We start from the raw sequence: 55,844 nt of genomic DNA on the forward strand, positions 1-55,844 counted from the left end.
TCGCCTCCCACACGAGGCGCGCCTCGTGCTCGCCGATCCCGTGTGAGCGCAGGAATCGGCGTGCCTCGTCCGCGCCGTCCAGCTCGAAGCGCTGGTCGTCGCGACGGTACCGCTCGGTCAGGCCCAGGTCGTGGAACATCGCCCCCACGTAGAGCAGCTCGGGGTCGGCCGTCAGACCGAGCCGCCGGCCCTGGAGGGTGCCGAAGACGAAGACCCGCCGGGAGTGGTGGAACAGCAGGTCGTCGGTGGCGGCCCGGACCAGGTCGGTGGCCTCGGTGGCGAGCGGCGAGTCGGGGATCTTGACCCCCGCGATTGTCTGGATCATGGATGTCCTGTCGGTCCGGGGAGCCCGTGGCGTGCTCCGGTGCGTCAAGCGTCACGCCGGGAGGCCGTCCCCGGCCCTGTCCTGTCTGCCATGCTTCCCTCAGATCGGGACACGTCGGGAGGGCGGCACGGTGACGGACCACGCGGAACGGGCGCACCGGGTCTGCGCCCTCGTCTTCGACGGGATGAAGATGCTCGACCTGGCCGGACCGTTCGAGGTGTTCGCGGAGGCCGCCAGGTTCGGTGCCCGGTACGAGCTGGAGGTGCGGTCCGGCGACGGCGCTCCGGTCCGCTCCTCGACCGGCCTGCGCGTCCCCGTCGACGGGAACGTCGAGTCGGCGACGGATGTCGGAACCGCCCTGGTGGTCGGCGGCGACGACCTGCCGACGACCCCGATCAGCTCCGAGCTCAGGGCCGCTGCGGTGTCGCTGTCGCGCCGCGCCTGTCGTACCGCGTCGGTCTGCACAGGCGCCTTCCTGCTGGCTGAGGCCGGCCTGCTGGACGGCCGTCGGGCCACGACGCACTGGCGGCACACCCGGCTGCTCGCCGCCGCCTTTCCGCGCGTGCGGGTGGAGCCCGACGCGATCTTCGTGGAGGACGGGACGATCGTCACCTCTGCGGGCGTCTCCGCCGGCATCGACCTCGCCCTGGCGCTCGTGGAGCGGGACCACGGCGAGGAGGTGGCGCGATCTGTCGCGCAGTCGCTCGTGGTGTTCCTGCAACGGCCCGGTGGTCAGTCGCAGTTCTCGCCGTCACTGACCCTGCCCCGGCCGAGCAGCCCCGTCCTACGGCAGGTGACCGACGCGGTGGCCGCCGACCCGGCCGCCGACCACTCGGTGCCGGCGCTGGCCGCCCGCGCGCATGTCAGCCCCCGGCACCTCTCCCGGATGTTCCGGCAGGAGACCCGCAGCAGCCCTGCCAAGTACGTGGAGGGTGTGCGGGTCGACGCGGCCATCCGGCTGTTGCACGCCGGGCACTCGGTCACCACCTGTGCGCAACGGGTCGGCGTCGGCAGCCCCGAGACACTGCGCCGGATGTTCCTCGCGCGGGTCGGGGTCTCGCCGAGCGCCTACCAGCAGCGGTTCCGCACGTCGACGCGCGGCGCGGCGCCGGACGACGAGGACTGACCGTTCCCCGCCCGGTCGAGCCCGGAACGGAACACGCTGCGCCGAATCGGATGCGGTGCGACGAGCGGCTGTGGCGCGATCGCGTGATGTGGGCGCACCTGCTCGACCCCGAGGATCGAAGAACGGCGGCGTCTCGCACCCGGATCCGGTCCGATCGGAGTGAGGAGTCAGTGACCATGGCGAACAGCGACCCCCAGCCGCGTCGCGGTGACGAGGGCAGCGCGCCCATCGCGGGCCGTAACGTCGAGCTGGAGCGGCAGAATCGGGATCTCCTCGTGCCGCCGACGACCGACAGCGGACGTTCGACTTCCAGGCCGGCGACGTCGGCTACGTGCCCTTCGCCTACGGCCACTACATCGAGAACCTCGGTGACGAGCCTCTGGTGTTCCTGGAGATGTTCAAGCATCCCCGGTTCGAGGACATCTCGGTGATGCAGTGGATGGCGAACACACCTCACGAGATCATCGCCGACACGATCAACGTCGAGAAGTCGACCATCGACGAGCTGCCGGCCACCAAACAGACAGTGATCTGACGTGGACGGGTGCGAAACTCCCCTGGTGGGGCCCGAGAGCAACCGGCTAGGGTTCCCGCTGTGTTCCGCATCGTCGTGATCATCGCCGCCGTGGTGCTCGCCGTGGACCAGGCCACGAAGTTCTGGGCCGAGTCCGCGCTCTCCGACGGGCAGGCCGTCTCCCTCGTGGGTGACCTCCTGCAACTGCGGCTGGTCTACAACCCGGGCGCCGCCTTCTCCATCGGCTCGTCGTACACCTGGGTCTTCGGGCTGACGGCGGCGGCGGCGGTCGTCGCGGTGACGGTCGTGGCGCGACGGGTCACCTCACGTCAGTGGGCCGTGGCACTGGGGTTGGTGCTCGGCGGGGCGGCGACCCATCTGCTGGACCGCCTCTTCCGGGAGCCCGGGTTCGCCCGGGGGCACGTGGTGGACTTCATCGACTACGCCGGGTTCTTCATCGGCAACGTCGCCGACATCGCGCTCGTCGTCGGTGTCGGCATCGTCCTGCTGCTCAACCTGCGGGGCGTACCGCTGCGGGCGCCGGCCGTGCCCGACGACGCCCGCGCCGACGAGCGGGCACTGCCGAATCCCTGACGTACGCATCGGCGCGGCACCGGCTGACCGGCACGTCCCACGGGTTGCCGGCGGCAGGTGAACGTTGGTGGGGGATGCTTGTCGCGTGCAGATCACGATCCTCGGCCCGCTCGCCGTCGACGGTCGACCGGTCCGGGGCGAGCGGCTCGCGGCGGTGGTGCGCGCCCTGGTCGACGCGCGTGGGCGGGCGGTCTCCACCGCGCTGCTCGTGGACGCCGTGTGGGACGGCGTTCCGCCGGACGACGCGGCGGGCGCCGTCCAGGCGCTGGTGTCGCGGGCACGCCGTCTCGGGCTGCCGGTCGTCGCGGTGCCGGGTGGATACCGGCTGCCCTCCGACGAGATCACCGTCGACGTGGTCGAGGCGCGGGCGCTTGTGGAGCGGGCGAACTCCGCGCTCCGGGACGGGGATCCGTCGGCCGCCCGGGACATGGCCGACCGGGCGCGGGCGCTGTTCCCCGAGGTCCCGGATCTCGACACCACCGAGGACGCCCGCCTGTTCGCCGACGTCGCCGCGCTGCGCGCGCGGGCGGCGCTCGCCGGTGCGGAGCCCTTCGACGAGGCGGACCTGCGCCGGCTCGCCGCGCGTACCACACCGGACGAGCCGTCGGCCGCGCTGCTGGTCCGGGTGCTCGCCGCCCAGGGCCGCGACGCCGAGGCCCTGGAGGTGATCGAGCGTCTGCGCGCCGAACTGGCCGACCGGTACGGCACCGACCCGTCGCCGGTGATCGCCGAGGTCCACCTGGCCCTGCTGCGCGGCGAACTCACCACCCCGACCGTCGTGGCGCCGCCCCGGCAGCCGGCACGGATCACGCTGCCCGCCGCGTGGCGTCGGCCACTGACCGCCCTCGTCGGGCGGGAGCGTGACGTCGAAGCCGTCGCCGACGCGCTGACCGGGACGGCGCTGGTGACGATCGTGGCGACCGGCGGTGCGGGGAAGACCCGCCTCGCCGCCGAGGTGGCGCGGCGCGCGGCGGCGGCCGGGCAGGCGGTACGGGTGATCGAGCTGGCCGGCCTGCGCTCACCCGACGAGGTGCTGCCCACGGTGCTCGCCGCGCTGGGCGGTGCGGACACGACGGCGACGGGCGGCAACCTGGGCCTGGAACGGCGCGTCCTGAGCCCGGTGCAACGGCTGCGGGCCGTGGCGCCGGACCTCGACGGGCTGCTGGTGCTCGACAACTGCGAACACATCCTGGACGCGGCGGCCACCGTCGTCGCGGACCTCGTCGCGGTGGCGTCGCCGGAGGTCGCGGTGCTCGCCACGAGCAGGGCACCGCTCGGCCTGGCCGGGGAACTGGTGCACCGGCTCACCGCCCTGCCGGACGCCGACGCGCTCGCCCTGATCGAGTCCCGGGCGCGGGCCGGAGGCGCGGTGCCGACCTGGGACGACGAACGGGCACTCGCCCTGTGTCACCGGCTCGACAACCTGCCGCTGGCGCTCGAACTGGCCGCCGCACGGCTGCGGCACATGCCGATCGACGACGTGCTCGCCGGTCTGACCGACAGGTTCGCGCTGCTCGACGACGCGCTGCGCGGCCTGCCGGAGCGGCACGCGAGCCTGTGGGCGATGGTCGACTGGAGCCGCGAGCTGCTCGCCCCGGCCGACCGTGAGCTGCTCCAGCGGGTGGCTGTCGTCCCCGCCGCGTTCACCGCCGATCTCGCCGCCTCGGTCGCCGGAACCTCTGACGTACGGCGCGGTCTGGCGACGCTCGTCGAACAGTCCCTGCTGACCCTGGTCCAGGGGGAGGGGCCGCCGCGCTACCGGATGCTCGAAACTGTCCGCGAGTACGGCGAAGCGCGGCTCGACGCGGCAGGTGACCGGGACCGCACCATGGCCGGACTTGTCGACTGGGCGCGGGAGCGCGCCGTCGAACTCGGCGGCCGGTTCGTCGGCCCCGGCCAGGTCGAGGCGCTCGACGACTGCGCCACCGAGCAGGACAACCTGATCGCGGCTCTGCGCTGGGCCCTCGGGCACGACGACGAACCGGCCGCGGTCGACGTCGCCACCGCGCTGCTGCACCTCTGGACGGTGCGCGGCCTGCACCTCGAGGTCACCGGGTGGGCGCGGAGTCTGCTGCACGTCGACGACCCACTGCGGCGGCGGCGCTCGGCGATCCAGGGCCGGGTCGTCGACCGGGCACTGCCCGACGCCGACCGCCTCGCCTGGCTGTCCCTGCTGATCGGGGTGAATGCCGGCATCAGCGGTGAACTGCGGCTCGCCGGGCTGGCCCGGCGGGTCCTGCGGAGAGTCCTGGCCGAGCGGCCCGGCGAGCTGTCGCCCCGGATGACCGCGCTCGCGTCGGCATTGCCCGGTTTCGACGAGTCCGACCTGGACAAGAGCCTAAAGAGCGCCACCGAGATGATCGCGCACCCGGACCCGTACGTGCAGGGGCTCGGCCTGTTCGCCCGCGCGGCGGTACGCGAGAACGGCGGCATGCCACAGGCGTCGATCGCCGACGCCGAGCGGGCGTACCGCCGATTCGAGGCGGTCGGCGACCACTGGGGCATGGCCATGGCGGCCGGAGCCGTCGGGCAGTTCGTGATGCCGGCCGGGGAGGTCCGGGCGGCCGACTGGCTGGCGCGCAGCGTCCAGCACATGGAGATGATCGGGGCCACGCAGGACGCCCGGTCCATCCGGGTGCGACTGGACATGCAGCTCGCCCTGACCGGGGACGCGGAGGCCGAGCGGCGGTTGACCGAGACCGCCACCTCGGGCCAGGCCGAGCAGATGGACGCCGCGCAGGCGCATCTCGGTCTGGCGCACCTGGCCTGGCAGCGGGCCCGGTACGACGAGGCGCTCGCCCACGCCGACGGCGTGGTCCGCACACTCAGCCGGGACGTCGGGCCGCCGCCGCAGCCGCGTGCCCTGCTCCGGGTCGCCGTGGCGATGCTGTGGCTGCGGGTGGCCGAGGTGTGCCGGACTCCGGCGGACGAGGTCGATCCGCAGGTGGACGCCCTGTTGGCTGTCGCCGCCGACGACGCGCTGGCCGCACGGGACCTGCCGGTGATCGGGGCGTGGGCGCTGGGCGGGGCGGAACTCGCCGCGTACCGGGGCGACACCGGCATCGCCCGCGAACTGTCCGCCCTCGGGACGCGGATCGGCAGCCACGTCGAGATGTTCTTCCCGCTCGGACGCGGCGAACGGCTCGACGCCGCCCTCGGGGACGAGGAGCAGCGTGAGCCGTTGCTTGCCGCGTGGCGCGGCCGACCGGTCGCCGTCGTGGTCGCCCGCATCCGCGAGTTGATGGACGACCTGCTGGCGTAGGTCAGATCTTCCTGCGGTACGCGCGCAGCGCCAGCGGCATGAACACCACCACGAAGCCGACGCACCAGGCGAGGGTCCACCACACGTGCGCGCCGAGCGGAGTGCCGAGGAACAGCCCGCGTACCGAATCCACCAGGTGGGTCATCGGGTTGACGTCCACGAAGGCCTGCATCCAGCCGGGCAGGGTGTCGGCGCCGACGAACACGTTCGACGCGAAGCTCAGCGGCATGATCAGCGCGAACATCAGCCCCTGCACGGCGCCCGGGGTGCGGACCTTCATCGACACGTAGACCGGCAGCCAGCTGAGGCAGAGCGCGAACAGCACCGCGAGCAGGCAACCGGCGATCGCCCGGAGCGGGTCGGTCTCGATCCGGAACCCCATCAGGTAGCCGATCGCCAGTGTCGAGACCGTGACGATCACGTACCGGACGACGTCGCCCAGGACCGCGCCGACAAGCGGCGCGGAGCGCGGGATCGGCAGCGACCGGAACCTGTCGAAGATCCCCTTGGCGATGTCGGTGTTGAGGTTGACGCCGATCGCGATGGCCCCTGTCGCGATGGTCTGCGCCAGGATCCCGGGCAGCAGGAACTGTAGGTAGTCGTGGGTGGAGCCGGCGACCGCGCCGCCGAAGACGTACACGAAGATGACGAGGAACAGCACCGGTTGCAGCGTGACGTCGACCAGGGCCTCGGGCGTACGCCAGGTCTTGATGAGACTGCGCTTGGCCAGTGCCAACGAGTGTCGTACGAGCCGGAACGGTCGTGGGTTCGGGGCGACCGTCGACAGGGCGGAACTCGCCGTGGTGGGTGCGCCGACCAGGGTGCTCATGCCGCGACCTCCGTGCGGTGGGTGGTGTCGTACTCGGATGCCGTACGCCCGGTGAGGGTGAAGAACACCTCGTCGAGGCTCGGCAGGTGCAGGGAGAGTTCGGTGACCGCGATGCCGGCGGCGGCGAACCGCGCGACGCTCTTGGTGAGCGCCCGGTCGTCGGTGACCGGTACGGCGAGTACGCCCTTGCGGATCTCGTCGGCCTGCGCGCCGGAGCCGACCTCGGACAGGATCGCCGCGATCCGGGGCAGGTCCGCGTGGTCGGACGGCCGGACCTCCAGGGTCTGCCCGCCGACCACCCGCTTGAGCCCTTCGGGGGTGTCGTGCGCGATGACCCGCCCGTGATCGATCACCGTGATCGAGTCGGCGAGCGCGTCGGCCTCCTCCAGGTACTGGGTGGTGAGCAGCACCGTCGAGCCGTTGGTGACGAGCGACCGGACCACCTCCCACATGTCCTCGCGCTTGGCCGGGTCGAGGCCTGTCGTCGGTTCGTCCAGGAAGATCACGTCCGGTGATCCGACGAGGCTGGCGGCCAGGTCCAGCCGCCGGCGCATGCCTCCGGAGTACGTCTTCGCCGGCCGGCCGGCGGCCTCGGTCAGGTCGAACCAGTCGAGCAGTTCGGTGGCCCGCCGCCGGGCGCCGACGCGGCCCAGTTCCAGCAGCGTCCCGAACAGTTCCAGGTTCTGCCGTCCGGTCAGGTCCTCGTCGACGGAGGCGTACTGGCCTGTGAGGCCGATGCTCTGGCGGACCCGCTCGGCGTCGCGGACGACGTCGAAACCGCCGATCCGGGCGGTGCCGGAGTCCGGGGTGAGGAGCGTGGAGAGGATGCGTACGGCGGTGGTCTTTCCGGCGCCGTTGGGCCCGAGGACCCCGAGCACAGTCCCCCGGGGTACGGCGAGGTCGACGCCCTGCAGCGCCCTCGTCTTCCCGAAGTTCTTCACGAGGCCCTCGGCCTCGATCACCAGGTCAGCTGTCATGTCCCACAGCCTGCGCCGGGCTCCTGACACCGCGCCGACACGGCACCGACACCGTCACCGACACGGGCGGGTCGGCGGGGCGGTGGGCCCATAACCCGGGGAGTACGACCCAGAGGGGATGACCCGCAACATCCACAGCAGTCAATATGATGACCGCTATCCCGATCTGGTGCGCTCACGAGGCGTGCCGTACCGATGCGGAGGAATGCATGGTTCGCTGGCGCACCCTCACCGGCCTCCTGGCCACCGCGCTGGCCGCGGTGACCGCGGGCAGCCTCACGCTCGCGGCCCCGGCCGCCGCCGACAGCCCGATCACCCCGAACGTCGTCGGCGGCACCCGCGCCGCCCAGGGCGAGTTCCCGTTCATGGTGCGTCTCTCGATGGGCTGCGGCGGGGCGCTGTACAGCCCCCGGCTGGTGCTCACCGCGGCGCACTGCGTGGGCGCAACGGGTACCAACACCAGCATCACCGCGACCCTCGGCGTGGTCGACCTCCAGTCGTCCAGCCGGATCACCGTCCGGTCGAACTACGTCTACCGTGCCCCCGGCTACAACGGCAGTGGCCGGGACTGGGCGCTGATCCGGCTGGCCACCCCCGTCACCGGCTTGAGCACCCTGCCGATCGCCAACACGACCGCCTACGACAGCGGCACCTTCACCGTCGCCGGCTGGGGCGCCGCGCGCGAGGGCGGCAGCCAGCAGCGCTACCTGCTCAAGGCGACAGTGCCGTTCGTCAGCGACTCGACCTGCAACTCCTACTACGGCGGTGACATCATCGCCGCCCAGGAGATCTGCGCCGGGTACGCCAGCGGCGGCGTCGACACCTGCCAGGGTGACTCCGGTGGCCCGATGTTCCGCCGCGACGCCAACAACGCCTGGATCCAGGTCGGCATCGTCAGCTGGGGCAACGGCTGCGCCCGACCCAACTACCCGGGTGTCTACACGCAGGTGAGCTACTTCGCCTCGACTATCGCCTCGGCCGCCGCGAGCCTCGGCGGCTGACACCGTGCGACAGTTGTAGCAGGGTGAGCATCGAGTCCAGGGCCATGAACGTGGCGTCGTCGAGGGACGCGCCGACGCCGAGCGTCAACCAGGCGTCCGGGGTACGGGCCACGGGGCCGGTGATCGGGAAGTCGTCCCGGACGTCGAAGGTCAACGTCACCTCCTCCATCGGACACTCGATCGCGGTGCCGCCGACCTCCCCGTCGCCCTGCGCGGCGTGCCCGTCCCCGACCGAGAACAGCGCGCCGTCGACCGGGATCGGCAACAGCAGGGTGCTGCCGGCCGTCAGGTCCTTGCAGTCCAGGTTGCCGCCGTGCGGTCGGGGTGGGGTTGTCGAGTGCCGCCCCGGCTCGGCCGGCGGCATTCCGAGCACCCCCATGAACGGGCGCAGCGGGATCGTGTGGCCGTGCTGGTTGCGGCCGGTCATCGTCACCGGGTCCAGCTCCCAGGAGTGCACCACCTGCTCGTGCTCGACGCCGTAGCGCTCGTTGAAGTCGCTCGGCCAGCCGCCGGCCACTGTGGTGCCCCAGGTGCCCGGGGTGATCGCGTCGACGCGTACCTCGAGGGTCTGGCCGGCGCGGGCGCCGCGCACCGCGACCGGGCCGATCAGCGCGTGCCCGTGATCCGGCTGGCGCTGCGGGACCCGGGGTCGGTCGCGGTTGTACCCACCCGGGTACGGGCCGGCCGACCACCAGCAGTCCAGGGTGCGGTAGGTGACGGTGTCGCCGGGGTCGATGGTCAGCACCGGCGCAAAGTCGACGGAGAAGTGACCGTGCAGGGTGTCGTCGCCAGGGGTGAGGGTGTGTCGCATCTGGGCAGGCTATGCCCCGGCGTCCAGGACGTCCCGCAGTCGGGCGGCGAACTCCTCGGGCTTGCCCGCGTACCCGGACTCGCCGCCGAGGAACCCGCCGTGGTGGCTGGGGAAGACCACGGCCTCCTGGCCGAGCAGCGCCGCGGTGCCCAGGGCGGTACGCGCGGTGTACGTCCCCGCCGACTCCTCGCCGACCGCGATCACCACCCGGGTGGGGGCCGCCGTCAGCCGGGTCGGGTCGGGGCGGTAGTCGGTGATCGCCGACGAGTTCCTCGACAGCAGCGGGTCGTCGCGGCTCCCGTCGTCGTCGGCCGGCAGCCCGAACATCGCCGGGTCGGGGGCGGGCTGGGCGAAGTAGGCGTCGGTGAACTCGCCCTGCCAGGACGTCATCGCGATGAACGAGGCCATTCCCGCGCCGCGGCCGTTGGCCTGGTAGGCCTCGTGGCAGCCGGCCTGGGCGCGCTCGGCGGCAGTGGCGTCGGGAAGGACTGCGTTGATCGGTGGCTCGTGGGCCACGAGCGTGGCGACGTCCTCGGGGTGGGTGGCGACCAGTTCGAGGGCGGTCACCGCGCCGCCGCTGCTGGCGAACACGTCTACCGGCCCGGCGCCGAGCGCCTCGACAAGCGCGTGCAGGTCGGCCGCCTGCTGCTGTGGAGTCTGGTCGATCCGGCCGTCGGTGCGGACGCTGCGACCCAGACCACGCGGGTCGTAGGTGACGACCGTGCGGTCCGTGAAGTGCGGTGCGAGCGCTCCGAAGCCCTCCGCCGTCATCGGCTGGCCGATCATGAGCAGCGGACGGTGACCGCCGGCGGGGGGCAGCGGCCCGCGTACGTCGTAGACGAGGTCGACGCCGGGGATGGAGAGGGTGTGCGTCCGGATGTCCGTCATACGGGTGAGACTACGGCCGGCGGATCCGTCCGGGAGTGCGATGAGCGCGTGGCGCGGCGGTTTTCGCGATGTGGCGACGGCGTGGGCCGCGGGGGCGTCCGGCGGGTCCGCGGCCCACGGAAGTCACTACGTCGTGGGTACGCGGTCCAGGAAGCCCAGCACCTGGGTCAGCCGTCCGTCGTCGTCGGTCACCGCGACGTCGAAACCGGCGATCGGCGCCTCGCCGTTGTCCGGTCCGAGTTCCCAGGTGAAACGGGTCTGGTTGTGGTGGGAGTCGACAGGTCCGACCAGCCGGAACGTCATGCCGGGGAACTGGCTCTGCACGGCGGCGATCGTCGCGTCGATCGCGTCGCGGCCCTCGGCGACGACAAGCGGGTCGACGTAGCGCCCGTCGGGCGCCCACAGGTCGTCGATGTCGCGGCGCCGCCGCGTGGGGTCGGTCTCGTTCCAGGTCGCCATGTACCGCTCGGCCAGCTTGTCGAACGTGGTCGTCATGGGTCTCTCCTCGTCAGCCGGAGTTGTTGTTCCGGTGAGAAGCTTTCCCGTGCCGTGGTGGGGCTGTCGATTACGTCTGAGGTAATGGTCCAGGCGCCGGCGCGGAACTAGGGTCGGTGAAGTGACGATCATGACCAGGACCGGGCGACAGGTGGGGGAGCTGCTCCGTGACTGGCGTCGGACCCGCGGGCTGAGTCAGCTCGACCTGTCGATCGAGGCGGGAGTGTCGGCCCGGCACCTGAGCTTCGTCGAGACCGGCAGGTCCCGGCCGAGCCCGGACCTCATCCTGCGGCTGGCGGAACACCTGGGCATGCCGCTGGCCGAGCGCAACACGGTCCTGCTCGCCGGCGGGTACGCGCCCGCGTATCCGAGCCACGAGCTGAGCGATCCGGAGTTGGCGCCCGTACGTGCCGCCGTCCGGCAGATCCTCGACGGGCACCGCCCGTACCCGGCGCTGCTCGTCGACCGGCACTGGCACCTCGTCGACGCGAACCCCGCCGTGGGCCTGTTCACCGCGGACGCGCGGCCCCACCTGCTCACGCCACCCGTCAACGTGTTGCGGCTCAGCCTGCATCCCGACGGCATGGCGCCGCGCATCCTCAACCTGCCCGAGTGGCGCTCCCACCTGCTCAACAGGTTGCGCCAGCAGGTCGACGTGACCAACGACCGGGTCCTGTCCGACCTGTACGAGGAACTCCTCGGCTACCCCGGTGCCGATGCCGGCACGGCACCGGTCAGCGACACCCTGTCCCGTGTCCTCGTTCCTCTGCGCTACCGTCACGACGACCGGGAACTGGCCTTTGTCAGCACCACGACCCTCTTCGGTACGCCGTTGGACGTCACCGTCGCCGGGTTGGCCGTCGAGGCGTTCTTTCCCGCCGACCGGGTGACCAGCGAGGCGCTGCGCGCTCTCGCCCCGTCGTGAGCCGTACCCCTACGGATCGCGCCGGCTAGGCAGCGGCTGGCGGAGTCGGTCGTCGATGATTCCCGGCATCCGCCGCGCCACCCCCGCGAGGAGGTCCGCGACCTGGACGCGCGGGTCGTCGCGGGAGTCGACCATGAGCAGGCCGGCCAGGGGTGACACCCCGGGCGGCAGTGCGCCGGCCACCGACGCGCCGGCCAGCGCCCGCTGGAGACGGGTCAACCGGTCGGCGGTCAGGGCGCTCTGCTCGTCGTGCGTCACCAGCACCTGCCGCCGGCCGTCGCTCCACGACAGGACCGTCTCCGCCAATGCCGGCAACAACGGCTCCAGCGGCGGGGGGACCGACCTGTCATCCCCGTCGAGCCGGGCCACCAGGGCCCGCACGCGACGGGGGTCGAGCCCGTCGAGGACGGCATCCGCCGCCGCACCGAGCCGGTGACCCAGCAGCGCGTCCCGGGCCTCGAAGAACCGCCGTACCGTCAGGTCGACAGGCAACCGCCGCTTCATCCGCACGAGATCGACGAACGCCGACAGGAAGAGCGCCCAGTCGCTCCCGGCCGAGTGGCCGGCCTCGTGCAGCGCGACTGCGGTCTGATGGTGGTCCCGGGCCAGGCGGGTGCCGGCCGCGTACGACGGCTCGGTCAGCAGGAGGTCGACGATCCGGGTGACGAGGAAGAACTCCTTGTCGATCAGGTGGACGTGTGCGCGACCGGTCAACGCCGCGAAGAACCACTCCAGGGCCTCGTCCGCACCCGGTCGGCGCAGGAAGTGCCCGGACTTGAACTCGTGCGGCGAGAACCGGAACCCGGACCGCAGCGCGGTGATGAGCGCGACGGCCTCGTCGGTGGCCAGGTCGACACTCGCGTGCGTGATCACCGGGGCGGTCGAGTGCAGCAGGTTGGTGCCCGAGAACCCCGACTCGTCGCAGGCGATCTCCACGACCGCGCCGACCGGCGGGCCGCTCGGCGGGAGCCCGCCCTGAAGTGGCGCCCGCACACCCGAACCCCCGCCCATGCCGCCATGCTCGTCCGTACACCCGCGGCGGACAAGCCGATTGTGTACGGGGCCTGGGATCAGCGGAGCCGGCGGATGTCGCCGTACGCCCGGTAGAAGCCACCCCGGCCGGACTCGCGGACCTCGGTCACCAGGTAACGGGCGCCCGGCTCCCGGATGCCCTTGGGGAACTGCACGGCCCAGTCCCGCCGATAGCCGTCTGACACCACCTGCACCCGCAGCCGTCCCCGGTCGTCCAGGCACTGCACCACGACCCCGGCGCCCGAGTCGCCGGCCACCTCGACGATCGTCGGCTGCACGGTACGCGGCGTCTCGCGGGGCGCCTTGATGTCGCGCACCTGCGGCACGTCGCCGACCTGGGCGGCCCGGATCGCCGGCTCGCTGGCGTCGACGCAGGCCAGGTGACCACCGGTGGTCACCACGTAGAGCCGACCGTCGTGGTACTGCATCGAGTACGCCGAGCCGCAGCCGGTGCCGAGCTTCCACAGGCGGGTCCCGGCCGCGTCGAAGCAGTAGATCGAGGACTGGCTGTCGCCGGCGAAGACGTACTCCCCACCCTGGGCCGTCGCGCAGGAAAAGACCGGGGCGTCGCACCGGTAGCTGCGCTCGACGCGGCCGTCCTTGCACAGGCGTACCACCTCACGGGTGCCCGTCCCGGCGAACACGCTGCCGCGCTCCTGCCAACCGAACAGCACCGAGCCGGTCCTGGTGTGCCACAGCTCCCGGCCGGTGCGCCAGTCGAAGCCGGTCACGCCCTGCGAGTGGCCGTGGTAGAGCGCGTCGGCGTCGCAGCGCACCATCCAGGCCGAGCGGCCCCGCCCGGGACGACGCCAGAGGAACTCGTCCTCGTGGTCGATGGCGGCGATCCCGCCGTCGGCGTCCGAGACCCCGAGGACGCCGTCGTGGATGTCGAGCCAGTAGATGTCGATCTCGGGGGCGATCGCGTAGGCGACCCGGGGCACCTTGCCGGAGAGGTCGTAGACGTTGCCGTCGTCGCAGCCGGCGTAGACCCAGGCGTCGTCGGCGACTATGCATTTCACCCCGTCGGGCAGGCGGACCTGGCCGCGCACCTGGGCGTCGTGCCCGAGGGTGGTGATCACCCCTTGTTCGTTGCCGACCATGCACTGCTCGTCGTCGACGAAGATGCCGAAGGCGGGCGCGCCGGAGTCGTACCGCCAGAGCACGGGCGCGGTGTGCGCCGTGGACCGGGTGCTGACGATCTGCCGCCGCGAGACGCTGCGCTTCTGGCGGACGCCGGGGACCGCCGGCGCGTACCCCTTGCGGACCTTCTCTCCGATCTTCTTCGCCGCGGCGGCGCGGGCGCGGGCGTTGTCCGGGTAGGCGCTCGCCTTGACCTGCCCCTGGTCGCCGATCCGCCCGTAGCGCACGGTGAGCGTCGCGTCGTCGACGACGACCTCGTAGAACTTGTGCGCACCGTCCACTTCGGACAGTTCAAGGTAGGTCGTCTCCTGGGACATCTGGGCCTCCGAGGGGGGTCAGCTACCGGCCCGACGTGGCCGGCGCGGCGACAGTGCCCACACGCTAACCGCCACCCCCGACAAGATCCGGCGCGCCGACGGCAGCCCAGGTGACTGCCTTGTATCGATGGATGTCGACTGCCATGCTGAGGTTCGGTCGTGCTCGGGAGCCAGCGCGCACCGCGTCCTCTCCGGCCCACGGGACGCACGAGGTGGCCATGCCACCCGTGCCGGGCAGTCCTCGTCGCTGGCCGGACACCCCTCTGCGGCACCGGCCGCCAGTTCGGTCGCCCGGTGCCCGGTAACCACCGGAGGTACCGATGCTCCGCATGTTCCTCGCCGCCACCACCCTGGCGCTGGCCGCCTGGACACCGACGAGCAGCGCCACCGAGGCGACGTCCACGCCCACGCCGTCGGTCACGCCCACGCCGACGCCCACGATCACCTGCCCGCCGGTGCTGCCCATCACCGCCACCGTGGTCGGGGCGACCACCACGAGCCTGACCATCTCGTACTCGATCTTCTTGGGGCCGCCCTGCGGCTACGACCCGCCGATGACCGTCCAGCTCTTCGCGAGCCGGGACGATGCCATGAAGCGGCTGAACCCGGTGGCCGAGGCGGTGTCCGGGCCGGAGCGCAACGGGACCGTCACCATCGGCCGGCTGACGCCTGATACCGAGTACTGGTACCGGTTCGGCGACGTCGAGGGCCGCCGCGACCCGTACATCGTCGGTGGGCCGGCCCGCACCCTCGCCGAGTCGGCCTGCCGTGCCACGGCCACCATCGACGCCCGCTGGGGCACCGGGTTCGTCGCCACGGCCACCGTCCGCAACACCGGAACCGAGTCGATCGACGCGTGGCGGGTCTCCTGGCGCTGGTCCGGCGACGAGCGCGTCCAGACGGTCTGGGGCGGTGTGGCCGACACGGCCGGCGCCGACGTCACAGTGCGCAACGCCCCGTACAACGGGACGCTGGCACCCGGCGCCGCCACGACGTTCGGGCTGCTCGTGTCGACGAGCGCGGTGCCCGACGGGCTGACGCTCACCTGCTAGCGGGTGAACGACGCCGCCCCGCTTCCGCCGTCGTGGCGAGAGCGGGGCGGCGGCACATCGGTCAGGGCTTGCGGGCCACCGCGCCGTACGCGTCGATGCCCTCCGCGTCGGCCGCCTCGGGGCGCCACAGCGGGATCGGCACCAGGCCGGGCTCGACCATCGTCAACCCCGAGAAGCAGCTCGCGAGGTCCTGCGGGCTGCGCAGGATGTACGGCACACCGCCGGACTGCGCCAGCCGTTCGGCGCCGGAGACCACCGCCGGACTGGTGTCGGTGCCGTCCCACAGCACCAGGTGGCTGCCGGACGGCATGGCGTCCATCGTCCGCCCGACGATCGAGCGCACCACGTCCAGATCCGGCTCGTAACCCATCACGCCCATGTACATCACGGCGATCGGCTCGTCGAAGTCGAGAGTCCGCGCCGCCTCGGCGAGGATCTTCTCCGGGTCGTGGTAGTCGGCGGGCACGTAGGTGGTGACACCCTCGGACGTCGCGCTGGACAGCAGCGCCCGGGCGTGCACGAGGACCATCGGGTCGTTGTCGACGTAGACGATCCGCGCGTCGGGAGTGATGCCCTGAGCCACGGCGTGCGTGTTCTGCATGGTGGGCAGGCCGGTGCCGATGTCCAGGAACTGCCGGATGCCGGCCTCGGCGGCCAGGTAGCGCACCGCCCGCACGAGGAACACGCGGGACTGCTGCGCCATGAGGACGATCTCCGGGTAGACCTCGGCCACGGCGTCGCCGGCCGCCCGGTCGGACTGGAAGTTGTCCTTGCCGCCCATCCAGTAGTTCCAGATCCGCGCCGCGTGCGGCACGTCGGGCTGAAGCTTCGCGGCGAGTTCGGCATCCGGGCCGGCCATGCCAGGCTCCTATCGAGGGGTCGACGAAGGGACCTACAACAGACCGGGATCGTACCCCCGCGTCGTCCACTGTCGACGTCCGTGTCGAGGAGGAGTTGGCGGGAACCGGTCGCGGGCGAGAAGCGGCGTGAACCGGCACCCGATCTGGGGCATCCAACTCTCTGACAGATCCACCAGAGGAAGGGAACGCCCATGCGTGCAAGACTGCTCGTCGGTGTGCTGTCCGGCCTGACAATCCTCGCCGGGTGCTCGTCGCCGATCGATCGTCTCGGCGGCGACGCGGCGCCCGCGGGCTCGCCACGCGGCACCGCCACCCTGTCGCAACCCTCGGCGTCGAGTGCGCCGGTGCCCGGTACCACCGGGCCGAGTGCTTCGACAACCGATGGTTCCAGGACTGGCACAACGGTAACCCGCAGCGCCACCCCGGGTGCTCCTACCCCCGGCACCCCCCGCGCGGGTGTCCAGGCGAGCGACATCCGCGAGACCGACTGGCGCAACGCCGTGATCAGCAACCTGGGCTTCTGCGGGGCGCCGGGCCAGACTGTGACCTTCCGTGACGGGTCGAACGGCTACGACATACCGTGCACGATGCTGCCCGGCGGTGCCCAGCCGGTGTACGCCGAGTTCGTGGCCGAGGAGCCGGCCAACGCGCCGTCGACGGAGGACGCACTCGTGCTCATCGAACTGGGCAGCCCCAACGCCGCACGGCAGCAGGCCCTCGTGCCGGTCCAACTCTCAGACGACGGGCGGGGTCGGTACGCGTGACCGATCATCAAGGGGGACAGGTCCAGCTCGACCGGCCAGGCCATGACGTTCCTCTCGTACCGGGTGGTGGGGCAGAGCGTGGAAGCGACAGTCCGCACGCTGGACGGGAGCACCGAGACCCGTCGGTGGCGCAAGGCCGACGGCAGCGGGAACTGGGAGCGGTACTAGCCTTGCGCGGCCGCCGGACCGTCCACGCGCAACGAACTGAGGACCTCGTCGGTGCGATCCGTCTCCCCGATCTGTTTGACCTGGACGTAGACCCCGAAGGAGCCCTCGGCCGCGACAAGGGTGACCTCGCTGAAGGAGGTGGTGGTGTCGCCGCACCGCGTCCACCGCCTGACGCTGCCGCTGAGGGTGCCGACGGTGATCGCGCGGTCGGCCTGACGGATGCAACCGCTGTGGTCGGGCAGCGTCGGCCGGTCCGCGCCGGTGAGGGACCGGCTCGCCCCGGCGAAGACCCCGGACGTCTGGCTGTCCACGTCGGGCCAGACCCTGAGGTCAGGCCCGACGAGCAGGCCTGGTTCGCGTCCGCCGGGCAGGCCGACCACCGCCGGGTTCCAGCCGGCATCGCGGAGTTGCCTGGCCCAGTCGTCGGGCACGGCGACGGAGACGGTGCCTGTCACGTCGCTCACCCGCATCCAGCCCGGTGGCGCCGGGGGAACGGCGGACGACCCTGCCGCGAGCAGCGTCGCGGCGACGATGCCGCCGGCGGCGACGAGCCGGCGGGTCCGCCGCAGCAGTGGCCGGGCCGGGACCCGGTGAGCCGCGAGCAGCTCCTCAAGCGCGGAGGCGTACGCGGTCGCGGTCGGCCAGCGGCGGTCCGGATCGCGGTGCAGCGCCCGACGTACGACCCGTTCGACGGCGGCCGGTGCGCGTCGCGCCGTCACCGCGGTCTGCCCCGGCGGCAGACCTGTCACCATGTGATGGGTCAGGGCGCCGATCGCGTACACATCGGCCCGGGCGTCAAGCCCTCCGCCCGGGACGAGCTGCTCCGGTGCCATGTAACCGGGTGTGCCCGCGACCATCGTGAACCCGGAGGCATGCGCGAGTGTCTTGGCCAGGCCCAGATCGGCGACCAGTACCCGGCCGCCGGCGGCAGCGGTATCGAAGAGGACGTTTGAGGGCTTGAGGTCGCGGTGCAGCACTCCGTTGTCGTGCAGGACGGCGACCGCCCTGGCGATGTCCACGGCGATGCGCAGCGCCTCGTACACCGGTAGCGGGCCGCCGGTCAGCCGGTCGGCGAGAGTGCCGCCGCCGGCGTACGTCATCACCAGGTACGGCCGGCCGTCGGGCAGCTCGCCGACGTCCAGCACACGGACCAGGTGATCGGAATCGGCCTGTCGCATGAACCGGGCCTCCTGGCGGAAGCGCGCCCGGATGTCGGCACGCTGCGACCAGTTGTCGGCCAGCACCTTCACTGCAACGGGGGACTGCAACTCGTCGTCGTACGCCAGCCACACGGTGGCGAACGCTCCGGAGCCGACGGAGCGTACGACGCGATACCGGCCGACCTGTGACGGGATGGACACGACCGTATTATCCGATGACCGGTACGCCGGTGACGCACGAGCGGGGGCGCGGGTGGCGGACGGGTATGGCATCGAGGACATGGCAGGACGGGCGGCGGCCGGCGACGGCGCGGCACTCGACGAGCTACTGGCCGTGATCGGGCCGCAGGTGCTCGACCAGTGTGCGCGGTTCCTGCCCTGCCGGCAGGACGCCGAGGAGGCGGCCCAGGACGCGTTGATGCAGGTGGCCCGGCACATCGGCCGGTTCGAGGGGCGGTCGCTGTTCTCGACCTGGCTGCACACGGTGGTCGCCAACTGCGCCCGGCAGACCTACCGGTCGCTGCGGCGCCGAGCAGCCGAGCGGCCGAGCGCGCTGCTGCCCGTCGCAGTGGCCGACCCCCGTACGACGAGTGTGATCGCCGGATCGCGTCTCGATCTACTCGACGCCCTGGAGCGCTTGGAGGCCCACCGACCGGAGTTGGTGACGGCACTGGTGCTTCGTGACGTGTGCCAACTGGACTACCAGGAGATCGCCGCACAGCTCGGCATCCCGGTCGGCACGTTGAAATCCCGCATCCATCACGCCCGCAGACACGTCCGCACGACGTTGCAGGGCAGGTGAGCGTCGCCGGTCATGCCGATCGTCAGCGGCTCGGGCGGTGACTACTGGCGCGGAACTGGCTACGGTCGGGTGCCTGCTCTCCGCCCCATTCAGGAGTGATCGCATGCCGCTCTCCCCGTCCCGGGTGTTCTCGCAGCTGACGACCGCCGAACGACCGGCGCGGACGAGCGTGGTGATGCGGCGTGCGGTGGTGCTCGGAGGCAGCATCGCCGGTCTGATGGCCGCGCGGGTGTTGAGCGACCACGCCGAGGAGGTGCTGATCGTCGAGCGTGACCCGTCCGATGCCGACGGCGGCCCGCGGCCCGGCGTTCCGCAGGGCAGCCAGGTGCACGCTCTGCTGCCCGCCGGCCAGGTGCAGTTGGAGCGTTGGTTTCCCGGTTTCGCCGAGGAGGCGCTCGCGCTCGGCGCGCCGCAGCCGCCGAGCGACGGCGGCGCCCGGGCGAAGATCTTCGTGAACGGCGAGTTGGGCCTGCCGCCGGCGCCGTCCGGCGCCGGACCGGCGCTGATCACCACGCGGCCGTTCCTGGAGGCGCTGGTCCGCCGGCGGACCCTCGCCGTCGACAACATCACGATGGTGTACGGGCGGGCCGACGGCCTGGTCTTCGCTGACGGACGCGTCACCGGCGTCCGGTACGTGCCCGAGGGCGGCGCCGAGCCGGTCGTCGCGTCAGCCGACCTGGTGGTCGACGCGATGGGGCGGTCCAGTCGACTGGGCGACTGGCTGGCCGACAACGGCTGGCCCCGGCCGCCGATGCGCCGGATGCCGATCAGACTGAACTACGCGACGGCGCTGTTCAGACGCGACGAGACGGTCAGCGACGCCTGGGTGGCGGTCTACCACACCATGGCCGGCAAGGGCCGTACCGCGCGCATCGGCGGGATCAACTCGGTCGAGGGGGACCGTTGGATCATGCTGGTGGCCGGCTACGACGAGGACCGGCCCAGCCGCGACGTCACCGATTTCGTCACCCGCTGCCGCGAGCACTATCCGCAGATGTTCGGCGACATCGCCGAGCGGGGGGAGATGCTCGGCGGCGTGGTCACATACCACCAGGCCGACAGCCGGCGGCGTGACTTCGACAAGCTCGACCGGCTGCCGGCCGGGCTGGTCGCGGCCGGCGACGCCGTCGCGTCGTTCAACCCGGTGTACGGCCAGGGCATGACCTCCGCGACGCTGCACGCCTCCTGCCTGTCCGCGTACCTGCGCTCCGGGCCGGCACCGCACGAGCAGCCGGCGCGGGCGTACTTCGAGCAGGTCCGCGTGGTCGTCGACGCCGCCTGGCAGATCTCCACGTCGGCCGACATCGAGCTGCCGCACGTCGAAGGGCCGTACCCGCCTGGTTACCGGATCACCAAGTGGTTCGGTGACCTGCTGTTCCGCACGTCGCTCACCGATCCGGTGCTCAACGACCGGCTGGGTCGGGTCACCACCATGCTGGAGCATCCGGCGACCCTGAGCCGCCCCGGCACCCTGCTGCGTGCGTTGCGGCTCGGCCTGTTCCGGCCGCGTCCGGCCGCGACGGCCGTCGTCAGGGCTCCTCGGTGAGGGGCCGCCGGGCGATCCCCAGCAGGTGGGTGTCCGGCCAGTCCAGCGGCCGGCCGTCGGTGTCGGTAAGCGTTGCCACAGGGGCGATCCGGTTGTCGATCACCCAGTCGTTCCGCAGCGGCTCGGACGCAGGGTCGACCTCGAATCCGGCCTCGGCCAGCAGCTCCAGCCACTCGTCGAACCCGAGGCCGCAGAACTGCTCACGTGTCTCGGACAGCCAGTTGTCGACGTAGTCCTTGCGGGTCAGGTAGTCCATCGCCGAGCCGAGTTCGAGCCGGACGGCGCTCTCGTCGACAACCTCGTACGCGAAGGGGAACGCGAAGTCGACGGCGAACTGGTCCAGCCGCGCCCGTGTCGACAACCCGCCGACGTACCGCCTGACCTCGCCTTCGGAGAGTTCGGCGAGGTCGTGCCGTGGGGCCGGGGGGTTGGCGCCGTCCTCGGTGGCCAGGCGCAGGACCACCTGGCGTCGCCGGTCGGCCGGTCCGCACACGTCGCTGTTGATCCAGACTCCGCCCGGCACGGTGTGGTCGTGGATGCGGCGGGCGAACTGCAACAGCGACTCCCGCTGGCGCCCGTACGACCAGATCTCGTGGGTCAGGGCGAAGGTGAGCGTGGTGTCCACGGAACGGTCGGCGAAGATCGCGCCGCCGAGGACGTTGCGCTGGTAGAAGTACACGTTGGCATTGCGGAAGACGCCCTGCGCCTTCTTGTGCACGCACTCCTGGTAGAGGTGCCGGGCGACCTCGACGCCGATCAGGTCACTCTCGTGCAGCGCGGCCTCCCGGTCGGCCAGCTCCAGCACGGAACCGGCGCCACAGCCGATGTCGACGATGCGCCCGGGCTGCACGTGCCGGCGCACGGCCGTCCATTTGCGCTCGGCGGCCTCGGTGAAGGCGTCGACGTACGTCCGGTAGTCCCGGGTGGCGGTGAGACCGCCCTCGTCACCGACGAGCGGGTCGTTGACCACCGACCGGACCTGCTCGACCAGGCGGTAGCGTTCGAAGACGTCGATCGTCGCCGGGTGGGCCAGCGTGCGCCAGGCCGGGTCACCGAAGGCCAGGCGGAGCAGCACGTCCCAGGGGCGTTCGGGGACGACGTCCAGCTCAGGATCGGCCTCGACCTGTGCGATCGGGAAGCCGATCCGCTCGTAGAGCTTCGCGACGGCGGGCGTGGAGCAGGCCACGACGGTGTCGGCGGGGGTGAGGTCGAGGCCCGTGGCGACGGCGATGGTCTTGAGAGTCACCTCGGCGAAGGCGTCGGTGGGCGCGGTGTCGAAGACCGGGACGACCAGCGAACGCAGCCCGGTCAGCGCGCTGAACCGCTCGACCGCGGCCTCGCGGCGGTGGTACGGCACCGGGTTGCGCCTGGTGTTGTCGTGGTTGGCGGAGGTCACCGCCCAGACGATCGTGGTGTCGCCGGAGCGGGCGAGTCGACCGAGGTAGTCCGCCTGGAAACGGGTCAGCAGATGGTGACGGCCCGGGAAGAGCACGAACCGTGGCGGCAGGCCGATCGTGATCACCCCATGTGGTGCGGAGCCGAGTGGGACGCACGAGCATAGCGAGTCGGTACCGCGCGTCGCCTGAACGGGGGAGCACCGCGAGACCTCGCCCACGGCATCATGGCGGAGTGCGGCGGCGAATGAGGCAGATCCTCGCGGACCTGCGGCACCGTCGGTTCATCGACCTGTACGCCACCACAGTCGTCGCGTTCGTCTTCGCGGCGTTGCTGCTGGTCGGCGCGGATCTGCCGGACAGCGTCCGGTGGTCGCTGCTCTTCGCCGCGTTGGGATTCCTGCTGCTGCGGCTGGCGTTCGCCAACCACCGGGAGGATCGGTTCCTGGACCGCAGTGACTACGACAGGAACCCGATCACCGAGGACCTCCGCACGGCCCGGGATGTGTGGATCTTCGCTCCGGTCGGTTCGAACTTCCTCACCGAGGAGCGCTGCGACGTGCTGCGCCGGGGCCCGCTCGCGCGGGCCGACGGCACGGTCCGGGTCGTGGTGTTGCAGGAATTCGACGCGGGCGACCCGATTTCGGAGCAGCTCGACGCGCTGCTCGACTTCCCGGTGCAGCGGGCCGCCGACTCGCTGCGCGAGACCAGGGCGCGGCTCGCGTCGATGCGGCGGTGGACGGTGCAGGGCACCTTCGCCTGGGGCGAGATCGGATTCAACCCCGGGTTCAGCCTGGTCGCGGTGAATCCCCACGCCGCCGGCGGGTACGCGAACGTCGAGTTCCACGGCTTCCGCAACGACGCCATCCGCTCCCGCATGCACATCCACCTCACCCGCGACGACGGCCAGTGGTACACGTACTGGCTCGACCAGTTCGAGGAGATCTGGCGCTCGACCCTCGAAACCGACGGGTCGTGACGGTGGCTGGGCGCCGCGTCGCGCCGGCCGCCGTGTTCACCGGGGCGGGCATCAGCGGTGACGAGCCAGCCGCCCTGCCCCGCGGGTTCGGCCTGCGCGACGACGTGCTGGCGACGATGCACGAGGCGGCCCGCCGTCGGCTGGCCGGCCTGGTCACCGACGCGCAGCTCGAGGCCGTGCGCGCGGAGTCGTACAAACTCGAGGTGGTCCTCGGCCGGCTCTGGGGCACCGTCGGGCCGGACGCGCTGAACTGCGTCTTCGCGCTGCGGGTGAACGTACCCAACGAGGCACACCTGCTGGCGGCGCTGCACCTGTTGCGCGGTGGCACCCACGTCACCGTCAACTTCGACGTGGGGATCGAGCTGGCGTACGACCTGATCTGCGGCCGGGCGGACCTGCCCGCCGACGCGCCGCACGACTATCACGACGCTCTCCCGGCCTGGCGGGCGCTCGCGCCGTCCGATCCGCCGGCGCTGCTCGCGGTCTCCAGCCACGAGGAGTTCGCCGACTGGCTGCGTGCCGGTCGACCTCCCGCGCTGCTGAAGGTGCACGGCGGCCTGGACCGGCGGCAGAGCATGCTCGCCGACGTGGTGGTGGTGGACATCGAGGAACTCGCCCAGCTCACCGCCGAACGGGCGGCGGCGGTCGAAGGTCTCGGCGACGCCGATCGTCTCCTCGTCACCGGGTACTCCGGCGGCGACCCGGACGTGTACGGCCCGCTGCTGGCGGCGGGCGCGCGCACGTCCACCACCTGGTGCTGCCTGAGCCTGCCCGCCGCCTCGACAGTCCCGGCGGACGCGCGCCGGCACGGTATCGACCTGGTGCAGGGGGCGCCTGATGGACTGGCGGTCACCGCGCTGCGGGGGCTCCTCGGCGGGGTCCCGCCGCCGGCCTGGCCCTCGGTACGCCTCCCGGGCGACGGCTACCAGGCGCGCTTCGAAAGGTGGAGGCGGGGACTGCGAGCGGCGCATCCGGACGAGCTGGTCGCGCAGTCCTGGGCGTGGCTGATCGCCGACATCGGCGACCTGGACGCCGCCGAGGCGATGCTCAGCGCCCTGCCCGAGGACGCGCCGGGCGCGCGGCTGCGGCACGCGGAGATCCTCTACAACCGGGCCCGCGACGACGACCGGGTCCGAGCCGGCCGGATGTTCCGCACCGTGGCGGCCGGCGCGGCGGACGCGGCGACCCGGCTGCACTGCCTGCTGCGGCTGGGCGACATCGCGCGGGGTCGGGCGGCCCGCGACGCCAGAGGCGTACGGATCGTGTCGGACCTGGTCGAGGCGTACGCGAGGCCGGCGCACGTCATCGTCGTCACCCGCAACGGTCGCCGTCAGCCGGAGGAGGCAGGCGACGCGTACCGGGCGCTGCAGCAGACATCGCTGCGCCTGCTGGAACGACTGGTGCTTGTCGCGCCACGGCCGACCTGGCCTGTCGTCGCCATCCTCTGCCGAGGCGCCGCGGTCCTGGGTGGACAGGCGGCGCGCCTGGCCCGCAACGGCAACCGCCTCGCGCTGGTCCGGCAGCATCGAGGGCTGCTGCGGGCGCTGGCCGCCCTGCTGGGGGCCCGACCCGGCCCGGTGGACGTTCGCGACGACATGCGCGCGCTACGCGTCACCTACCGGGCCGCCGACGACCTGCCCGGCGCCGCCGGTTGTGCGGTCACCCTCGCCGTGCTGGCTGCCGCCGACGGTGACCTTCCCGGAGCCCGCGCCCTGGTCGCCGAGGCCCTGGGCGAGTACGTCGCCGGTCGGCCCGACGGGCGGCCCCTGTTCGCCGGTGAGGCGCTTGTCGACGTCGCGACCCGGCTGATCGACCGGCTCGACGGCGTCCGGCCATAACGGACAGTTGGTCTCGCCGAGGGCGACTTAGTTACCGATAGGTATTGTTCGCCGTCCGAAGATCCAGACCAGCGCCGCTACTATGACGGCAGCCTTGCACAATTGATCAAGGTTGACGCGGAGGTTCCGGTGAGCCCTTACCTTCGGAACGAGATCGTGGAAGCAATCCGGCGCGGCGACGCGATCTTCATCGTCGGCGCGGGCGTCTCTCTGCTCGCCTCGGACGGCGCGGAAAGTGCGTCATGGAAAGGGCTGATCCGGGCCGGCGTCGACCGATCCGCCGACCTCGACCAATCCCTTTCCGGGCGGTGGCGGTCGAGCAAACTGAAGGCCCTGTCGTCCACTGCCGACAGCGCCCAGATGATCAGTGTGGCGCAGGAGGTGGAACGCCACCTCAAGCAGATTCCCGGTAATCACTACGGCAAGTTTCTCGCCGAGACGGTAGGCAGCCTGCCGATGGTCCGCCGGGGCATCATCGACGTCCTGAAGGACTCCGGAGCGCCGGTCCTGACGACGAACTACGACAGCCTTCTGGAACAGGGCACCGGTCGGGACGCCGCCACCTGGCAGCGGATCTCCCATCTCCAGGACGAGATCAAGCAGCCGGGCCGATTCATCGTCCACCTGCACGGGCACTGGCGTGAGCCGGAGACGATCGTCTTCGGTTACGAAAGCTACGCACGGGTCATCGGTGACTCGGAGTCGCAGGCGATGTTGCGCGCGTTGCTGGCCACCAAGGCGATCGTCTTCGTCGGTTTCGGCCAGGGTCTGGAGGACCCGAATTTCGCGGCCCTCACGACGTGGCTGACATCCACCCTCGGGTCGAGTGGTATCGCACCCGCTGTTCTGGTCAGAAACAGGGAACTCGCGTCCGCGCAGTCCCGATTCCGCGCGCTCGGTGTGAACGCTCTGGCCTACGGCGACGCGTACGACGATCTGGAGCTGTATCTGGCCGACATCGTGCGGGAGGCCAACGCGGTCCCGACACCGGGTATCAAGGAGTTCACCTGGGAGTCGCTGGCCCCCAAACTGATGCGCCTTCACCGACGTATCGCGAGGAGTTTCGCGCCCGACTTCGTGGTGGCGATGTCGGGTCCGGGAAACTTCGCTCCGGCGTACTGCCTGGCGCACTCCAGCGAGGATCCGCCGCTGCTGGCGGCGGTGACGTTTCCCCGCCGACCCGATCGCAGCCGGCACAATCTGGCGTTCGAGAAACTGGCGTCCAACGGCGGCTGGCTCCACCACGAATCCGACAAGTGGGACGTGTTCCTTCCCAACGTGATCCGGGACTTCCCGGCGGGCTCACGCGCCCTCATCTTCGACGACCGGGTCGTGGGTGGGCGGGTGCAGCACGCGATCGCCGAGATGCTCAAGGGCTTCGGCTACGAGGTTCGCCGTGCCGCACTGGTGGTCGATCCCCGGCAGACATCCGCAGTGGACTTCTATGAGGAGGTAGTCGATGGAGACTTCGTCTTTCCCTGGGGTGGCAAGCACGGCAGGGGTGAGCCAGCTTCTTGAGCGGGCCGAGGCCGGCCTCGCCGCGATGCAGGAGGCACAGCGGGCGTACGACGACGCGATGTGGGACATCGAGGACCCGGCCTTCGCGAAGTTGCGCCACGTCCACATCCACCTGTCGGTCACTGTCGGAAAGATCGCCAAGCTCGTCGAGCCGGCGGACCACACGAACCACCGTGGCGAGCCGGTCGAGGTCGACGAGCTGCGTGAGTCGCTGGCGTCCGCCGTCGCGGACCTGCTCATGCACTCGGCCCAGATCGCGAACCTCGTCGACGGCGACCTGGGGGAGTTCCTGCGGAACCGGTACCGGCAGAACGCCGCGCGCTTCGCGCCCGACTCGGACTTCGCCGCGCTGTCGGAGTCGCGCTCCGGCGAGTTGGAGGCGTACGCCAGCTGACCCTGCACGGCGACGGGACCGGCGCGGAGTCTTCCGTGCCGGCCCCGTCGGCCCCGGCGGTGTCGAACGCCGTTCGCCTGACCCAGCGGGCTCAGTCGTCGGCGACCGCCACCGGTTCCGAGCCGATGCAGCGCACCTTCAGCTCGTGCTCTCCGGCCGACCCCGCGAAGGTGACCTCGACGTCGTCGTCCGGCCCACGGTCGACGTCCCGGACCCGGTAGCCCTGCGCGGGCGCCCAGGAGACGAGGCGTACGCCGCCGGGGCCGCACTCGGCCACCGCCGTACCGCCGTCGGTGGCGAACACCCGGCGGACCCCGGAACTGATGCTGGGCGCGACGGTCCCGGTGGACGCGCCGGGCGAGGCGCCGCCCGTGGCCCCGGTCGGCGCCGGCTCGGGCGAGGCGAGCGCCCGTTCGATCTCCGCCTCGCTTCGTACCCCGCCGGGGGTGCCGGTGATGCTCTCGCCGACCAGACGGATGGCGCCCAGCCCGATCAGGGTGGCGGCGGCGGCGGTGGCCACCCACCCGGCGGCCATGAGGATCGAACGACGGCCCATCACCTGACTATCCCCGATCCACAGTTGTCGCCGGCACATCCGGACGCTAAGGCACGGTTAAGGTGCGCCTCGCCGCGAGCGGTAGCGGTTAGCCTGCCACCTGTGGCCCGCCTACTGCTCGTCGAGGACGACCTGACGATTCGTACCCCGCTGATCCGGGCGCTGCGCGAACGCGGGCACGCGGTGGCTGCCGCCTCGACAGCGATGACCGGCCTCCGCGACGCCCTGGACGACCGGCCCGACCTCGTCGTACTCGACCTGGGCCTGCCCGACCTGGACGGACGCGAGCTGCTGCGGATGCTGCGCGCTGTCAGTTCGGTGCCGGTCATCGTGGCCACCGCCCGCGACGACGACGCCGAGATCGTCCGGGTGCTCGACGCCGGTGCCGACGACTACGTGGTCAAGCCGTTCACCGCCGCGCAGCTCGACGCCCGCGTACGGGCGGTGCTGCGGCGTGGCCCGTCCGGCACCGACGGGCAGGACCCATCGCTCGTCGTCGGCGGGCTGCGCGTCGACCCCCGGTCCCGGCAGGTCACCCTGGACGGGGTGGCGGTCGAGCTGACGCCCCGCGAGTTCGACCTGCTGCACCACCTCGCCGGCCGTCCCGGTCAGGTGGTCACGAAACGCGAGCTGCTCACCGAGGTCTGGCAGATCCCGTACGGCGGCGCCGACAAGACAGTCGACGTGCACCTGTCTTGGCTGCGCCGCAAGCTGGGCGAGAACGCCCAGCAGCCCCGCTACCTGCATACCGTCCGTGGCGTCGGGGTACGCCTCGAAGCGCCGGCGGCGCAGCCGTGAGGGTACGCCTGGCGCTGCTGGTCGCCGCGGTGAGCGTGCTCACCCTCATCGCGTTCCTGGTGCCGCTGGCGTTGCTCGTGCGCACCGTCGCGGAGGACCGGGCCACCGTCCGGGCCACCGCCGACGCGCAGAGCCTGGTGCCGGTGGTCGGTACCGCCGACGCGGCCACCATCCGTCTCACCGTCGAGCAGCTCGCCGCCGAGTCCGGTCGACCGGTGAGCGTCTTCCTGCCCGACGGCACGGTGCTCGGCGCGCCGGCGCCGCGTACGCCCGCGGTGGCCCTGGCCGCGCGCGGGCAGAGCCTCACCGGTGAGTCGGCGGCCGGGCGGGAGGTGGTCATCGCCGTGCAGGGCAGGGCGGACGGCACCGGCGTGATCCGTACCGTGGTGCCCCGGGACGAGCTGACCGCCGGCGTGACCCGGGCGTGGCTGGTGCTGGCCCTGCTCGGTGTGCTCCTGGTGCTGATCGGGCTGGCGGTGGCCGACCGGCTGGCGCGCACCCTGGTCCGGCCGATCAGCGACCTGTCCGCCGTGTCGCACCGGTTGGCCAACGCCGAACTGGACGCCCGTGTCACACCCGCCGGCCCGGCCGAGCTGCGCGAGGTGGCCGGCGCGCTCAACCACCTGGCCGGCCGTATCCAGGTGCTCCTGGTCCAGGAACGCGAGCAGGTCGCCGACCTGTCGCACCGGTTGCGGACACCGTTGACGGCGCTGCGGTTGGAGGCGGAGTCGCTGCGCGACAGGGACGACGCGGTTCGGATCACCGCCGCCGCCGACGGACTGGAACGCGCGGTCACCGGACTGATCAGGCAGGCCCGGTGGCGTCATTCACCGGCGGTGGCGCCGGCCGGTTCGGACGCGGCGGCGATCGTCGCAGAGCGGGTCGCGTTCTGGTCGGTGCTGGCCGAGGACACCGGCCGGGCCGTCACGCTCGACCTGGCCGCCGGCCCGCTCCCCGTCGGCGTACCTGCCGACGACCTGACCGCGGCCGTCGACGCCCTGCTGGGCAACGTCTTCGCGCACACCCCCGACGGGACGCCGTTCGCGGTCCGGCTCGCCCGGGAGGCGGGGGAGGTGGTCCTCACCATCGCCGACGAGGGGCCCGGTATGCCGGACGGCGCGGTCCGGCGGGGCGCGAGCGCGGCCGGATCAACGGGTCTCGGCCTGGACATCGCCAGGCGTGCCGCGCAGGCCGGCGGTGGTCGCCTGGAGGTGCGGACCGGCCCACGGGGTGGAGCGCAGGTGCTGCTTCGGCTCGGCCCCCCGACGTCGCCGCCGCAGGCATAGGCGCTGCGGTGCCGGGTAGCTGGCCCCTATGGCGCGGTATACGAAACCCGAGCTCAGAGAGCAGATCAAGGAAGAAATCAAGGCTTCCGACAAGGGCGGCAGGCCGGGGCAGTGGTCGGCGCGCAAGTCACAGCTGCTCACTCAGGAGTACAAGAGGCGCGGCGGGGGATTCCTCGGCGAAAAGGACGAGCGGCAGAAGGCACTCCAGCGCTGGGGCAACGAGAAGTGGCAGACCAAGGAGGGCGACACCCGGGCCCGCAAGGGCGGTACGACGAGCCGTTACCTGCCCAAGAAGGCCTGGGACGAGATGTCGGAGAGCCAGAAACGCGCCACCGACACCAAGAAGCGCGAAGCCTCCCGGACGGGCAGGCAGTACGTCGCCAACACCGGGCCCGCCAAGCGAGCTCGTCGGGACGCCACCACGGCCGGCCGGATGTCGGAGATGTCGGTGGCCGAGGCCGCCAAGCTGGTCCGTGGGCTCGATACCCGGCAGCTCAGGACCGCGCTGCGCAACGAGCGCGCCAGCAAGGATCGCAAGACGCTCGTCCAGCGGCTCGAAGCGGAACTCAACAGGCGCGGCTGACGTGCCGGTCGACCGCCTTAACCCGGCCTTAGCGTCCCGACAGCGCGCTGCTATCCCGATTTGACCGATCCTCGGAGTCGACAACCGAGGAAAGGTGGACACCACCATGAAGCGCACCAATCTGCTTCTGGCGACGGTCGGCGGTTCGGCGGTGCTTGCGGTGGCCGGGGTCGCGCTCGGCGTCAACGCCGCGAACGACTCGCGGACCGGCGGCACGGCACTGGCCGCGGCGACCGTCGCGCCGACGGCCACGGACGCGCCCGGGGCCAGCGGTTCGCCGTCGGCCAGCGGCACGCCGTCGGCGGGCACCCCGTCGGGTACGCCGTCGGCCGGAACGTCGTCGGCCGGCACCTCGCCGGCGGGTGGCGCCGTCGACGAGAAGCGTGCCGGTGAGATCGCGCTCGCCAAGGCCGGCGGCGGTCAGATCGTCGAGGTCGAGTCCGAGCAGGAGAACGGTCGACAGGTGTGGAGCGTCGAGATCGTCGCTGGCGACACCGAGCACGAGGTGGACGTCGACCGGGACAACGGCTCGGTGGTCAAGGCCGAGCAGGAGCCGGTCGACGACGATGACGCCGACGACAACGATGACAACGACAACGACGACGACAACGACGACGACGACAACGACGACGACGACGACTGACCGTCCGGCGCCGCCGCCCGTCACGGGGATCCCCGCGACGGGCGGCGGCTCTGGTCCGGCAGCGGACCCGGCCGGTGCGCCGGCCTCAGATGGCGACGCGTTGCTCCTTGATCGTCGGCTGGTCCTGGTCGAACTGGGTGCGGTACAACTCCTGGTACCGACCGCCGGCGGCGAGCAGGTCGCCGTGTCGCCCACGCTCGACGATGCGTCCGTCCTCGACGACGAGGATCTGGTCGGCCGCCCGGATGGTGGAGAGTCGGTGTGCGATGACCACGCTCGTACGGCCGGTCAGGGCTTCGGCGAGAGCCTCCTGAACCGCGGCCTCGGAGGTGGAGTCGAGATGCGCCGTGGCCTCGTCGAGGATGACCACGCGCGGGCGGGCCAGCAGCAGTCGCGCGATGGTGAGCCGTTGCCGTTCGCCGCCCGACAACCGGTACCCGCGTTCACCGACGACTGTGTCGAGCCCATCGGGAAGTGTGCGGATCAGGTCGTCGAGGCGGGCCCGCCGCAGGACCTCCCACATCTCGTCCTCGGTCGCGTCCGGCCGAGCGAACGCCAGGTTGGCCCGGATGCTCTCGTGGAAGAGATGCCCGTCCTGAGTGACCACACCCAGCGCCGTCCGGATCGACTCGGCCGACAGGTCGCGTACGTCGACGTCGGCGAGCCGCACCGCGCCGTCCTCGACGTCGTACAGGCGGGGGACGAGCTGCGCGATGGTCGACTTGCCCGCCCCGGAGGAACCGACGAGGGCGACCATCTGCCCGGCCTCGGCACGGAACGACACACCGTGCAGCACTTCCTCGCCGCCTCGGGCGTCGAGCTTCGCCACGTCTTCGAGAGACGCGAGCGACACCTTGTCCGCTGACGGGTAGCCGAACCGTACGTCGTCGAACTCCACAGCGACCGGTCCGTCGGGAAGCGGGCGGGCGTCGGGCCGGTCGAGGATCAGCGGCTTGATGTCGAGGATCTCGAACACCCTCTCGAAGCTCACCAGCGCGCTCATCACCTCCACCCGGGCGCTGGCCAGCGAGGTCAACGGCGCGTAGAGGCGCGACAGCAGCAGCGCCAGGGCGACCACCGTCCCGGCGTCGAGGCTGCCCCGCAGGGCGTAGAGACCGCCCAGCCCGTAGACCAGGGCCAGCGCCAATGAGCCGACGACGGTGAGCGCGGTGATGAAGACCCACTGGAGCATGGCGGTGCGGATGCCGATGTCCCGCACCCGACGCGCCCGCGCCGCGAACTCGGCCGACTCCTCGGCCGGCCGCCCGTACAGCTTGACCAGGGTGGCGCCGGGCGCGGAGAAGCGTTCCGTCATCCGTGTGCTCATGGCCGCGTTGTGCTCGGCCGCCTCCCGCTGCAACTGGGCGAGCTTCGAACCCATCCGGCGCGCCGGGAGAACGAAGATGGGCAGCAGCACGAGCGCCAGCACCGTGATCTGCCACGAGAAGCTGAGCATCACGGCCAACGTCAGCATCAACGTGACGGCGTTGCCGACCACGCTCGACAGGGTGTCGCTGAAGGCCCGCTGCGCGCCGATCACGTCGTTGTTCAGGCGGCTGACCAGCGCACCGGTGCGCGTCCGCGTGAAGAACGCCACCGGCATGCGCTGCACGTGGTCGAAGACGGCCGTCCGCAACTGGACGATGAGCCCCTCGCCGATGCTGGCGGACAGGAACCGCGTCACGATACCCAGGCCGGCTTCAGCCAGGGCGATCACCGCGATCAGCACCGCCAACCGGATCACGACGCCGCTGTCGGCGCCGTCCACGATGGCCTCCACCACCCGTCCGGCGAGGACGGGCGCCGCCACCGTGAGGACCGCCGTCACCACGCTCAACAGCAGGAACCTGACGATCAGGGCCCGGTGCGGCCGCGCGAACTCCACAATGCGCTTCAGTGTGACACGGGACAGTGGTCGTTCTTCCTGCGCGTTCATCGCGTGGTGCAGAGACGTCCACGCGGCAAATTCCATGCTCATGCCTTACCTCCGATACCGGAGGTTAGGACCTCACCCGCGCTTGAGGTCAAGTCACCGCGCGGGGTGCTCCAGCTCGGCGCGGATCTGACCGAACACACCTCGCGGGTCATGGACCTTCGTGAAGTTCACGAAGGTCACCATGCCGATCGTGTGCTGATCACTCCACACGCAGACGTCGACCGGGATGCCCGCCCTGGCCTGACCGGTGCCGCAGCCGGCCACGCCACCCAGCGGGCCCGGCGCGACCGACCCCACGTCGGTGACCTTCGGCAGCCCGGCGAAGACCTTGTCCAGTGTCGCGGTCGGGTCGGTGATCGTGCCGGACACCGCGCTGATCTGGATGACCCGCTGGTCATCGCCGGGGATGTGCAGACCACGCTCTCCGGAGTACACCTCTTCGGCCCGGACGTAGGCCGTGCCCATCGCGCTTGTGGGCCCGGCGGCGAGCAGCATCGTGAAGTTGCCCATGGTTTGCTCAGCCTGGCCGCGGATGACCCGATCCAGGGACTCGGGCCAGGTGCCCAGGAGCTTGGCTGGCTTGTCGATGCGCATCGCCGCGGCGGGAGGCGACGACTGCGTAGCCGCTGCCGCCGTGGGAGTGTCGGACTGCCCCGAACACCCGGTCGCGAACAGCAGGATCGTCGACGTCAGCGCGCCGACGATCGCTGAGCCAGTCGGCATCGTGCGCGTCATGAGTTCCGTCTCCGTGGTGAGTGTCGCGCGACGATATCGCACGCCCCGCAGCCACCGGACCCGGCCCGAGCGCTGAGCGACCGTGGACAGGAGGCCGCGACCGTGCTGATCGGGACCGCGCCGAGCGACGGCGACCGGCCACCAACGCGGTAGTGCGGGCCATTGCGCGCACGCACGGCTGGACGTCGGCACAGGCGCGAATCGCGTGGACCCCGTGCGCGTCGATGGCGGCGCGGAAAGGCCCGAGGTCGGGCATCAGCGTGACCGACCACTTTCTCCGCTGGCCGTGGCTACGTTCGTCGGTGGTAGTGGTTGGGCGGGGAAGTTGGTCGGGGTCGAGCCAGGCTGGCGGGATGAACTCGGGGTGGTTGTCGTCACCGAGTCGCACGGTCCAGTCGCTGTGGTGCAGGTGGCGACGGTGGTGGCCGCAGAGCAGGACGGCGTTGTCGAGGTTGGTGGGGCCGCCATCGGCCCAGTGGTGGATGTGGTGGGCGTCGCACCAACGGGGTGGACGGTCGCAGCCGGGGAAGGCGCAGCCGCGGTCGCGTAGCACGAGGGCTCGGCGCAGGGGGCCGGTGATGAGGCGCTTCTCGGATGCCGGGGTTGCCGGTGTCCAAAGCGGTGGCGAGGTCGATCAGGCGGCGGGCGGCGGGAACGGTCAGCCGCAGTCGTTCGCGGAGCCACACTGCGGTGGAGGACGCTCCTTGGGTGCGGGCGGTGCCGCGGCCGTCGACCTCACGGATCAGGGTGAGGGTGACGGCGGCGAGGCGTTGCTGAAGGCGGTGCGCGGCGTCGAGCGCGGCGATCAGGTCATGTTCCGGGAGCGGCCACGCAGGCGCGTGGACGCAGGCAGAGATCGCATCATCTGCCCGCGCCAACTCCTCAACCATGACCCGAGATTAGAACAGGTGTACGACAAGATCTCAGTCATCATGATCGATGTACCGACTGGTCACCGGAGACTCGTCTGCGCTGGACTCCACCCGGGCGATGACCGGGTCAGTTCACCCGCACATCACGACGGCGGTGTCGGCGCCATCGGCAGTCGCCTCCACCACTCGCCCGGCGAGGACCCGTGCCCGCCACCGTGAGGACCATCGTCGCCACGCTCAACAGCAGGGGGGCAGTCGACCGACGGTGGCCGTCACAGGCCGGCGTGCATGGTCAGGCTCTGCCGCAGGTGCAGCTTCGGCCGGGACCCGACGACCGAGCCGACGACCTCGCCCCCGCGGAACACCAGAAGCGTCGGCAGGGACATGACGCCGTAGCGCCGCGTCGCCTGTGGGTTGTCGTCGGAGTTGAGCTTGGCGATGACCATCCGGTCGCCGAACTCCCCGGCCAGCTCGACGAGGCTCTTCTCGATCATCTTGCAGGGCGGGCACCACTCGGCCCAGAAGTCGACCACCACGGGCCGGTCGCTGGCCAGCACCAGCTCGGCGAACGTGTCGTCGGTGACGGTGATCAGGGACCCGACTGTCGTTTCCTGGGGCATGTTTCCTCCCGGTGCGCGATGGCGTGGCTGAGTTGGGTGTGCAACTGCTGACGGACCGCCGTGAGCCGATCGAGGTAGTCGTCGACCTCGGCGAGCTTGCGCCGCAGCACCTGCACCGAATCCGGACAGACGTCGCCGGACGTGTTGCCCGCTCGTAGGCAGGCGACGAACGGACGGACGTCATCGAGGCCGAAACCGACGTCGAGAAGTGCCCGGATCTCCCGGACGACCCGCAGCTCCGCCTCGTCGTACACGCGGTAGCCGTTGGCCGAGCGCCGCGGACACACCAGCCCGTGGGCCTCGTAGTAGCGCAGGGTCCGGCTGCTCGTGCCAGCCCGTTCCGCCAGCTCACCGATCAGCATCAGACCTCCTCGACCAGCCCGTCGCGACCAGGCTAAACCTTGTCGTCAGCGTCAAGGCAAGGTCGCGCCCGGGGTTCCCGGGCACGACTCGGGGCGCCGCTGGGCGGCGCCCTGAGCGTCGGCGCGAGGGTCTAACCGATGCGGAACTGCTCGCCGTAGACGGCGAACACCAGCGGCGTGTTCAGGGTGAAGTTGCCGTTGTTGAGGAACACCCGCTGGGCCGTGTCGACGCGGGAGGTGTCCGAGTGGGCCTCCTCCTTCTTCATCTCGATGACCCGCTCGTCGAGGAACGCGTTGAGCCAGGTCCGCTCGTCGCCACCCTGGGCCGGCGGCTTGGCCCGGGCCAGGGCACGGTTGCGGATCTGGCGCATGCCCTCGTACCCGTGCATGACTGCCGCGTCGTAGTAGGCGAACTGGCCGAGCGCCCGGACCTGGTCGTTCTTGCCGTCGCGTACCGACGGGTTGAAGTAGACCCGGTCCCGCTCGGCCTCCTGGGCGGCCTGGAACACCGGGTCGTTGGCCGCCGTCCGCCAGTCCCGGGGGAAGTTCGGGTCGAGGCCGGAGTGCGACGGCGTGCCGTTGACGGCGCGCAGCGCCGGCAGGTAGCCGGCCAGCACGTTGCCCGGCTTGGTGCGGGTGTACGCCTCGACGAGTTCGAGCATGTCGCCGGTGCCGGAGCAGAAGCCGATGACGCCGGCGGTGTAGCCGCGCCCGTCGCCGATGTCCTCGATGTAGGAGAACTGCGCCCGCCAGTCGAGCGAGGAGTTCTCCGCAGCCGAGACGAGCTGCATGGCGACGTCCTTCTTCGCGGGGTCGTCGAGGTTGGTGCCGGTCGGCGTGGTGGGCGGGGGAGTGGTGGGGGTGCCGCCGCCGGGCAGGGTCCACTGTTGGTTGGTGGTGCCGCCGCAGGTCCAGATCTACAGGCGGGCGCCGTTCGCGGTGCTGCGGTCGGTGACGTCGAGGCACTTTCCGGAGCCGGAGTTGACGAGCGCGCCGTTGCTGGCGGTCCACTTCTGCGCACCTGTGTTGTTGCAGTCGTACAGCTGCACCTTGGCGCCGTTCGCGGTCGATGCGGAGGTGACGTCGAGGCATTTGCCGAGTGCTCGGATCGAGGCGTCGGAGTTGCCGACGGTCCACGTCTGGGCCGCGCTGCCGTTGCAGTCGTAGAGCTGGACCGGAGTGCCGTTGGCCGGGTTGGCGGCCGCGACGTCGACGCACTTGCCGCCGAGGCCGGTGATCGGGCCGGCGGTCGCGGCGCTGGCCGACGGCAGGCCGTAGCCGAGCCCCGCGACCGCGATCAGCAGGGCGCCCACGGCGTAGGGGGCCGTTCTCTTGTGAACCATGGGTGTTCCTCGGGGAAGGGGCGGCGTGCCGCCGGCCGGTCGGTGGCCCGGCGCGGCGGTCCGGCCCCGGCGGGCTACCGCGAGCATCAGGAAACTGTATTAACAGACACCAGTGCGTCGATTTCTCGTCAATCGATGACCGCGAGGCGTGACGGGCCCTGTTCAGTCAGTTGACGACCCGGCGCGCGTCGTCCCCGCCCAGGTCAGGCGGGGCGACGCGCCTGTCACTGCTCCCGGTAGGTGGCCAGGTCGAAGTCGGCGTACACGCCGTCGCCGCCGAGGTCCTGCACCCAGAGGCCGAGGAACGCCCCGGTGAAGCCCCACGCCGCGGGCTCACCGTCGATGATCAACGCGGCGTGCTCGTCGGACAGGATCGTCGCGTCCAGGTCGACGGGCAACCGCTGCCAACCGGCACCGAGGTCGTAGTCGAAACGCACCACAGGCCCGTCGAACACCGCCCGCAGGCCGACCCGGGTGACGCCGCTCGCGTCGACGGTCAGTTCGGGGTACGGCGTGCGCCGCCCGTTGTCGGAGCTGAGCAGCTCCAGCACGGTGCGCCCGTCGTCCGCCCGGGTCAGGTAGAGGTGGTGCCAGTTGAGGGTGTTGTAGTAGGCGGTGACTCCGGCGAGCTGGCGGTGGTCGACCGGGTCGAACTCGACGACGGTCTCCAGCGAACATTGGGTGGCGCCGACGCGCCGCGCGACAAGACTGGGTGCCTGCCTGCCGACCGGCGACTGTCCACCATGGATGCGCAGGTGTGACGGGCGCGTCCGCAGGTCCACCCAGTCCGGGGTGGCCGGCCGGCGCAACGTCGACCAGCAGTGCCCCAGCTCGGCGTCGTCGAAGTGGTCGGTGGCCGGGTCCGCCGGCCACGGGTGGGTGGGCAGGTCGGGTGCGGCCACCTCGTCGGCGGGCACCCCGCCCGGCACCCGGGGCCAACCGCCGGCCGGCCAGTCGACCCGCTGGATCGCCGTCTCCCTGCCCAGCACGCAACTGCCCAGCGGGGAGTAGGGGCGGCCGACCAGGTGCGCCAGATACCACTCGCCGTCCTGCGTACGGACCAGGCTGCCGTGCCCCGCCTTCTGCAACCGCAGATCCGGCCGGCCCACCGAGGTGAGCAGTGGCCCGTCCGGATCCACCTCGTACGGCCCGAACAGGTCGCGCGAGCGCGCCACGGTCACCTGGTGCTCCCAGCTCGTGCCGCCCTCGGCGGTGATCAGCCAGTACCAGCCGTCGTGGCGGTACAGGTGCGGCCCCTCGGTCACCCCGACCGGAGTGCCGGTGAAGAGAATGCGTGGCCTCCCGACGAGGGTGCGGGTGGCCCTGTCGTACTGCTGGATCTCGATGCCGCCGAAGCGGTCCCGCCCGGGTCGCCAGTCCGCGCTCATGCTCAACAGCCAGGTGGTGCCGTCGTCGTCGTGGAACAGCGCGGCGTCGAAACCGCGGCCGTGCAGTTTCACCGGATCCGACCAGGGGCCGTCGATGTCCGGTGCGGTGACCAGGAAGTTCTGCGGGTCCCAGTAGCCACTGGCGAAGCTCGCCACGTCGCTGTAGACGAGGTGGAACTCGCCGTCGTGGTACGTCAGGTCGGGCGCCCACACCCCGTTGGAGTCGCCGCAGCCCCGCAGGTCGAGCAGGCGGCGGTCGGTGATGACACCGCCGAGGGGACGCCAGTTGACGAGGTCACGCGAGTGGTGGATCCGTACCCCCGGATACCACTCGAAGGTCGAGGTGGCCAGGTAGAAGTCGTCGCCGACGCGCAGGATCGACGGATCCGGGTGGAACCCGGCGAGGACGGGATTGCGGATCGACCGGGCAGCGGTCGCCACGTCAGCGGTGTCGGTCGACACGAAGGCTCCTCTAGGTGACTCTGAAAACTTCCGGAAACTTGCGGTCCAGGATGACTGGAAGTCCTGCCTACGCTAGCCGGTCTTCGCGCGATAGGACAGAGGGTCTTGACCGGTGGGGAAACTGCTCGTAGCGTCCCCGCCATCGATCGGTAATACCGGCGAAGCAATGAAAGTTCCGGAGATCCAGGTTCGAACCCTTGCCGGCTCGGCCGGCGTTCCGAGCAACCCGTGAGTCCCCGAAGGGATGGATCATGACAGCGCACCTTTCCCGCCGAACGCTGCTCGGCCTCGCCGGCGCCGGCGCCGGCGCCTACCTGCTCAGCGCGTGCAGTGATGGAGAGTCGGCCGACCCCAACGCTCCGCAGACCATCAACTGGTGGCACATCCAGAACACCGAACCGATGCTGCCGGTCTGGGCGGCGATGGCCAACGAGTACAAGACCGCGCACAGCAACGTCACGTTTACCATCCAGCCGCTGGAGAACGAGGCCTTCAAGGCCAAGCTCACCACCGCCACGCAGGCCGGCGACCCGCCGGACCTGTTCCAGTCCTGGGGCGGCGGCGTGCTCAAGCAGCAGGTGGACGCGGGCCTGGTCAAGGACCTCACCGACGACGTGAAGGACCTGGTCGCCGGGATCCTGCCCGCCGCCATGCAGCCGTACACCATCGACGGCAAGATCTACGGCATTCCGTTCGACATCGGCATGGTCGGGTTCTGGTACAACAAGGAGCTCTTCACCCGCGCCGGCATCACCGAGACCCCCACCACCTGGACCGGTGTGCTCGACGCGGTCCGCAAGCTCAAGGCCGCCGGCATCACCCCGGTCGCCCTGGCCGGCAAGGACAAGTGGCCGGCCCACTTCTACTGGTCCTACCTCGCGATGCGCATCGGCGGTGTCGACGCGTTGCAGAAGGCTGTCGACAGCAAGAACTTCGACACCCCCGACCTCGTCGCCGCCGGTGAGCGGCTCAAGGAACTCGTCGACCTGCAGCCCTTCCAGAAGGGCTTCCTCGGCGCGGAGTTCGGCTCGCCCGACGGTCAGGCCGCCACCATGGGCAACGGCAAGGCCGGCATGGAGCTGATGGGGCAGTGGGCGCCGGCGGTGCAGGCGTCCAGCTCCACCAGCAAGAAGGGCCTCGGCGACAAGCTCGGCTTCTTCCCGTTCCCCTCCGTGGACGGCGGCAAGGGCGCGGCGACCGAGGTCTTCGGCGGTGGCAACGGCTTCGCCGTCGGCAAGGACGCGCCGGCCGCCACCATCGACTTCCTGAAGTTCCTGCTCAGCGTCGAGAACCAGAAGCGCTCCGCGCAGACCGGCGCGGTGCTGCCCACGGTGAAGGACGCCACCTCCGCCATCAGCGACCCCAACAACAAGGCCGTCGCGGAGGCCCTGTCCAAGAACACCGGCTTCCAGCTCTACCTCGACCAGGCGTACGCGCCCGCGCTCGGGCAGCAGATCAACGACAGCGTCGCGGAGATCATCGCCGGCAAGAAGTCCCCGGCGGCGATCGTCAAGGACATCACGCAGGTGGCAAAGACCGCCTGATCGTGACCCGTCACCCGTCCGTAGCCGGCCGTAGAACCCGAGTGGAGCAGGAATGACCAGGCCATCGACCGTGTCCGACCTGAGGCGCGGCGACACGGCGACCGATCCGCCGGCACCGGGGCCGGGCACCGCGCGCAAGCGTGGCCGCCAGCCCCGGCCGGGCCGGGGCGGCGTCCTCGCCGTGTTCCTGGCGCCTGCCCTGGCGCTGTTCGTGCTGTTGGTCCTCGCCCCCATCGTGGTGGCCGCCTACGCCAGCTTCTTCAAATGGAACGGCTTCGGCCTGCCGGAGAACTTCATCGGGTGGGACAACTACACCCGTGCCTTCGGCGACCCGACGTTCCGCGGTGACCTGTGGCGTGGCCTGATTCTGGTGGTGCTGTCCCTGGTCGTGCAGCTGCCTGCTGCGCTGGCCCTGGCCATGCTCCTCAATCAGCCACTTCGCGGGCGGGCCGTCTATCGGCTGATCTTCTTCGCCCCGTACGTGCTCTCCGAGGTCACCACGGCCGTCCTGTTCACCCTGGTGTTCTCACCGAACCGAGGGCTGGGCGAGGGCGTCGCGCAGTGGCTGGGCGCCGACGCGGGCACCGTCTTCGCCGACCCGGACACCGTGCTCTACGCCGTCTTCCTGGTGGTGTCCTGGAAGTACTTCGGCCTCTACATGATGCTCTTCCTGGCGGCCCGGCAGGGCATCCCGAAGGAACTGCACGAGGCGGCGGTCACCGACGGTGCCACCGGCTGGCAGGCTTTCCGACACGTCACCCTGCCCCTGCTCGGCCCGACGATCCGCATCAGCATCTTCCTGTCGGTCATCGGCACCATCCAACTGTTCGACATGGTGTGGGTGCTCACCGGTGGTGGGCCGATCCACTCCTCGGAGACGCTGGCCGTCACGATGTATCAGTTCGGCTTCCGTCGCTTCGAGGTCGGTTACGCGAGCGCCATCAGCATCGTGATGTTCCTGCTGAGCCTCGTCTTCGCCCTGTTCTACCAACGCATCGTCCTGCGTCGTGACACGGCGGGCGCGATCACCACCCAGGGAGGCCAGCGATGACCGCCACGGCGAGTCGCGCCCAGCGGACCCGCAGCGTCGTGCTGCACCTCGTCTGCATCGCCGTCGGCGTGCTCATCGTCGTTCCGGTGTACTTCGGCGTGCTCGGCGGCTTCAAGGACAACGGCCAGTTGTCCACCAACCCGCTGGGCTGGCCCGACCCGTGGGTGCCGAACTACTTCGAGATCCTGGGCAACGGGGTGTTCTGGCGGCAACTCGGCAACAGCCTGCTCATCGCCGTGACCAGCACCTTCATCGTCGTCGGCGCGGCGGCGATGGCCGCCTTCGTCTTCGCTCGCTACGCCTTCCGGGGCCGCGAGTTCCTGGTCACCCTGTTCGCGATCGGTCTGATGTTCCCGTTCGCGGTGGCCATCCTGCCGCTGTTCGTCCTGCTGCGCGGCATGGGCCTGCTCGACAACCCGCTCGGCGTCATCCTGCCCCAGGCCGCCTTCGGGCTGCCGATCACCATCATCATCCTGCGGCAGTTCTTCCGTACCATCCCCGCCGAGGTCGAGGAGGCCGCCGTCCTCGACGGCTGCGGCTCCTTCGGCTTCTTCTGGCGGGTCCTGCTGCCGATGGCCCGCCCCGCGCTTGCCACCGTCTCGGTGCTGGCCATCGTGACCAGCTGGAACAACTTCATGCTCCCGCTTGTCGTCTTCAGTGACCAGAGCTGGTGGACCCTGCCCGTCGGGGTCCAGGCGTTCCAGGGCCAGTACGCCGACGACACCGCACGGGTGCTCGCCTACGTCGTGCTGTCCATGCTCCCGGCGCTGGGCTTCTACGCCGTGGCCGAACGGCAACTCATCGGCGGCCTGACCGGCAGCGTCAAGGGCTGAGAACGAAGGGCGGACCGTGGGCTCCGACAACGGCCGAAATGTCACCATCGCCATGATCGCGCGGCTGGCCGGTGTTTCGGTGCCCACGGTCTCCCGGGTCATCAACGGGCGCTCCGACGTCGCCCCCGACACCCGGGAACGCGTCGAGGCCCTGCTCAACCATCACGGCTACCGCCGGCGGTCACCGGCTCGGCGCGACGACGCCGCGCTCATCGACCTGGTCTTCAACGACCTCGACAGCCCGTGGGCCGTCGAGATCATTCGTGGCGTGGAGGACGTCGCCCGCAGCAGCGGCGTCGGTACGGTGGTCTCGGCCATCCACTGGCGCATCTCCTCGGCCAAGCAGTGGCTTGACAACATGCGTACCCGATCCACCGAGGGCGTCATCTTCGTGACCTCGATGGTCAACCCACCACTGCAGGCCGAGCTGCGCCGGCTGCACCTCCCGGTGGTCATCATCGATCCCGCCGGCGTCGATCCGCAGGAGTCACCGACCATCGGCGCCACCAACTGGGCGGGCAGCCTCAGCGCCAACCAGTACCTGATCGGGCTCGGCCACCGCCGCATCGGGTTCATCGCCGGGCCGCCGCACCTGACGTGCAGCAGGGCCCGACTCGACGGCTACCGGGCAGCCCTCGGCGCCGCCGGCATTGCCGTCGACGACGCCCTGATCCGACCCGGCAACTTCTACCACGAGGCCGGCTACACCGCCGGTACGCAGCTACTGGCACTGCCCGACCCGCCCACCGCCATCTTCGCCGCCAGCGACCAGATGGCACTGGGCGTCTACGAGGCGGTACGCAAACGTGGCCTGCGGGTGCCCGACGACATAAGCGTCGTCGGCTTCGACGACCTGCCCGAGGTCCGCTGGTGCTCGCCCCCGCTGACCACTGTCCGCCAGCCCCTGGCCGAGATGGGCATGATGGCCGCGCGGACCATCCTGCGGCTCGCCGGGGGAGAGAAGGTCGAGAGCCCCCGCGTCGAACTCGCCACCGAACTCGTCGAACGCGACAGCGCCGCGCCACCCCGGTCGTGACGCGCGTCAGCCGTCGCGCAGCGCGTCGTCGATTCGGCTGATCGGTCGATCAGCCGTCAGCGCCGGTCGAGGCGAGACAGCGGTGGTGTGGCCATTGGACTGTGTCGATTTTCATGGCCCTGAGGCGCAGAGCATGGCTCGGGGCGCACCCCTAAGAGCGATCAGAGGTGGCTGTGGAGTCGGGACTCCGGCGGGCCGTGTATCGGGTGCAGTGGTATGCGCCGACCGTCATTCCGGTCCTGCTCATCGGTCTGAGCATCGCCGCCGGTGGGGCCTGCTCTTCGGGGTCGGGCTCCACGCAGGTGCAGGGGGCGGAGCAGCCGGATACCCGCTGGCGGCGGATCTGGGAACAGGACGCCGTCACGGCTAGGTGCCGGAGGGCGAGCCGGCAGTGAACTTCACTACCCAGGGTCACTCGGGTCTGACGACTCGGCCGCGTAGGTCGCGTCCACCAACTCCTGAAGGTGGCGGATGACGTCGGCCTTCTGTTCGGTCTCGGGGAGTTGCGCTTCGCCGGCCTCGACCAAGCCCTCGCGCCACAGCCTGACGATTTCCCGCTGTACCGCGGCGGGCAGATCGTCGAGCCAGAGCGAACCAAGATTGTTGTCGACGATCTCCTGTAGGTGGTCGACGGCCTGCCTGTTCGAGAGACGGGAGATCAGAAACTCCAGCGTCCAGTCGAACAACCCGCCCGTCGCGGTCCAGTCGACGCCAGGTTTGAGCACGATGAGGCCAGCCATCATTTCCCCACGATGAACACTCGAGGACCGAGGCCTCGGTCCGTGATGAACTGTTCGAGCTGCGCTACCTGCGCCGGCGTGAACGTCGAAACGTCCACCGGCACCAGGTCCGCCTTTTCCAGGTGCCGCACGATCTGATACTGCAGTTGGGGCCATTGGCGATCAAAGAACTGTGCCGGCGAGGGCGTCGAGGCCGGCGCTGACCACACCGAGGGTGCCGTCGATCCAGCTGCCGGTCCGGATGCCCTGGGCGATGAGGTCGATGTCCTCGCAGATCCAGATGCCGGCCCAGGCGTGGGGACCTGTGTCGGCGGCAGTGCCGATGAGCGGATTGACCGTCACCGGTCAGCTCCGTGGGCGGCGCAGGCGTTGTTCGGCGCGGGCGTCGGATGCCCGGTAGCGGTCCGCGCTGACGCGGAGTCGGTCGGAGGTGTCGCGCGCGGACTCGGCTGCCGCGCCGATGCCGGCGACCAGGGTGCGCTGAAGACCGTCCAGGAGGACGGGCATGATCGCGCAGAACTGCCCGTACGCGTCGGCGCCCAACTGGACGTGCTGGCCAGCTCGACGGGCGGTGTCGACCCGGTCGGCGAGGCGGTCGGTGTGCCGGGCGTGTGCGGTGAGGTCGTCCGGATCGACGTGGACGCCGTCAGCGTCGGGCATCCGGCTCGTCCTCGCTCGGGTCCATCCGCCGCCGGTAGGAGTCGATGACGGCCTGCCCGGTCGGGTCGCCGGCGCCGAGGGTCTCGACTGTCGCGTCGTTGACCCGCTTGAGCAGGTCGGCGTGGGCGGCGCGGGTGGTGTCGGTGATCTGCCGGGCGGTGCGGGTGGCGGGCTGCTGGCGGATCCGTTCGTCGAGGCGCAGGTCGGTCAGCAGGCCGTTCGAGTCGACCGTCACCTCGACGGCGCCGTCGGCGCTGGTGGCGGTGCCGGTGATCGGCCGCAGTCGGGTGGAGAGGGCTCGCGCGCGGGCGGCCCGCTCGGCCAGGGACGTCTCCCATTCGTCGAGGCGGCGGTCCGCCGCGTCCAACGCGGCATCATCGGACCACACGTCGACCCCCCGGGCCATCGGCGACCATCACCGCGTAACCGCCGCCACGTTACCAACCGGTGGCGCTGCGTGGTGTCCCCGCGCGATGGGTTCACCGACACCCGCCGTAAAGTAGCGATGACTGTCTATGGACAGACGTATGCTGTTAGCGCTAACGTGGCGAACGGCGACCGCAGCGTGGGTGGGCGGGACGTGGCCGGCGCGAGACGGCCCGAGACCACCACCGGGTGAGCCCGCGCGCCGCGCCACGGACATCCCAGGGCACCGCACCAATCGGGTACGTCGTCCGCGACAACCCGCTGCGCCGGCCTGCCCAGCAGGCGACGCCGAGCGGTCGACACCGTTGCCTTCCGCGCCGCCGATCGTCGGTTCCGGCAAGTGCCGCCGGGCCGTGCTCGGCCGCCCCGCTGCCCGGAGTCCGGGCCCGAGCAGCGGGATCCGTGGCCCGGCTCGGAATTTTCCGAGCCGGGCCACGGCATCTCACGATCACAGATGAGTCGACATCGACTGCGAGCGATACATTCCGTTCGTCAAGCGGTGCCGACACGGCACCCCTTGAGGTCCCCGATCCGGCCGTGACATTCTTGGCCGTCGATCACAGGCCACGCGCGGGCCGACGCCGTCCACTGGGCAACCGGGATCCGACCACGGATCGCGGGGGACGGGCACCAGCGACAGGGCACCGGGGCCTGTCCATCCACGAGTCCGCCCGCCCTGCGCGGGGCGCCCTGCCGGCCGGGCGACTCACTGTCGTTCACCGCGAAGGAAATCCCGCCATGCGCATTACCCGAAGCCGGGCGACGGTGCTGGCGAGCCTGCTGCTCGCCGCGACCGCTCTCTCCGGCGTCACCCCGTCGACCGCCAGCGCGACACCCGAACCGGCCGCCGTCGCGGTCACCGTCAACGCCCGCGCGGGGCTGGCCACCGTGCCAGACACGGCGTTGGGCGTCAACCACGCCATCTGGGACCAGAACCTGGGCACCGCCGAGACGTCGGACCTGCTGCGCGACGCCGGCGTGCAGATGATGCGCTACCCCGGCGGCTCGTACGCCGACATCTACCACTGGAAGGACCACACCGCGCCCGGCGGGTACGTGGCACCGAACACCGACTTCGACACCTTCATGGCCGCGGCCCGGCGGGTCGGCGCGCAGCCGATGATCATCGCGAACTACGGCACCGGCACGCCCGCCGAGGCCGCCGACTGGGTGCGGTACGCCAACGTGACAAAGGGCTACGGCGCGCGCTACTGGACGGTCGGCAACGAGAACTACGGCAACGGCCACTACGGCTCGGCGTGGGAGGCGGACAACCACCCGGACAAGAGCGCCAGCCAGTACGCGCGGCTGGTCGTCGAGTACGCCGACGCCATGAAGGCGGTCGACCCGAGCATCAAGGTCGGCGCGGTGCTGACGGTGCCGGGCAACTGGCCGGACGGCATCACCGCCGGCAGCGACCCGGGCCCGTGGAACCAGACGGTGCTCTCCATCGCCGGTCCGAAGATCGACTTCGTGGACGTGCACTGGTACCCCGGTGGCACCGCCGCCGAATCGCTGTCCCGCGTCAACCACCTCCCGGACGCCACCTACCTGCTCCGGCAGCAGCTCAGCCGGTACGCGGGCGCGAACGCGGACCGTATCGGCATCAGCTTCACCGAGTTGAACGTCGACGCGGGCCGGACCACCCAGCCGGCTGCGCTGTTCCTGGCCGACGTCTACAGCGGGCTGCTGGAGAGCGGTGTCTTCACCGTCCAGTGGTGGAACGTGCACAACGGGCTGGGCACGGTGACGCAGGTCGCCGGCCAGACCGACTACGGCGACTTCGGGATGCTCTCCAGCGGCTCCTGCAACGAGGATGGCTCGGTCTGCGAACCGCCGCTGAACACGCCGTTCGCGCCGTACCACGGCCTCAGCATGATGAAGTTGTTCGCCAGGACGGGCGACCAGTTCGTGCGCGCGGGCACCGATGAGCCCCTGGTCACCGCCCACGCCGTCCGTCGGGGCAACGGCGACCTCGCCGTTCTGCTGGTGAACAAGGACCCGGACAACGACCACCCGGTGGCCATCGACTACGCGGGGTTCACCCCGTCGGCCGCCGCGCCGACGGTGTCCACGTTCACCAACGGCGCCACCGGCATCACCACCAGCCAGTCCGGGTCGGCGACCAGCCGTACACTGCCGGCGTACTCGTTGACCACGATCGTGCTGCGACCGGCCGGCACGTCCGCCGGGCGTCCCTCGGCCCCGGGCCAGCCCACCGCGAGCGGCGTCAACGACCGCGCCGCGACGATCACCTGGCCTGCTGCCACCCCGGGTGGCAGCCCCATCGCCAAGTACGAGGTGTACCGGCAGAACGGCGCGGTGAGCGAGCAGCTGGGCGAGACCAACGCGACCTCGTTCACCGTCGACAACCTGGTGCCGGGCAGCAGGTACACGGTCAACGTGCTGGCGCGGGACACCGGAGGTCGGGTGTCCTGGTCGTCTCCGCCGCTCACCTTCGCCACCGGAAGCCCGACGGCCGGCGCGTGCACCGTCCGCTTCACCACCACCAACGACTGGGGCAACGGCTACATCGGCGGCGTCGAGATCACCAACAACGGTACGAAGCCGGTCAGCGGGTGGACGCTCACCTGGACCTGGCCGACCGGTTGGCAGCAGGTGAGCAGCGGCTGGAGCGCCACCTGGGAACAGGTAGGCACCGCCGTGCGGGTCACCCCGACCGACGACAACCGGCAGATCGCGGTCGGCGGCAGCGTCAGCGCGGGTTTCGTCGGCGCGTACAGCGGGCCGAACGTGCTGCCCACGGCATTCCGGCTGAACGGCACCATGTGCGCGACCGGCTGACGCTTCTGTCGGATGGCCGCCCCGCCCGCTCGTATAACTCACCATTTAAGTGTGCAAATTCTGGCGGGGCCACAGGCAATTGGTGTGGGGCCCGGTGCGGCACTGGGTCCCCTTACCCGATAGTGAGAACCATGAGTTGGTGGCAACGGTCCCGACCTGGCTATGCGGTCGACGGTGTCGAGCCGCAGCGCGTCGACGGCTGGGACGTCTTCGACGGCGACGCGTTGGCCGGGTCACCCGCGGTGGCCGAGGCCGCCGCGCGCCTGCCGCAGGATCCGGCACTGGAGGACCTGCCGGGCTATCTGGCCGTCTCCACCAGGGACGGCCGGGAGTGGACGCTCAGCTTCGACGACGGCAAGCTGGGCGTCTTCGGCCTGTCCCGACCCGGCAGCGACCTCTTCGAGCAGGTGCTGACGGCCGCCCCGTGGACCGAGTCGGTCGAACGCGTCGACCGTGAGGTCTTCCTGTTCACCACGCCCGGGGTGCGGACGGCCGACGTGGTGCTGGCGCACTGCGTATACGTGTGTGGTGAGGTCTTCCGCCGGCTCGGCGCATAGTCCCCATCACCCGCGCGCACGACGGAGCGCCCGCCCCCACCATGGGGACGGGCGCTCTGTCGTGCCAGGTCCGTCAGGCGACCACGGACCGCAGCGGCACACCGGCAGCGCGCAGCGCGCGTACCAGATCCTTCGTGAACGGGTGTTCGTCCGCCTGGAGTCCCTGTGGGTTCGGGATCACGACGTACGCCGAACCGTCCTTCACGGACGCCCGGGCGTCGGTGGCGAAGCGTTCGACGACGGCCTGCGCGCGCGGCAGGTCCGCCGACGCCACCTTGACGGTGATCGGCCGCCAGCCGCCGCCCAGGTCCGCCGCGACCGGCGCGGCGGCGGCGCTGGCGCGCGCCGCGTCGGGGCCCGTCGTCCGTCGGGCGTTCGGCGCGCCCGTCGGGTAGAGCAGCGCGTTCGCCACCAGGTGCAGACCATTTTCGTTGTACGCCCGGAAGAGCGGATTGAACGCGAACAGCACCGCCCGACCCGCGCCGGTCGGCTCGTCGACCACCGCCGCCGTGCCCTTCAGTGTGTCCGCGCCGACGGTGTAGCCGTTGGCCCAGAACGTGTCGTCCGTCGGGTAGGTGAGCACGTTCGTCCCGGTGGTGCTCGGGTTGAGGATCGGGTCGCTGTTGTTGAACTCGAAGTCCTCCGCCGGGCGGCCCAGGGCGACCGGGTTGTCGGTGTCCACGTCGACCCGCAGGTGCGAGCCGATCACCAGGTAGTCGGCGGGTTTGGTCTTCTCGGTGGTGGACGTGAGGCCTGCGGCGCGGGCCAGCCGGGTGCCCTCGTTGCGCAGCCCGACGTACGTGTGGCCCTGGGCGATCCAGTCACGCAGGTTGGCCTGCCCGGCGGCGGTGAGACCGCCGGTCGGGCTGCTGCCGTCCGGGACCAGCAGCACCGTACGCCCGGTGAACGCCTCGGTGTTGTCGTTGATGTCGGCGGTGGTGACCGGCTTCAGGTCGAGGCCCCACCGCTTGCCGAGCACGTACCGGGCCTCGCCGTGCGAGCCGGAGGTGGTGGAGATGCCGGTGCCCTGGAACAGCCCGACATCCGGAAGGCTCAGCCGGGTGCCGGTGACCCGCCCCGCCGGGGTCAGGGTGACGCCGAGCGACTCGGCCAGGTCGTCGACAGTACGGCTCACCCTGGTCGCCGCGACTGCCACCGTGTTGGTCTCCAGGTCACGCGTGAGCGGCACGTCGCGGCCCAGCAGGGTGAACGTGAACTCCGCGGCGGCCGCCGAGTCCAGCTTGTACGTGTACGAGCCCCACGGCCACGCCAGCCCGCTGCGGCCGCCGGAGACCGTGCGGACCAGTTGGGCCTTCGGCCGGACGGCGTCTCCCGTGTAGAGGGCGTTGACGCCCATCAGCAGCGGGTTGCTCCAGGACGACACGTCGTAGAAGTACGGGAACGGGACGTACGGATCCTCGCCCATGATCGCCTGGATCCAGTGCTTCTGCGGCTGGTCCATCGGGATCCAGTACGCGCCCTTAGGCACCGTCACGTTCGTGGCGCTGCGCCCGCCGAAGATCCGCGCGGTGGGCACCCGGGTGGCCTTCTGCACCTCGTACACCTCGACGTCCATCCGGCGGAGCCGCTCGACGAGCTGGCGGACGTCGGCGAGTTGCCGGTCGGGAAGCAGGAAGTACGAGCGGATGGTGACGTCCGGCACCGGGAACTGGACCTCGTTGGTGGGCTGCACCACCTCGTTCGGCTCCAGGGCGCCCGCCCTGCCCTGGGCCAGCGCGTCGGTCCAGATGTCGAAGTAGTCGCTGAGCACCTCGCGCTTGTTCGCGGCGGCCCACCCCAGCGTCGACCACTGGGTGTGGAACTGCTGCTGCACCCGGTCCGCGACAGCCGACGCGCTGCCCTTCTCGTACGTCATGCCTGCCGCGCCGAAGCCGGTCGTCGGCACGGTGTCGCCGTAGCCCATGAAGAACATGTCGTACGTGTCGTAGTTGAAGTAGCACTCGGTCGTGACGGTGTCGTCGCAGGCGCCGTTGTAGCCGAAGCCGGCCTTGTTGGCCTCGCCGATCCGGTTGATCCAGTCCACCGCCTCGCCGGCGATCTCGTGGTGGATCGGGTCGGCGTTGGGCGGGAAGAAGTACTGCCGGCCACCCATCTCGTGGGCGTCGATGAACACCTGCGGCGGGTAGCGGCGCAGCAGTTCGAGCTTGCCGTCGGTCTCCTGCTGCGTACGGGCGAACCAGTCCCGGTTCATGTCGAAGCCGAACTCGTTCTGCCGTCGCGTCGCGTCGCGGCCGTCCGGGTTCTGCGTCGGCACGATGATGGTGACCAGGTTGTCGTTGCGCCGCGCGACCTCGCAGGACAGGCCGGCGGCCAACTCGTACAGCGTCTTGAGGGCGGCGTCGGTGCCGCTCTTCTCGCCGCCGTGCACGTTCGCGGTGACCCAGACGATGGCCGGGCTGTCCTTCGCCGTCCGGGCGGCGGTGCGCGCGCTGGTCCGGCGCGGATCACGCAGGTCCCGTACGTCGTCGGCGATCTCGCGCAGCGCGGCCGGCCGGACGTTGCGCTCGGTGGACACCACCGCGTACGGCAGTGGCTGCCCGAGCACGCTCGTGGCCATCACGCCTGTGACGACGCGGTCCGAGGCGCTGTCGACGGCCCCGAGGTAGGTGCGGACCTCGTCGTTGGTGACGACCCGCTCCTGGCCCAGCCCGAGCGGGAAGCCGAGCACCGACTCCGGGGTGGGTACGCCGCTCAGCCGGGCGGTCGGGTCGGTGCTGCACCTCGATGGTGGGGCGGCGCTGGCGGCCGACGGGCCGCCGAGCAGGGGCGTCATGCCGAGCAGGAGCGCGACGGTGGCGGCGCTCGCCAGCCGCTTCGGGGGGAGGGTCCAGAACGGACGCGACGATGGGGCCATGTCTCGGGTTCCCTTCTTGGGGGAAAGCCTCGCAGTGGCCGGAGCCTATGGACGGGCGGACGGGGTGGTCAAGCCTCTGATCGACTTCGGTGACTGCGTGGGATGCCGGCGCCGGGGTCGGCTGGCAGGATGGTGGCGTGACCCGCTGTCGTCGGGAAGGAGCGCACCGTGCCGGAGGCGATCACGCTCACGGTCAGTCCGGATCTTCCGTCCGCCGACGCGCAGCGTTCGCTGGCGTCCTGGCTGCGCGCCGACGACCGGCTGCGGGACGGGGTGACACCGACCCCGCCGGAGGGGACGGCCGAGAGCGGCACGGACGTGCTGCGGGTGGCGGTCGACGACGCGGGTGCCGCCATGATCCTGGTCCAGGCGGTGGCCGGTTGGCTCACCCATCGCCGCGACGACGTGACTGTGACACTCGGTCGGGCCGACGGTTGGTCCGCCGAGATGGACGTGCGTCAGGCCCGTGACATGGGCCAGGTGACCGCGCTCATCGCCGAAGCGGTGCGCGCGGTCACCCCCCGGGTAGCGGCTACCAGGTCGTCAGACCGAGGCCTATCGTCTTGGTGAGCGTGGCGTTGTCGTCGTCGCCGTCGAGCGACCAGATCATCGCGCCACCCAGGCCGGTGCGGCGGATGTAGAGCATCTTCTGCAGGACGACACCCGGATCGTCGTACGTCCAGAACGTCGTACCGTCGAAGAGCCAGGCGTGCCCGGCGCGCAGGTCGCGGTGAACGGTGTAGCCGTTGCCGGCCAGGGTCTTGAGCTTCTTGTAGTCCTCGTACCCGGCCTCGAAGGTGGCCGGCGCGGGCGCGGCGGCCGGCCCGAAGAGGCCGTTGCCGCCGCCGGTGACGCCGGTCCAGCCGCGACCGTAGTAGGGGATGCCCAGGACGAGCTTGTCGCGCGGCGCCCCACGGGCGATCCAGCCGTCGACGGCCACCTCGACGGAGAAGTCCGGGTTGTCCGGCGAGCCGGCCGGAACCCGCAGCGCGGACTGCTGGTTGGCCACCGCCTCCCAGCCGCCGTGGAAGTCGTACCCCTGCACTGTCGCGAAGTCCAGGTACTTGAAGATCTTGCGGCCCTCGTAGCCGGCGTCCATCGTGGCCGGGTTCGCCGGCAGGAAAGCGGTGAGCGGGTGGTGCGAGCGGGTCGTGCGCCCGTACGCGTCGAGCTGCCTGCGGAACTCGGCGAGCAGCTTGGTGAAGTTCTCCCGGTCCTGCGGGCGGATGACGTTGCCCGGCTCACCGTCCCAGTTCGGCCACTCCCAGTCCAGGTCGATCCCGTCGAAGACGCCCGCGCCGGCGCCCGGGGCGCCCGGGAGATTGCCCTTGAGGTAGAGGTCGATGCAGGACGCGACGAACGCCTTGCGGGAGGCGTCGGTGAGTGCGGCGTTGGAGAAGTACGTCGACCAGCTCCACCCGCCCAGCGAGATCAGCACCTTCAGGTCGGGGTGCTTGGCCTTGAGCTTGGCGAGCTGGCCGAAGTTGCCGTTGAGCGCCTGGCCCGGAGCGTCGGCGACGCCGTCGACGCTCTCCTCGGCCGGTACGGGACGCTGGTAGTCGGCCCACGCGTCGCCCTCGCCCGGCCCACCGTCCAGGTAGCAGCGTCCGTCCTCGCTGACATTGCCGAAGGCGTAGTTGAGGTGGGTCAGGCGGCTCGCCGCCCCGGAGGTTTCGAGCTTCTTGACCGGGAAGGCGCGGCCGTAGATGCCCCACTGGGTGAAGTAACCGACCCGGTGGTAGCCGGCCCGATCGGGCTTGGCGCCCGCGCTCGCCGCAGCGGGCGGAGCAGCGGTGATCAGTAGGGTCGCCAGGGCGACGACGGCGGTGAGGCGGCGGTGGCGGAGTTGTCGCATCGGCACACTCCCAGAAGAATCAATCAGATTAGTAAAGTTACTTACCTGATTGATGAAGCTAAGCCGACCACACTCGACGGTCAAGAGCCGTCCGGCCACCGGGGAGAGCGACGCCCTGACGCCAGCGGCCAGGGCGTCGGGTCGGCGCGCTCAGCCGACCTGGCTGTTGTCCTTCAGCGACCCCCAGCCGTGCCACCTGTCGATCTCGATGAGGGCGCTGACCCGGGCCCGCTCCCGCCGGGGGTACGCGTTGCCCGTGTAGTGCCGCGACAACCTGTCGATGTCGGCGAGGTCCTCGTCGGCGCGCAGCTCCGCGACGTGCCCGATGATGCTGACGTGGGTGTACCAGCCGGCCTCGTCCAGCACGGTCAGGGACACCCGTGGATCGTTGCGGACGTGCTCCAGCCGACGGCGGCTCTCGTCCATGTTCACCAGGATCCGGCCGTCCTCCCACAGGTACCAGGTGGCGGCCGACACCGGCTGACCACCGTTGCGAAGCGTGGTCATGACTGCCGGATTCGGCTTGCGCAACATCTCGACCGCGGCCTCGGGAAGCGGTGGCTTGGACATACGTTCCTCCTCGCGTCAACGGTTACCCCTGCACGTTACGCACCCGGGGGCTCTGGTGCGCTCGGATGGGTCGGGCGGGAGCCGTCACCCCCGCTCACCAGGGGCGGGGCAGCGCCGAGCCGCTCCCGCACGCGAGATTCGACGCCCCGTAGCCGCTCGAACATCGGTGGCCTCCGGTCGACACCGTGATCGTCGTAGACGTCGTTGAGGACCCGCTCCGAGCGGCCGACCACGAAAACCACGGAGGTGAACAGGACGACGAGCGCGCCGATCGTGGAGAGGACAGGTCCGACCAGGTAGGCGATCACCGCGGCCAGGGCCGCCGTCGCCACGCAGGTCACCGCCAGGGTGACGAGAAGCCCTCGGATCCTCGTGTACGCCTGCCTGCTCCGGGGGAACATCTCCGGCTCGAGCCGGGTGACCGTGTTGAGGAAGGCCACCGCGCCGAGCAGCGCGAAGACAGCTGTGGCGATCCACCACGCCCGCGGGTTGCCCAGCAGCAGCGGTGGGACGATCTCTCCGACGCCGAGCACGACGGGGATGGCGGTGTCGCGGAACGTGGGAGTCCACCGCATGATGGTGGAGAACCACAGATACTCGTACGAGACGATCACCAGGCAGGCAAGTGTCAACGACGACTGCGCGAGCGTGGGCACCAACGGCAGCGGGCTGTCCTCGCGGGTCAGCGTCCGGACGGTCTCCACGATGAGCACGCTCAGTGCCACACCCTGGATGATGCTGATGTTCATCAGATAGCCCTGCGGGAAGATCTCGATGGACCGGTCCCGCAGGATCCCCGGGTGAAGCGGCTGCAACGGCCGTCGTCCACCGCCCTCCGACGGCGTGACGGTCGGGGGCACCTCGTCGGGGACGGCCGCGGCATCGACGGCCGCCGTCGTACGGGGTGATCCGCCCTCGCTGAAGTAGCGGCTTGCGGAGGACGCCGTCAACAGGGCGAAGGCCGCCACGAGCACAAGCGCCGTGACCGGGACCCCGGCCGGCACCGAGGTGTTCGTCTCGGTGAACCTGATCAGCGCGGACGAGCCCAGCAGTGACGCGAAGGACAGTTGCGTGGCGAGACGCGCGACCCTCGTGACCGTGTCGAAGCGACCGGACGGTGCCCTGCGGAAGAACAGCCGCAGCAGGCATGCCGCCAGCAGGGTCGCGACGAGGGCGGCGATCGCCACCCAGTCGGGCCAGCCGTAGAAAGCCTTGTCGCCCTGCCGTTGTTCGAGATGGTCCCGCAGGCCGCTCCACATCAGCAGGACGAGCACCGTGGGAAGATACGAAACGATGATGGTACGCATAAACCTGATCGCGGCGATGCTCAGCGAACGGCTCAGCGGCGCGTCCTCCTGAAGATCGCAGAGCAGAATGTAGATCGCGCATATCAGCATCGCTCCGGCAATGCTGAACCCCATTCCGGCCACTGTCTGCAAACTCGCCACCCGCGCCGAGCCGACCGGCTCACCGGTCACCAGGGCGTAGTCGAGACTGGCCGCCACCAGCCCGATGAAGGCGCTCACCAGTGGGCCCAGGCTGCGAACGACAGTCGTCGTCGCGTTACGAGCCGTCAGCTGGGTGGTGACCAGGCCGACCACGCCTGCGAAACCGAAACCGGCGAGTACGGCCGCGAGCTGCGAGTAGTAACCGGCAATAGCCGGAAGGTCAGGCACGTCCGTCGGCGACGGAGACGGCGTCATCGAACGACCTCGGCCGTCGCGCCGACGTTGATGAGGGGTGGGGTACCGAGCACAGTTTCCTCCCGATGGGAGCGCGGCTGCACATGTCCGGGCAGCGTGTCATTTCTGGCCCGGCGACTCCCATCGGCTGAAGGTTCCGTCACATTCGATGATTCAGCAGGCCTGTCCGGATCACGCGGAGCGCTTCCGACGCGACATGCCTACTGCTAATCTGCGCCGCCTCCACTGACGGCTCGGGCGGCCGGCGCCGGCTGCGTACCCGCCCGTGCGGGGTGGCGTCCCGCCGGAGAGGATGGGGTCATGACCGATCCCGCACTTCCCGGACGTGTAGTCGTCACCGGCGCCACCGGCAAACTCGGCCGCGCCGTCGTCGCGCACCTGCGCGGCGTGGGCGTGGACGTCCTCGCCGTCGACCGTGCCGGCGGACGTGACCCGCGCGACGTGGACGGCGAGTTCCTGCTCGTCGACCTGACCGACTACGGGCAGGTGGTGGAGGCGTTCACCGGAGGGGCGGACGAGCACGCCGGTGGGATCGACGCGGTAGTGCACCTGGCGGCCGTACCGGCGCCCGGGTTGATGTCGAACGCGACCACGTTCGCGAACAACTCGGCAGCGACGTACAACGTCTTCGCCGCGGCCCGGGCGGCCGGGATCCGGCGGGTGGTGTGGGCGTCGAGTGAGACGGTGCTCGGGTTGCCGTTCGACACCCCGCCGCCGTACGCCCCGGTCGACGAGGAGTACGCGCCGCGCCCCGAGTCGACGTACTCGTTGAACAAGGCCCTTGAGGAGGAGATGGCGCGGCACTTCTGCCGCTGGGACCCGGAGCTGGTCATGGTGGGTCTGCGCTTCTCCAACGTGATGGACGTCGAGGACTACGCGCCGTTCCCGTCGTTC

At 70.8% G+C, this 55,844-nt stretch carries 55 protein-coding genes and 1 pseudogene (2 of these 56 cut by a window edge); 27 read left to right on the plus strand and 29 right to left on the minus strand.

The annotated features are described in order from the left end of the window. On the minus strand, positions 1-325 hold the 5' portion of the coding sequence (locus tag ACFY1S_RS27810) for an HD domain-containing protein (protein ID WP_387123682.1). The gene continues 314 nt to the left of window position 1, outside the view; 325 of the gene's 639 nt are visible here — the first part of the coding sequence; it begins with the start codon at positions 323-325; its stop codon lies beyond the left edge, outside the window. A gap of 130 nt (positions 326-455) precedes the next feature. On the opposite strand from ACFY1S_RS27810, the gene ACFY1S_RS27815 reads away from it, so the two are divergent. The 4 genes and pseudogenes from ACFY1S_RS27815 (at position 456) to ACFY1S_RS27830 (ending at position 5,821) form a co-directional block, all read left to right on the plus strand. Beyond that, entirely contained in the window at positions 456-1,451 is a 996-nt protein-coding gene (locus tag ACFY1S_RS27815; protein ID WP_387123684.1) for a GlxA family transcriptional regulator, read from the plus strand. Between the two features lie 298 nt (positions 1,452-1,749). Then, positions 1,750-1,986 (plus strand): annotated as a pseudogene (locus ACFY1S_RS27820) (cupin domain-containing protein); the annotation flags it as partial. Between the two features lie 60 nt (positions 1,987-2,046). Beyond that, a complete protein-coding gene (locus ACFY1S_RS27825) occupies positions 2,047-2,559 on the plus strand; it encodes a signal peptidase II (RefSeq protein WP_387123686.1) in 513 nt (170 codons plus the stop codon). An 85-nt stretch (positions 2,560-2,644) separates the two neighbouring features. Continuing rightward, a complete protein-coding gene (locus tag ACFY1S_RS27830) occupies positions 2,645-5,821 on the plus strand; it encodes a BTAD domain-containing putative transcriptional regulator (RefSeq protein ID WP_387123688.1) in 3,177 nt (1,058 codons plus the stop codon). A gap of 1 nt (position 5,822) precedes the next feature. Here the strand turns inward: ACFY1S_RS27830 and ACFY1S_RS27835 are convergent, their stop codons facing one another. Both ACFY1S_RS27835 and ACFY1S_RS27840 read right to left on the minus strand, forming a co-directional pair. Beyond that, complete coding sequence (locus ACFY1S_RS27835) at positions 5,823-6,650, minus strand: ABC transporter permease (protein ID WP_387123690.1); 828 nt, start codon at positions 6,648-6,650, stop codon at positions 5,823-5,825. Next, complete coding sequence (locus tag ACFY1S_RS27840) at positions 6,647-7,627, minus strand: ATP-binding cassette domain-containing protein (RefSeq protein ID WP_387123692.1); 981 nt, start codon at positions 7,625-7,627, stop codon at positions 6,647-6,649. The genes ACFY1S_RS27835 and ACFY1S_RS27840 overlap by 4 nt, the downstream gene beginning before the upstream one ends. 209 nt (positions 7,628-7,836) lie before the next feature. Between ACFY1S_RS27840 and ACFY1S_RS27845 the strand changes: the two genes are divergently transcribed. Further along, entirely contained in the window at positions 7,837-8,628 is a 792-nt protein-coding gene (locus ACFY1S_RS27845) for a serine protease (RefSeq protein WP_364363518.1), read from the plus strand. Here the strand turns inward: ACFY1S_RS27845 and ACFY1S_RS27850 are convergent. From ACFY1S_RS27850 to ACFY1S_RS27860, 3 genes are all read right to left on the minus strand, one after another. Beyond that, a complete protein-coding gene (locus tag ACFY1S_RS27850; protein ID WP_387123694.1) occupies positions 8,594-9,439 on the minus strand; it encodes an acetamidase/formamidase family protein in 846 nt (281 codons plus the stop codon). The two genes, ACFY1S_RS27845 and ACFY1S_RS27850, sit on opposite strands and share 35 nt — an antisense overlap. A gap of 9 nt (positions 9,440-9,448) precedes the next feature. Next, on the minus strand, positions 9,449-10,327 hold the full coding sequence (locus tag ACFY1S_RS27855) for an alpha/beta fold hydrolase (protein ID WP_387123696.1): 879 nt from the start codon (positions 10,325-10,327) through the stop codon (positions 9,449-9,451). Positions 10,328-10,453: 126 nt separating this feature from the next. Continuing rightward, complete coding sequence (locus ACFY1S_RS27860) at positions 10,454-10,822, minus strand: nuclear transport factor 2 family protein (RefSeq protein WP_387123698.1); 369 nt, start codon at positions 10,820-10,822, stop codon at positions 10,454-10,456. A 130-nt stretch (positions 10,823-10,952) separates the two neighbouring features. Here ACFY1S_RS27860 and ACFY1S_RS27865 point away from each other — a divergent pair, with 130 nt between their 5' ends. After that, positions 10,953-11,747: a helix-turn-helix domain-containing protein gene (locus ACFY1S_RS27865; protein ID WP_387123788.1), complete on the plus strand. Its 795-nt coding sequence runs from the start codon at positions 10,953-10,955 to the stop codon at positions 11,745-11,747. Positions 11,748-11,756: 9 nt separating this feature from the next. Here ACFY1S_RS27865 and ACFY1S_RS27870 read toward each other — a convergent pair whose 3' ends face one another. Both ACFY1S_RS27870 and ACFY1S_RS27875 read right to left on the minus strand, forming a co-directional pair. Further along, positions 11,757-12,758, minus strand: coding sequence for a hypothetical protein (locus tag ACFY1S_RS27870; RefSeq protein ID WP_387123700.1), 1,002 nt, complete (start codon positions 12,756-12,758; stop codon positions 11,757-11,759). Positions 12,759-12,817: 59 nt separating this feature from the next. After that, complete coding sequence (locus ACFY1S_RS27875) at positions 12,818-14,236, minus strand: WGR domain-containing protein (protein WP_387123702.1); 1,419 nt, start codon at positions 14,234-14,236, stop codon at positions 12,818-12,820. A 320-nt stretch (positions 14,237-14,556) separates the two neighbouring features. Between ACFY1S_RS27875 and ACFY1S_RS27880 the strand changes: the two genes are divergently transcribed. Continuing rightward, a complete protein-coding gene (locus ACFY1S_RS27880) occupies positions 14,557-15,288 on the plus strand; it encodes a cellulose binding domain-containing protein (RefSeq protein WP_387123704.1) in 732 nt (243 codons plus the stop codon). Positions 15,289-15,349: 61 nt separating this feature from the next. On the opposite strand, the gene ACFY1S_RS27885 is transcribed toward ACFY1S_RS27880, so the two are convergent. Continuing rightward, positions 15,350-16,147: an SAM-dependent methyltransferase gene (locus ACFY1S_RS27885; protein WP_387123706.1), complete on the minus strand. Its 798-nt coding sequence runs from the start codon at positions 16,145-16,147 to the stop codon at positions 15,350-15,352. Positions 16,148-16,648: 501 nt separating this feature from the next. Here ACFY1S_RS27885 and ACFY1S_RS27890 point away from each other — a divergent pair. Further along, entirely contained in the window at positions 16,649-16,912 is a 264-nt protein-coding gene (locus ACFY1S_RS27890) for a hypothetical protein (protein WP_387123708.1), read from the plus strand. 42 nt (positions 16,913-16,954) lie between these two features. Next, positions 16,955-17,080: a hypothetical protein gene (locus ACFY1S_RS27895; RefSeq protein ID WP_387123710.1), complete on the plus strand. Its 126-nt coding sequence runs from the start codon at positions 16,955-16,957 to the stop codon at positions 17,078-17,080. On the opposite strand, the gene ACFY1S_RS27900 is transcribed toward ACFY1S_RS27895, so the two are convergent. Beyond that, positions 17,077-18,441, minus strand: a complete 1,365-nt coding sequence (locus ACFY1S_RS27900) for a serine/threonine-protein kinase (RefSeq protein ID WP_387123712.1) — start codon at positions 18,439-18,441, stop codon at positions 17,077-17,079. The two genes, ACFY1S_RS27895 and ACFY1S_RS27900, sit on opposite strands and share 4 nt — an antisense overlap. A gap of 52 nt (positions 18,442-18,493) precedes the next feature. Here ACFY1S_RS27900 and ACFY1S_RS27905 point away from each other — a divergent pair, with 52 nt between their 5' ends. Continuing rightward, entirely contained in the window at positions 18,494-19,042 is a 549-nt protein-coding gene (locus ACFY1S_RS27905; RefSeq protein WP_387123714.1) for an RNA polymerase sigma factor, read from the plus strand. Between the two features lie 103 nt (positions 19,043-19,145). Further along, entirely contained in the window at positions 19,146-20,588 is a 1,443-nt protein-coding gene (locus ACFY1S_RS27910; protein WP_387123716.1) for an FAD-dependent oxidoreductase, read from the plus strand. On the opposite strand, the gene ACFY1S_RS27915 is transcribed toward ACFY1S_RS27910, so the two are convergent. After that, positions 20,572-22,110, minus strand: coding sequence for a class I SAM-dependent methyltransferase (locus ACFY1S_RS27915; protein ID WP_387123718.1), 1,539 nt, complete (start codon positions 22,108-22,110; stop codon positions 20,572-20,574). The genes ACFY1S_RS27910 and ACFY1S_RS27915 overlap by 17 nt on opposite strands. 119 nt (positions 22,111-22,229) lie before the next feature. Between ACFY1S_RS27915 and ACFY1S_RS27920 the strand changes: the two genes are divergently transcribed. The 4 genes from ACFY1S_RS27920 to ACFY1S_RS27935 all read left to right on the plus strand — a co-directional run bounded on the left by ACFY1S_RS27920 (position 22,230) and on the right by ACFY1S_RS27935 (position 26,711). Further along, complete coding sequence (locus tag ACFY1S_RS27920; protein WP_387123720.1) at positions 22,230-22,961, plus strand: hypothetical protein; 732 nt, start codon at positions 22,230-22,232, stop codon at positions 22,959-22,961. 2 nt (positions 22,962-22,963) lie between these two features. Continuing rightward, entirely contained in the window at positions 22,964-24,799 is a 1,836-nt protein-coding gene (locus ACFY1S_RS27925; protein ID WP_387123722.1) for a hypothetical protein, read from the plus strand. A 102-nt stretch (positions 24,800-24,901) separates the two neighbouring features. After that, positions 24,902-26,317, plus strand: coding sequence for an SIR2 family protein (locus tag ACFY1S_RS27930; RefSeq protein ID WP_387123724.1), 1,416 nt, complete (start codon positions 24,902-24,904; stop codon positions 26,315-26,317). Beyond that, positions 26,301-26,711, plus strand: coding sequence for a hypothetical protein (locus tag ACFY1S_RS27935; protein WP_387123726.1), 411 nt, complete (start codon positions 26,301-26,303; stop codon positions 26,709-26,711). Before ACFY1S_RS27930 ends, ACFY1S_RS27935 begins: the two co-directional genes overlap by 17 nt. A 91-nt stretch (positions 26,712-26,802) precedes the next feature. Here the strand turns inward: ACFY1S_RS27935 and ACFY1S_RS27940 are convergent, their stop codons facing one another. Further along, the gene (locus ACFY1S_RS27940) at positions 26,803-27,267 is read right to left on the minus strand and encodes a septum formation initiator (RefSeq protein ID WP_387123728.1); all 465 of its coding nucleotides are present in this window, start codon (positions 27,265-27,267) and stop codon (positions 26,803-26,805) included. Between the two features lie 102 nt (positions 27,268-27,369). On the opposite strand from ACFY1S_RS27940, the gene ACFY1S_RS27945 reads away from it, so the two are divergent. The 4 genes from ACFY1S_RS27945 (at position 27,370) to ACFY1S_RS27960 (ending at position 30,577) form a co-directional block, all read left to right on the plus strand. Beyond that, a complete protein-coding gene (locus ACFY1S_RS27945) occupies positions 27,370-28,065 on the plus strand; it encodes a response regulator transcription factor (protein ID WP_364363572.1) in 696 nt (231 codons plus the stop codon). Further along, positions 28,062-29,351 (plus strand): ATP-binding protein, encoded by a 1,290-nt coding sequence (locus ACFY1S_RS27950; protein WP_387123730.1) that lies wholly within the window; start codon positions 28,062-28,064, stop codon positions 29,349-29,351. Before ACFY1S_RS27945 ends, ACFY1S_RS27950 begins: the two co-directional genes overlap by 4 nt. Positions 29,352-29,379: 28 nt before the next feature. Next, entirely contained in the window at positions 29,380-29,934 is a 555-nt protein-coding gene (locus ACFY1S_RS27955) for a DUF5872 domain-containing protein (RefSeq protein WP_387123732.1), read from the plus strand. A gap of 106 nt (positions 29,935-30,040) precedes the next feature. Continuing rightward, positions 30,041-30,577 carry a PepSY domain-containing protein gene (locus ACFY1S_RS27960; protein WP_387123734.1) on the plus strand — a complete coding sequence of 179 codons (537 nt, stop codon included), beginning with the start codon at positions 30,041-30,043 and terminating at the stop codon, positions 30,575-30,577. 85 nt (positions 30,578-30,662) lie between these two features. Here ACFY1S_RS27960 and ACFY1S_RS27965 read toward each other — a convergent pair whose 3' ends face one another. The 8 genes from ACFY1S_RS27965 to ACFY1S_RS28000 form a co-directional block, all read right to left on the minus strand. Then, positions 30,663-32,555, minus strand: a complete 1,893-nt coding sequence (locus ACFY1S_RS27965) for an ABC transporter ATP-binding protein (protein WP_387123736.1) — start codon at positions 32,553-32,555, stop codon at positions 30,663-30,665. Positions 32,556-32,606: 51 nt separating this feature from the next. After that, positions 32,607-33,236 (minus strand): hypothetical protein, encoded by a 630-nt coding sequence (locus ACFY1S_RS27970; RefSeq protein WP_387123738.1) that lies wholly within the window; start codon positions 33,234-33,236, stop codon positions 32,607-32,609. Positions 33,237-33,622: 386 nt separating this feature from the next. Next, complete coding sequence (locus ACFY1S_RS27975; RefSeq protein ID WP_387123740.1) at positions 33,623-34,138, minus strand: DUF222 domain-containing protein; 516 nt, start codon at positions 34,136-34,138, stop codon at positions 33,623-33,625. 254 nt (positions 34,139-34,392) lie between these two features. Then, on the minus strand, positions 34,393-34,740 hold the full coding sequence (trxA, locus tag ACFY1S_RS27980; RefSeq protein WP_139586651.1) for a thioredoxin: 348 nt from the start codon (positions 34,738-34,740) through the stop codon (positions 34,393-34,395). Further along, on the minus strand, positions 34,710-35,102 hold the full coding sequence (locus ACFY1S_RS27985) for a MerR family transcriptional regulator (protein ID WP_387123742.1): 393 nt from the start codon (positions 35,100-35,102) through the stop codon (positions 34,710-34,712). Before ACFY1S_RS27985 ends, trxA begins: the two co-directional genes overlap by 31 nt. Before the next feature lie 131 nt (positions 35,103-35,233). Beyond that, positions 35,234-35,893, minus strand: coding sequence for a chitosanase (locus ACFY1S_RS27990; protein WP_387123744.1), 660 nt, complete (start codon positions 35,891-35,893; stop codon positions 35,234-35,236). 126 nt (positions 35,894-36,019) lie between these two features. Further along, positions 36,020-36,445: a ricin-type beta-trefoil lectin domain protein gene (locus ACFY1S_RS27995; protein WP_387123746.1), complete on the minus strand. Its 426-nt coding sequence runs from the start codon at positions 36,443-36,445 to the stop codon at positions 36,020-36,022. A 224-nt stretch (positions 36,446-36,669) separates the two neighbouring features. Beyond that, on the minus strand, positions 36,670-38,295 hold the full coding sequence (locus ACFY1S_RS28000) for a glycoside hydrolase family 43 protein (RefSeq protein ID WP_387123748.1): 1,626 nt from the start codon (positions 38,293-38,295) through the stop codon (positions 36,670-36,672). A gap of 251 nt (positions 38,296-38,546) precedes the next feature. Here ACFY1S_RS28000 and ACFY1S_RS28005 point away from each other — a divergent pair, with 251 nt between their 5' ends. Genes ACFY1S_RS28005 through ACFY1S_RS28020 form a run of 4 tightly spaced genes read left to right on the plus strand, consistent with a single transcriptional unit; the run spans position 38,547 to position 42,759 of the window. Continuing rightward, on the plus strand, positions 38,547-39,839 hold the full coding sequence (locus ACFY1S_RS28005; RefSeq protein WP_387123750.1) for an extracellular solute-binding protein: 1,293 nt from the start codon (positions 38,547-38,549) through the stop codon (positions 39,837-39,839). A 52-nt stretch (positions 39,840-39,891) separates the two neighbouring features. After that, positions 39,892-40,890, plus strand: a complete 999-nt coding sequence (locus ACFY1S_RS28010; protein WP_364363608.1) for a sugar ABC transporter permease — start codon at positions 39,892-39,894, stop codon at positions 40,888-40,890. Then, positions 40,887-41,723 (plus strand): carbohydrate ABC transporter permease, encoded by an 837-nt coding sequence (locus tag ACFY1S_RS28015; protein WP_364363611.1) that lies wholly within the window; start codon positions 40,887-40,889, stop codon positions 41,721-41,723. Before ACFY1S_RS28010 ends, ACFY1S_RS28015 begins: the two co-directional genes overlap by 4 nt. Positions 41,724-41,775: 52 nt before the next feature. Beyond that, a complete protein-coding gene (locus tag ACFY1S_RS28020) occupies positions 41,776-42,759 on the plus strand; it encodes a LacI family DNA-binding transcriptional regulator (RefSeq protein ID WP_387123790.1) in 984 nt (327 codons plus the stop codon). Positions 42,760-43,160: 401 nt separating this feature from the next. On the opposite strand, the gene ACFY1S_RS28025 is transcribed toward ACFY1S_RS28020, so the two are convergent. Genes ACFY1S_RS28025 through ACFY1S_RS28045 form a run of 5 tightly spaced genes read right to left on the minus strand, consistent with a single transcriptional unit; the run spans position 43,161 to position 44,547 of the window. Then, positions 43,161-43,502, minus strand: coding sequence for a hypothetical protein (locus ACFY1S_RS28025; RefSeq protein ID WP_387123752.1), 342 nt, complete (start codon positions 43,500-43,502; stop codon positions 43,161-43,163). Continuing rightward, positions 43,499-43,630, minus strand: coding sequence for a hypothetical protein (locus ACFY1S_RS28030; protein WP_387123754.1), 132 nt, complete (start codon positions 43,628-43,630; stop codon positions 43,499-43,501). The genes ACFY1S_RS28025 and ACFY1S_RS28030 overlap by 4 nt, the downstream gene beginning before the upstream one ends. 31 nt (positions 43,631-43,661) lie before the next feature. Then, positions 43,662-43,841 carry a hypothetical protein gene (locus ACFY1S_RS28035; protein WP_387123756.1) on the minus strand — a complete coding sequence of 60 codons (180 nt, stop codon included), beginning with the start codon at positions 43,839-43,841 and terminating at the stop codon, positions 43,662-43,664. A 3-nt stretch (positions 43,842-43,844) separates the two neighbouring features. Further along, complete coding sequence (locus ACFY1S_RS28040) at positions 43,845-44,159, minus strand: type VII secretion target (RefSeq protein WP_387123758.1); 315 nt, start codon at positions 44,157-44,159, stop codon at positions 43,845-43,847. Next, positions 44,146-44,547 carry a YbaB/EbfC family nucleoid-associated protein gene (locus ACFY1S_RS28045; RefSeq protein ID WP_387123761.1) on the minus strand — a complete coding sequence of 134 codons (402 nt, stop codon included), beginning with the start codon at positions 44,545-44,547 and terminating at the stop codon, positions 44,146-44,148. Before ACFY1S_RS28045 ends, ACFY1S_RS28040 begins: the two co-directional genes overlap by 14 nt. Positions 44,548-45,323: 776 nt before the next feature. Here ACFY1S_RS28045 and ACFY1S_RS28050 point away from each other — a divergent pair. Continuing rightward, the gene (locus ACFY1S_RS28050; protein ID WP_387123763.1) at positions 45,324-47,390 is read left to right on the plus strand and encodes a cellulose binding domain-containing protein; all 2,067 of its coding nucleotides are present in this window, start codon (positions 45,324-45,326) and stop codon (positions 47,388-47,390) included. Between the two features lie 131 nt (positions 47,391-47,521). Further along, positions 47,522-47,947 (plus strand): hypothetical protein, encoded by a 426-nt coding sequence (locus ACFY1S_RS28055; RefSeq protein ID WP_387123765.1) that lies wholly within the window; start codon positions 47,522-47,524, stop codon positions 47,945-47,947. Positions 47,948-48,020: 73 nt separating this feature from the next. Here the strand turns inward: ACFY1S_RS28055 and ACFY1S_RS28060 are convergent, their stop codons facing one another. Further along, positions 48,021-50,822, minus strand: coding sequence for a M14 family zinc carboxypeptidase (locus ACFY1S_RS28060; protein WP_387123767.1), 2,802 nt, complete (start codon positions 50,820-50,822; stop codon positions 48,021-48,023). A gap of 168 nt (positions 50,823-50,990) precedes the next feature. Here ACFY1S_RS28060 and ACFY1S_RS28065 point away from each other — a divergent pair, with 168 nt between their 5' ends. Further along, a complete protein-coding gene (locus tag ACFY1S_RS28065; RefSeq protein ID WP_387123769.1) occupies positions 50,991-51,392 on the plus strand; it encodes a hypothetical protein in 402 nt (133 codons plus the stop codon). Here the strand turns inward: ACFY1S_RS28065 and ACFY1S_RS28070 are convergent. The 3 genes from ACFY1S_RS28070 to ACFY1S_RS28080 form a co-directional block, all read right to left on the minus strand. After that, a complete protein-coding gene (locus ACFY1S_RS28070; protein WP_387123771.1) occupies positions 51,355-52,677 on the minus strand; it encodes a glycoside hydrolase family 18 protein in 1,323 nt (440 codons plus the stop codon). The genes ACFY1S_RS28065 and ACFY1S_RS28070 overlap by 38 nt on opposite strands. 150 nt (positions 52,678-52,827) lie before the next feature. Further along, positions 52,828-53,247 (minus strand): PPOX class F420-dependent oxidoreductase, encoded by a 420-nt coding sequence (locus ACFY1S_RS28075; protein ID WP_354828129.1) that lies wholly within the window; start codon positions 53,245-53,247, stop codon positions 52,828-52,830. A gap of 35 nt (positions 53,248-53,282) precedes the next feature. Next, entirely contained in the window at positions 53,283-54,950 is a 1,668-nt protein-coding gene (locus ACFY1S_RS28080; protein WP_387123773.1) for a hypothetical protein, read from the minus strand. Positions 54,951-55,250: 300 nt separating this feature from the next. On the opposite strand from ACFY1S_RS28080, the gene ACFY1S_RS28085 reads away from it, so the two are divergent. Next, a protein-coding gene (locus tag ACFY1S_RS28085; protein WP_387123775.1) for an NAD-dependent epimerase/dehydratase family protein crosses the window boundary here: on the plus strand, positions 55,251-55,844 show its 5' portion. It continues 300 nt past the right edge of the window; 594 of the gene's 894 nt are visible here — the first part of the coding sequence; its start codon is at positions 55,251-55,253; its stop codon lies beyond the right edge, outside the window.

The sequence above is a fragment of the Micromonospora sp. NPDC000663 genome (assembly GCF_042898105.1).
Taxonomy (GTDB): Bacteria; Actinomycetota; Actinomycetes; order Mycobacteriales; family Micromonosporaceae; genus Micromonospora.

Coding starts and splice junctions, on each gene's coding strand:
- ACFY1S_RS27855 (WP_387123696.1), bottom strand. CDS start 10,327: ATGACGGACATCCGGACGCACACCCTCTCCATCCCCGGCGTCGACCTC.
- ACFY1S_RS28025 (WP_387123752.1), bottom strand. CDS start 43,502: ATGATGGCTGGCCTCATCGTGCTCAAACCTGGCGTCGACTGGACCGCG.
- ACFY1S_RS27885 (WP_387123706.1), bottom strand. CDS start 16,147: ATGGCCGGCCCGGATGCCGAACTCGCCGCGAAGCTTCAGCCCGACGTG.
- ACFY1S_RS28080 (WP_387123773.1), bottom strand. CDS start 54,950: ATGACGCCGTCTCCGTCGCCGACGGACGTGCCTGACCTTCCGGCTATT.
- ACFY1S_RS27940 (WP_387123728.1), bottom strand. CDS start 27,267: ATGGGCCGTCGTTCGATCCTCATGGCCGCCGGGTGGGTGGCCACCGCC.
- ACFY1S_RS28040 (WP_387123758.1), bottom strand. CDS start 44,159: ATGCCCGACGCTGACGGCGTCCACGTCGATCCGGACGACCTCACCGCA.
- ACFY1S_RS27860 (WP_387123698.1), bottom strand. CDS start 10,822: ATGACGACCACGTTCGACAAGCTGGCCGAGCGGTACATGGCGACCTGG.
- ACFY1S_RS27865 (WP_387123788.1), top strand. CDS start 10,953: ATGACCAGGACCGGGCGACAGGTGGGGGAGCTGCTCCGTGACTGGCGT.
- ACFY1S_RS27995 (WP_387123746.1), bottom strand. CDS start 36,445: ATGGTTCACAAGAGAACGGCCCCCTACGCCGTGGGCGCCCTGCTGATC.
- ACFY1S_RS27965 (WP_387123736.1), bottom strand. CDS start 32,555: ATGAGCATGGAATTTGCCGCGTGGACGTCTCTGCACCACGCGATGAAC.
- ACFY1S_RS27920 (WP_387123720.1), top strand. CDS start 22,230: ATGAGGCAGATCCTCGCGGACCTGCGGCACCGTCGGTTCATCGACCTG.
- ACFY1S_RS27960 (WP_387123734.1), top strand. CDS start 30,041: ATGAAGCGCACCAATCTGCTTCTGGCGACGGTCGGCGGTTCGGCGGTG.
- ACFY1S_RS28060 (WP_387123767.1), bottom strand. CDS start 50,822: ATGGCCCCATCGTCGCGTCCGTTCTGGACCCTCCCCCCGAAGCGGCTG.
- ACFY1S_RS27970 (WP_387123738.1), bottom strand. CDS start 33,236: ATGCCGACTGGCTCAGCGATCGTCGGCGCGCTGACGTCGACGATCCTG.
- trxA (WP_139586651.1), bottom strand. CDS start 34,740: ATGCCCCAGGAAACGACAGTCGGGTCCCTGATCACCGTCACCGACGAC.
- ACFY1S_RS28070 (WP_387123771.1), bottom strand. CDS start 52,677: ATGCGACAACTCCGCCACCGCCGCCTCACCGCCGTCGTCGCCCTGGCG.
- ACFY1S_RS28075 (WP_354828129.1), bottom strand. CDS start 53,247: ATGTCCAAGCCACCGCTTCCCGAGGCCGCGGTCGAGATGTTGCGCAAG.
- ACFY1S_RS27840 (WP_387123692.1), bottom strand. CDS start 7,627: ATGACAGCTGACCTGGTGATCGAGGCCGAGGGCCTCGTGAAGAACTTC.
- ACFY1S_RS28055 (WP_387123765.1), top strand. CDS start 47,522: ATGAGTTGGTGGCAACGGTCCCGACCTGGCTATGCGGTCGACGGTGTC.
- ACFY1S_RS28010 (WP_364363608.1), top strand. CDS start 39,892: ATGACCAGGCCATCGACCGTGTCCGACCTGAGGCGCGGCGACACGGCG.
- ACFY1S_RS27990 (WP_387123744.1), bottom strand. CDS start 35,893: ATGCAGCTCGTCTCGGCTGCGGAGAACTCCTCGCTCGACTGGCGGGCG.
- ACFY1S_RS27835 (WP_387123690.1), bottom strand. CDS start 6,650: ATGAGCACCCTGGTCGGCGCACCCACCACGGCGAGTTCCGCCCTGTCG.
- ACFY1S_RS28015 (WP_364363611.1), top strand. CDS start 40,887: ATGACCGCCACGGCGAGTCGCGCCCAGCGGACCCGCAGCGTCGTGCTG.
- ACFY1S_RS27955 (WP_387123732.1), top strand. CDS start 29,380: ATGGCGCGGTATACGAAACCCGAGCTCAGAGAGCAGATCAAGGAAGAA.
- ACFY1S_RS27975 (WP_387123740.1), bottom strand. CDS start 34,138: ATGGTTGAGGAGTTGGCGCGGGCAGATGATGCGATCTCTGCCTGCGTC.
- ACFY1S_RS27895 (WP_387123710.1), top strand. CDS start 16,955: ATGACGTTCCTCTCGTACCGGGTGGTGGGGCAGAGCGTGGAAGCGACA.
- ACFY1S_RS28050 (WP_387123763.1), top strand. CDS start 45,324: ATGCGCATTACCCGAAGCCGGGCGACGGTGCTGGCGAGCCTGCTGCTC.
- ACFY1S_RS27910 (WP_387123716.1), top strand. CDS start 19,146: ATGCCGCTCTCCCCGTCCCGGGTGTTCTCGCAGCTGACGACCGCCGAA.
- ACFY1S_RS27845 (WP_364363518.1), top strand. CDS start 7,837: ATGGTTCGCTGGCGCACCCTCACCGGCCTCCTGGCCACCGCGCTGGCC.
- ACFY1S_RS27870 (WP_387123700.1), bottom strand. CDS start 12,758: ATGGGCGGGGGTTCGGGTGTGCGGGCGCCACTTCAGGGCGGGCTCCCG.
- ACFY1S_RS28005 (WP_387123750.1), top strand. CDS start 38,547: ATGACAGCGCACCTTTCCCGCCGAACGCTGCTCGGCCTCGCCGGCGCC.
- ACFY1S_RS27880 (WP_387123704.1), top strand. CDS start 14,557: ATGCTCCGCATGTTCCTCGCCGCCACCACCCTGGCGCTGGCCGCCTGG.
- ACFY1S_RS27850 (WP_387123694.1), bottom strand. CDS start 9,439: ATGCGACACACCCTCACCCCTGGCGACGACACCCTGCACGGTCACTTC.
- ACFY1S_RS27875 (WP_387123702.1), bottom strand. CDS start 14,236: ATGTCCCAGGAGACGACCTACCTTGAACTGTCCGAAGTGGACGGTGCG.
- ACFY1S_RS27985 (WP_387123742.1), bottom strand. CDS start 35,102: ATGCTGATCGGTGAGCTGGCGGAACGGGCTGGCACGAGCAGCCGGACC.
- ACFY1S_RS28020 (WP_387123790.1), top strand. CDS start 41,776: ATGATCGCGCGGCTGGCCGGTGTTTCGGTGCCCACGGTCTCCCGGGTC.